At 40.7% G+C, this 57,671-nt stretch carries 59 protein-coding genes (1 of these 59 running past the window's edge); 30 read left to right on the top strand and 29 right to left on the bottom strand.

The window, feature by feature from the left end; genetic code table 11:
* Both cysI and JFU56_RS16695 read left to right on the top strand, forming a co-directional pair.
* On the top strand, positions 1–1,090 hold the 3' portion of the coding sequence (gene cysI, locus JFU56_RS16700) for an assimilatory sulfite reductase (NADPH) hemoprotein subunit (RefSeq protein WP_198438405.1). The gene continues 599 nt to the left of window position 1, outside the view; the window shows 1,090 of its 1,689 coding nt (coding positions 600–1,689); its start codon lies off the left edge, out of view; it ends in the stop codon at positions 1,088–1,090.
* Positions 1,083–1,844, top strand: coding sequence for a phosphoadenylyl-sulfate reductase (locus JFU56_RS16695; protein ID WP_198438404.1), 762 nt, complete (start codon positions 1,083–1,085; stop codon positions 1,842–1,844). Before cysI ends, JFU56_RS16695 begins: the two co-directional genes overlap by 8 nt.
* 102 nt (positions 1,845–1,946) lie before the next feature.
* Here the strand turns inward: JFU56_RS16695 and JFU56_RS16690 are convergent, their stop codons facing one another.
* From JFU56_RS16690 to JFU56_RS16680, 3 genes are all read right to left on the bottom strand, one after another.
* A complete protein-coding gene (locus tag JFU56_RS16690; RefSeq protein ID WP_242065993.1) occupies positions 1,947–2,348 on the bottom strand; it encodes a hypothetical protein in 402 nt (133 codons plus the stop codon).
* 139 nt (positions 2,349–2,487) lie between these two features.
* Positions 2,488–2,928 carry a phosphoadenosine phosphosulfate reductase gene (locus tag JFU56_RS16685; protein ID WP_198438403.1) on the bottom strand — a complete coding sequence of 147 codons (441 nt, stop codon included), beginning with the start codon at positions 2,926–2,928 and terminating at the stop codon, positions 2,488–2,490.
* Positions 2,929–3,100: 172 nt separating this feature from the next.
* Positions 3,101–4,558, bottom strand: coding sequence for an aminoacyl-histidine dipeptidase (locus JFU56_RS16680; RefSeq protein ID WP_198438402.1), 1,458 nt, complete (start codon positions 4,556–4,558; stop codon positions 3,101–3,103).
* A gap of 325 nt (positions 4,559–4,883) precedes the next feature.
* On the opposite strand from JFU56_RS16680, the gene gpt reads away from it, so the two are divergent.
* The 5 genes from gpt to JFU56_RS16655 all read left to right on the top strand — a co-directional run bounded on the left by gpt (position 4,884) and on the right by JFU56_RS16655 (position 9,454).
* Entirely contained in the window at positions 4,884–5,345 is a 462-nt protein-coding gene (gene gpt, locus JFU56_RS16675; RefSeq protein WP_198438401.1) for a xanthine phosphoribosyltransferase, read from the top strand.
* A gap of 241 nt (positions 5,346–5,586) precedes the next feature.
* Complete coding sequence (crl, locus tag JFU56_RS16670; RefSeq protein ID WP_198438400.1) at positions 5,587–5,997, top strand: sigma factor-binding protein Crl; 411 nt, start codon at positions 5,587–5,589, stop codon at positions 5,995–5,997.
* A 187-nt stretch (positions 5,998–6,184) separates the two neighbouring features.
* Positions 6,185–7,288 (top strand): glutamate 5-kinase, encoded by a 1,104-nt coding sequence (gene proB, locus JFU56_RS16665; RefSeq protein WP_198438399.1) that lies wholly within the window; start codon positions 6,185–6,187, stop codon positions 7,286–7,288.
* A 10-nt stretch (positions 7,289–7,298) separates the two neighbouring features.
* On the top strand, positions 7,299–8,555 hold the full coding sequence (locus JFU56_RS16660; RefSeq protein ID WP_198438398.1) for a glutamate-5-semialdehyde dehydrogenase: 1,257 nt from the start codon (positions 7,299–7,301) through the stop codon (positions 8,553–8,555).
* Positions 8,556–8,707: 152 nt separating this feature from the next.
* Entirely contained in the window at positions 8,708–9,454 is a 747-nt protein-coding gene (locus JFU56_RS16655) for a hypothetical protein (protein ID WP_198438397.1), read from the top strand.
* Between the two features lie 84 nt (positions 9,455–9,538).
* On the opposite strand, the gene lipA is transcribed toward JFU56_RS16655, so the two are convergent.
* The 14 genes from lipA to leuS form a co-directional block, all read right to left on the bottom strand.
* Positions 9,539–10,504, bottom strand: a complete 966-nt coding sequence (gene lipA, locus JFU56_RS16650) for a lipoyl synthase (RefSeq protein ID WP_198438396.1) — start codon at positions 10,502–10,504, stop codon at positions 9,539–9,541.
* On the bottom strand, positions 10,497–11,153 hold the full coding sequence (lipB, locus tag JFU56_RS16645) for a lipoyl(octanoyl) transferase LipB (RefSeq protein WP_198438395.1): 657 nt from the start codon (positions 11,151–11,153) through the stop codon (positions 10,497–10,499). The genes lipA and lipB overlap by 8 nt, the downstream gene beginning before the upstream one ends.
* An 84-nt stretch (positions 11,154–11,237) precedes the next feature.
* The gene (gene ybeD / locus JFU56_RS16640; RefSeq protein ID WP_198438394.1) at positions 11,238–11,507 is read right to left on the bottom strand and encodes a DUF493 family protein YbeD; all 270 of its coding nucleotides are present in this window, start codon (positions 11,505–11,507) and stop codon (positions 11,238–11,240) included.
* Between the two features lie 92 nt (positions 11,508–11,599).
* Positions 11,600–12,766: a D-alanyl-D-alanine carboxypeptidase family protein gene (locus JFU56_RS16635; RefSeq protein ID WP_198438393.1), complete on the bottom strand. Its 1,167-nt coding sequence runs from the start codon at positions 12,764–12,766 to the stop codon at positions 11,600–11,602.
* A 144-nt stretch (positions 12,767–12,910) separates the two neighbouring features.
* Positions 12,911–13,702 carry a septal ring lytic transglycosylase RlpA family protein gene (locus JFU56_RS16630; protein WP_198438392.1) on the bottom strand — a complete coding sequence of 264 codons (792 nt, stop codon included), beginning with the start codon at positions 13,700–13,702 and terminating at the stop codon, positions 12,911–12,913.
* Entirely contained in the window at positions 13,692–14,687 is a 996-nt protein-coding gene (gene mltB / locus JFU56_RS16625) for a lytic murein transglycosylase B (RefSeq protein WP_198438391.1), read from the bottom strand. Before mltB ends, JFU56_RS16630 begins: the two co-directional genes overlap by 11 nt.
* 9 nt (positions 14,688–14,696) lie before the next feature.
* Positions 14,697–15,797 (bottom strand): rod shape-determining protein RodA, encoded by a 1,101-nt coding sequence (gene rodA, locus JFU56_RS16620; protein ID WP_198438390.1) that lies wholly within the window; start codon positions 15,795–15,797, stop codon positions 14,697–14,699.
* The gene (gene mrdA / locus JFU56_RS16615; RefSeq protein ID WP_198438389.1) at positions 15,797–17,656 is read right to left on the bottom strand and encodes a penicillin-binding protein 2; all 1,860 of its coding nucleotides are present in this window, start codon (positions 17,654–17,656) and stop codon (positions 15,797–15,799) included. The genes rodA and mrdA overlap by 1 nt, the downstream gene beginning before the upstream one ends.
* Positions 17,657–17,661: 5 nt before the next feature.
* A complete protein-coding gene (gene rlmH / locus JFU56_RS16610; protein WP_198438388.1) occupies positions 17,662–18,132 on the bottom strand; it encodes a 23S rRNA (pseudouridine(1915)-N(3))-methyltransferase RlmH in 471 nt (156 codons plus the stop codon).
* Positions 18,133–18,136: 4 nt separating this feature from the next.
* Positions 18,137–18,466, bottom strand: a complete 330-nt coding sequence (rsfS, locus tag JFU56_RS16605) for a ribosome silencing factor (protein ID WP_198438387.1) — start codon at positions 18,464–18,466, stop codon at positions 18,137–18,139.
* A gap of 101 nt (positions 18,467–18,567) precedes the next feature.
* The gene (nadD, locus tag JFU56_RS16600) at positions 18,568–19,218 is read right to left on the bottom strand and encodes a nicotinate-nucleotide adenylyltransferase (protein WP_198438386.1); all 651 of its coding nucleotides are present in this window, start codon (positions 19,216–19,218) and stop codon (positions 18,568–18,570) included.
* A gap of 57 nt (positions 19,219–19,275) precedes the next feature.
* Positions 19,276–20,313, bottom strand: a complete 1,038-nt coding sequence (gene holA / locus JFU56_RS16595; RefSeq protein ID WP_198438385.1) for a DNA polymerase III subunit delta — start codon at positions 20,311–20,313, stop codon at positions 19,276–19,278.
* Complete coding sequence (lptE, locus tag JFU56_RS16590) at positions 20,313–20,981, bottom strand: LPS assembly lipoprotein LptE (RefSeq protein ID WP_198438384.1); 669 nt, start codon at positions 20,979–20,981, stop codon at positions 20,313–20,315. The genes holA and lptE overlap by 1 nt, the downstream gene beginning before the upstream one ends.
* A gap of 187 nt (positions 20,982–21,168) precedes the next feature.
* A complete protein-coding gene (leuS, locus tag JFU56_RS16585; protein ID WP_198438383.1) occupies positions 21,169–23,760 on the bottom strand; it encodes a leucine--tRNA ligase in 2,592 nt (863 codons plus the stop codon).
* Between the two features lie 330 nt (positions 23,761–24,090).
* Between leuS and JFU56_RS16580 the strand changes: the two genes are divergently transcribed.
* Positions 24,091–24,597 carry a hypothetical protein gene (locus tag JFU56_RS16580; protein ID WP_242065992.1) on the top strand — a complete coding sequence of 169 codons (507 nt, stop codon included), beginning with the start codon at positions 24,091–24,093 and terminating at the stop codon, positions 24,595–24,597.
* A 149-nt stretch (positions 24,598–24,746) separates the two neighbouring features.
* Here the strand turns inward: JFU56_RS16580 and JFU56_RS16575 are convergent, their stop codons facing one another.
* Positions 24,747–24,956, bottom strand: a complete 210-nt coding sequence (locus tag JFU56_RS16575) for a thymidylate kinase (protein ID WP_242065991.1) — start codon at positions 24,954–24,956, stop codon at positions 24,747–24,749.
* A 326-nt stretch (positions 24,957–25,282) separates the two neighbouring features.
* Between JFU56_RS16575 and JFU56_RS16570 the strand changes: the two genes are divergently transcribed.
* Positions 25,283–26,518, top strand: a complete 1,236-nt coding sequence (locus JFU56_RS16570; protein WP_198438381.1) for a DNA ligase — start codon at positions 25,283–25,285, stop codon at positions 26,516–26,518.
* Between the two features lie 176 nt (positions 26,519–26,694).
* A complete protein-coding gene (gene thiI / locus JFU56_RS16565; RefSeq protein ID WP_198438380.1) occupies positions 26,695–28,149 on the top strand; it encodes a tRNA uracil 4-sulfurtransferase ThiI in 1,455 nt (484 codons plus the stop codon).
* Positions 28,150–28,253: 104 nt separating this feature from the next.
* Here thiI and JFU56_RS16560 read toward each other — a convergent pair whose 3' ends face one another.
* Both JFU56_RS16560 and JFU56_RS16555 read right to left on the bottom strand, forming a co-directional pair.
* Entirely contained in the window at positions 28,254–29,156 is a 903-nt protein-coding gene (locus JFU56_RS16560) for a ketopantoate reductase family protein (RefSeq protein WP_198438379.1), read from the bottom strand.
* Complete coding sequence (locus JFU56_RS16555) at positions 29,149–29,496, bottom strand: VanZ family protein (RefSeq protein ID WP_198438378.1); 348 nt, start codon at positions 29,494–29,496, stop codon at positions 29,149–29,151. Before JFU56_RS16555 ends, JFU56_RS16560 begins: the two co-directional genes overlap by 8 nt.
* Positions 29,497–29,744: 248 nt before the next feature.
* Here JFU56_RS16555 and JFU56_RS16550 point away from each other — a divergent pair, with 248 nt between their 5' ends.
* Positions 29,745–30,227 carry a YajQ family cyclic di-GMP-binding protein gene (locus tag JFU56_RS16550; RefSeq protein ID WP_198438473.1) on the top strand — a complete coding sequence of 161 codons (483 nt, stop codon included), beginning with the start codon at positions 29,745–29,747 and terminating at the stop codon, positions 30,225–30,227.
* 117 nt (positions 30,228–30,344) lie between these two features.
* Here the strand turns inward: JFU56_RS16550 and JFU56_RS16545 are convergent, their stop codons facing one another.
* Both JFU56_RS16545 and JFU56_RS16540 read right to left on the bottom strand, forming a co-directional pair.
* Positions 30,345–31,724, bottom strand: coding sequence for an MFS transporter (locus JFU56_RS16545; protein WP_242065990.1), 1,380 nt, complete (start codon positions 31,722–31,724; stop codon positions 30,345–30,347).
* Between the two features lie 123 nt (positions 31,725–31,847).
* Positions 31,848–32,189: a hypothetical protein gene (locus JFU56_RS16540; protein WP_198438377.1), complete on the bottom strand. Its 342-nt coding sequence runs from the start codon at positions 32,187–32,189 to the stop codon at positions 31,848–31,850.
* A 341-nt stretch (positions 32,190–32,530) separates the two neighbouring features.
* Here JFU56_RS16540 and JFU56_RS16535 point away from each other — a divergent pair, with 341 nt between their 5' ends.
* Positions 32,531–33,055 (top strand): peptidylprolyl isomerase, encoded by a 525-nt coding sequence (locus JFU56_RS16535; protein ID WP_198438376.1) that lies wholly within the window; start codon positions 32,531–32,533, stop codon positions 33,053–33,055.
* 134 nt (positions 33,056–33,189) lie between these two features.
* On the opposite strand, the gene JFU56_RS16530 is transcribed toward JFU56_RS16535, so the two are convergent.
* A complete protein-coding gene (locus JFU56_RS16530) occupies positions 33,190–33,750 on the bottom strand; it encodes a YajG family lipoprotein (protein ID WP_198438375.1) in 561 nt (186 codons plus the stop codon).
* 1 nt (position 33,751) lies between these two features.
* Positions 33,752–34,879 (bottom strand): methyltransferase, encoded by a 1,128-nt coding sequence (locus tag JFU56_RS16525; protein WP_198438374.1) that lies wholly within the window; start codon positions 34,877–34,879, stop codon positions 33,752–33,754.
* A gap of 74 nt (positions 34,880–34,953) precedes the next feature.
* On the opposite strand from JFU56_RS16525, the gene JFU56_RS16520 reads away from it, so the two are divergent.
* The 17 genes from JFU56_RS16520 to cysQ all read left to right on the top strand — a co-directional run bounded on the left by JFU56_RS16520 (position 34,954) and on the right by cysQ (position 52,033).
* Positions 34,954–35,265 (top strand): BolA family transcriptional regulator, encoded by a 312-nt coding sequence (locus JFU56_RS16520; RefSeq protein WP_198438373.1) that lies wholly within the window; start codon positions 34,954–34,956, stop codon positions 35,263–35,265.
* A 423-nt stretch (positions 35,266–35,688) separates the two neighbouring features.
* The gene (locus JFU56_RS16515; RefSeq protein ID WP_198438372.1) at positions 35,689–37,029 is read left to right on the top strand and encodes a Na(+)-translocating NADH-quinone reductase subunit A; all 1,341 of its coding nucleotides are present in this window, start codon (positions 35,689–35,691) and stop codon (positions 37,027–37,029) included.
* A 2-nt stretch (positions 37,030–37,031) separates the two neighbouring features.
* Positions 37,032–38,240 (top strand): NADH:ubiquinone reductase (Na(+)-transporting) subunit B, encoded by a 1,209-nt coding sequence (locus JFU56_RS16510; RefSeq protein ID WP_198438371.1) that lies wholly within the window; start codon positions 37,032–37,034, stop codon positions 38,238–38,240.
* A complete protein-coding gene (locus JFU56_RS16505; RefSeq protein ID WP_198438370.1) occupies positions 38,233–39,006 on the top strand; it encodes a Na(+)-translocating NADH-quinone reductase subunit C in 774 nt (257 codons plus the stop codon). The genes JFU56_RS16510 and JFU56_RS16505 overlap by 8 nt, the downstream gene beginning before the upstream one ends.
* Positions 38,999–39,628, top strand: a complete 630-nt coding sequence (locus JFU56_RS16500) for an NADH:ubiquinone reductase (Na(+)-transporting) subunit D (RefSeq protein WP_198438369.1) — start codon at positions 38,999–39,001, stop codon at positions 39,626–39,628. The genes JFU56_RS16505 and JFU56_RS16500 overlap by 8 nt, the downstream gene beginning before the upstream one ends.
* A gap of 3 nt (positions 39,629–39,631) precedes the next feature.
* On the top strand, positions 39,632–40,240 hold the full coding sequence (gene nqrE, locus JFU56_RS16495) for an NADH:ubiquinone reductase (Na(+)-transporting) subunit E (protein ID WP_019441632.1): 609 nt from the start codon (positions 39,632–39,634) through the stop codon (positions 40,238–40,240).
* A 48-nt stretch (positions 40,241–40,288) separates the two neighbouring features.
* Complete coding sequence (gene nqrF, locus JFU56_RS16490) at positions 40,289–41,509, top strand: NADH:ubiquinone reductase (Na(+)-transporting) subunit F (protein ID WP_198438368.1); 1,221 nt, start codon at positions 40,289–40,291, stop codon at positions 41,507–41,509.
* Positions 41,510–41,554: 45 nt separating this feature from the next.
* A complete protein-coding gene (locus JFU56_RS16485) occupies positions 41,555–42,544 on the top strand; it encodes an FAD:protein FMN transferase (RefSeq protein ID WP_242065989.1) in 990 nt (329 codons plus the stop codon).
* A gap of 8 nt (positions 42,545–42,552) precedes the next feature.
* A complete protein-coding gene (gene nqrM, locus JFU56_RS16480; protein WP_198438367.1) occupies positions 42,553–42,777 on the top strand; it encodes a (Na+)-NQR maturation NqrM in 225 nt (74 codons plus the stop codon).
* Between the two features lie 277 nt (positions 42,778–43,054).
* Positions 43,055–44,185, top strand: coding sequence for a TDT family transporter (locus tag JFU56_RS16475; RefSeq protein WP_198438366.1), 1,131 nt, complete (start codon positions 43,055–43,057; stop codon positions 44,183–44,185).
* A gap of 211 nt (positions 44,186–44,396) precedes the next feature.
* On the top strand, positions 44,397–45,050 hold the full coding sequence (gene ompW, locus JFU56_RS16470; RefSeq protein WP_198438365.1) for an outer membrane protein OmpW: 654 nt from the start codon (positions 44,397–44,399) through the stop codon (positions 45,048–45,050).
* Between the two features lie 217 nt (positions 45,051–45,267).
* Positions 45,268–46,320 carry a DNA polymerase IV gene (dinB, locus tag JFU56_RS16465; RefSeq protein WP_198438364.1) on the top strand — a complete coding sequence of 351 codons (1,053 nt, stop codon included), beginning with the start codon at positions 45,268–45,270 and terminating at the stop codon, positions 46,318–46,320.
* Between the two features lie 175 nt (positions 46,321–46,495).
* Positions 46,496–47,404, top strand: coding sequence for a sulfate adenylyltransferase subunit CysD (gene cysD / locus JFU56_RS16460; RefSeq protein ID WP_198438363.1), 909 nt, complete (start codon positions 46,496–46,498; stop codon positions 47,402–47,404).
* Between the two features lie 15 nt (positions 47,405–47,419).
* Complete coding sequence (gene cysN, locus JFU56_RS16455) at positions 47,420–48,841, top strand: sulfate adenylyltransferase subunit CysN (RefSeq protein WP_198438362.1); 1,422 nt, start codon at positions 47,420–47,422, stop codon at positions 48,839–48,841.
* Between the two features lie 9 nt (positions 48,842–48,850).
* Positions 48,851–50,581, top strand: coding sequence for an SLC13 family permease (locus JFU56_RS16450; protein ID WP_198438361.1), 1,731 nt, complete (start codon positions 48,851–48,853; stop codon positions 50,579–50,581).
* A 7-nt stretch (positions 50,582–50,588) separates the two neighbouring features.
* The gene (cysC, locus tag JFU56_RS16445) at positions 50,589–51,236 is read left to right on the top strand and encodes an adenylyl-sulfate kinase (protein ID WP_198438360.1); all 648 of its coding nucleotides are present in this window, start codon (positions 50,589–50,591) and stop codon (positions 51,234–51,236) included.
* A gap of 17 nt (positions 51,237–51,253) precedes the next feature.
* Positions 51,254–52,033: a 3'(2'),5'-bisphosphate nucleotidase CysQ gene (gene cysQ, locus JFU56_RS16440; protein WP_198438359.1), complete on the top strand. Its 780-nt coding sequence runs from the start codon at positions 51,254–51,256 to the stop codon at positions 52,031–52,033.
* 4 nt (positions 52,034–52,037) lie between these two features.
* On the opposite strand, the gene JFU56_RS16435 is transcribed toward cysQ, so the two are convergent.
* From JFU56_RS16435 to metN, 5 genes are all read right to left on the bottom strand, one after another.
* Positions 52,038–52,859, bottom strand: a complete 822-nt coding sequence (locus JFU56_RS16435; RefSeq protein ID WP_198438358.1) for a TIGR03899 family protein — start codon at positions 52,857–52,859, stop codon at positions 52,038–52,040.
* 142 nt (positions 52,860–53,001) lie between these two features.
* The gene (locus JFU56_RS16430; protein WP_198438357.1) at positions 53,002–53,988 is read right to left on the bottom strand and encodes a hypothetical protein; all 987 of its coding nucleotides are present in this window, start codon (positions 53,986–53,988) and stop codon (positions 53,002–53,004) included.
* A 151-nt stretch (positions 53,989–54,139) separates the two neighbouring features.
* A complete protein-coding gene (metQ, locus tag JFU56_RS16425) occupies positions 54,140–54,946 on the bottom strand; it encodes a methionine ABC transporter substrate-binding lipoprotein MetQ (RefSeq protein WP_198438356.1) in 807 nt (268 codons plus the stop codon).
* A 31-nt stretch (positions 54,947–54,977) separates the two neighbouring features.
* Positions 54,978–55,634, bottom strand: coding sequence for a methionine ABC transporter permease (locus JFU56_RS16420; RefSeq protein ID WP_198438355.1), 657 nt, complete (start codon positions 55,632–55,634; stop codon positions 54,978–54,980).
* Positions 55,624–56,658 (bottom strand): methionine ABC transporter ATP-binding protein MetN, encoded by a 1,035-nt coding sequence (gene metN, locus JFU56_RS16415; protein WP_198438354.1) that lies wholly within the window; start codon positions 56,656–56,658, stop codon positions 55,624–55,626. Before metN ends, JFU56_RS16420 begins: the two co-directional genes overlap by 11 nt.
* 269 nt (positions 56,659–56,927) lie before the next feature.
* On the opposite strand from metN, the gene gmhB reads away from it, so the two are divergent.
* Complete coding sequence (gmhB, locus tag JFU56_RS16410) at positions 56,928–57,482, top strand: D-glycero-beta-D-manno-heptose 1,7-bisphosphate 7-phosphatase (protein ID WP_198438353.1); 555 nt, start codon at positions 56,928–56,930, stop codon at positions 57,480–57,482.
* Positions 57,483–57,671: the final 189 nt, after the last annotated feature.

Genomic DNA, 57,671 nt, shown 5'->3' with positions numbered 1-57,671 from the left:
GACTTACTTACCGCGTAAATTTAAGATCGCCGTGGCTATCCCACCGCATAACGACGTTGATATTCATGCTAATGATTTAAATTTTGTTGCTGTGGGTGATAACGGTAAATTAGCTGGTTTTAATGTGTTAGTTGGCGGCGGTATGGGGACGACTCATGGTGATGTGAATACTTTCCCACGTTTAGCGGATGATTTAGGTTTTGTTAAACCTGAAGATGCAGTTGAAGTCGCGAAGGCGGTGTTAACTGTACAACGTGACTGGGGTTGCCGAACAGATCGTAAACGTGCACGTTTGAAATATACGCTAGAAGATAACGGCGTTGATAAATTCCGTGCAGAAGTCGAACTACGTTCAGGTATTAAATTTGAAGTTCCAAAAGCCATAGTGTTCACTACACGTGGTGATCGTTTTGGTTGGATAAAAGGTGTAGATAATAAATGGCATTTAACGCTGTTTATTGAGAATGGCCGTATTGTTGATACCGAGACCCATCCGATTAAAACAGGGTTAGTTGAAATAGCTAAGATCCACCAAGGTGATTTTAGAATGACAGCGAACCAAAACTTAATTATTGCTGGTGTCGCAGAGCAAGATAAAGAACAAATAGAGCGTCTTGCACGTTTATATGGTTTGTACTCTGATGAGTTAAGCCAGCAACGTCTAAACTCGATGGCGTGTGTTGCCTTACCGACATGTGCGTTAGCAATGGCTGAAGCCGAGCGTTATTTGCCATCATTAGTGACTAAAGTTGAAGGCCTGTTAGCAAAACACGGTATTCCAGATGAACACTTTGTTATGCGTATGACGGGGTGTCCAAACGGTTGCGGTCGTCCATTCCTAGCGGAAGTTGGCTTTGTTGGTAAAGGTCCTGGTAAATACAATATGTATTTGGGCGCGAAGAATAACGGCATGCGTTTAAACAAGATGTACCGTGAGAATATTGGTGAAGCTGAAATTTTATCAATACTTGATACTCTGATTGCTGAATGGGCAAGCAATGGCTTAGCAGATGAGCGCTTTGGTGATTTTGTGGTGCGTAGTGAAGTGATTCAACCTGTAATTATTGCGTCGAGAGATTTCCATGGCTAAATTGAACCTAGATGAATTATTAACGTTAGATAAGGCTAGTCAGAGAGCGGCTTTAACAGTGGTTAATGCTCAGCTAGAGGAAATGACAGCGCAGCAGCGTGTCGATTGGGCAGTGACAGAATTAGGTGACAAATTAGTATTATCATCGAGTTTTGGCATCCAAGCGGCAGTTTGCTTGCATTTATTAACACAGTTTAAAGCTGATATTCCGGTTATTTTAACCGATACCGGGCACTTGTTTCCCGAGACATATCAGTTTATTGATGAATTAACAGAGCAGCTAAACCTTAATTTACAGATATATACTGCGCCACAGTCTGCAGCTTGGCAGGAGTCGCGCTATGGTAAATTATGGGAACAGGGTGTCGAGGGAATTACTCAATACAATGTGCTTAATAAAGTTGAACCAATGAAACGTGCGCTAAAAGAATTAGGTGCGCAAGTGTGGTTCTCTGGTTTACGTCGCAGTCAGTCATCAAGTCGCGGAGCATTACCGGTATTGTCTATTCAAAATGGCTGTTTTAAATTTTTGCCTATTATTGATTGGACCAACAAAGAAATTCATTATTATTTGCAAGACAACGGTTTAAATTATCATCCGTTGTGGGAGCAAAATTATGTATCTGTTGGTGATGTACATACATCACGACCACTGCAAGCAGGCATGACGGAAGAAGAAACACGCTTCTTTGGTCTAAAGCGTGAATGTGGTTTACATGAAGAAAGTGATGAAGTGGGTGGCAGCGGTATTTAACCGTTAAGCTGTTATTCACTTATTTTGCAGGTTGATGTCTTGAAGGCTCTTGTCTTGAAACTAATGTCTTGCTGAATAAAGCTTAGTGCTAACTCGTTGGTGCTAAGCTTTTTGCCATTCAGGAATAGCGTTATCAATCGGCGCTGCTTCTGGTGTAGTTGGTTTTTGCTCTTTTTCATCTTCCGACGTTGATTTATTGGCTTCATCTAATTCTTTTTGCAACTCTTTTACTTTTTGTTTGGTTGTATCCCAGCCAGATTCAGCCCCTTGCTTTATGGACTCGAACCATTCATCGCTGTTATCCGCACTATTTTCTAATAGCTCGTCGGTTTTACCTCTCGCGGCTTCCATGGCTTTATTCGTTGCTTCTTTGGTTTTATCCCATGCTTCTCCCATCGCGTCTTTAGAGGCGACCCATGCGTCATCTGCGCTATTGGCTTGAACAGCAAATGTCGACAAGCAGCTGACTAGGCTGATTATTAAAATGGGTATTTTTTTCATCATCACTCGCTTATTCTTTCAATAGGGTCGTTTATATTGTTAAATTGTAGCAAATATAACAGCCTAGCGTCATCCCTCAATGGACATACATGGAGGACTAAGCGAACAAACCATCACGGCGTAAATCTAGTTAAATGTCTGATTAGGGATGTAATAAAAGTGCTATGGCATCAATTTTATATTTGGCGATGATAACTAACAACAACGCGATAAAGGCGAGTAGTGTACCGCATATACCAGCCATTTTACCTTGTAACCAAGTCAGCATGCCAATAGCGATAATGAACAAAAATAAGGCTGCACTCGCTGATGCTGTGCCAATCGCACGTATTTGACTTATCTTTTCTAATACTGGTATGGAGAAGGTTGTTATAGACGCTACTTCAATGCTTAAACGCACGTCGATATACAGTGCGACAACAAAGAGTAAAGATGTCAGGGTAAACATCAATAGGGTGATGGTACTATAAATACTTTTACGGTGATTACGCAAAATTTGCGCGGCGATCGATAAAGAAAAACCAGCCATTAAGCCACTGATAAAAGACACTTGATTGGTTTGCAGTTCGAGAATTTCATTCATAGGCGATCACCATTAACGGATGTTGTAGCATTATGCTGTTGTTACTTTAGTATCATTATGCTGCTGTTATATTAGTATTTTAGCCACAAAAAAGCCAAGTGCGAGACTTGGCTTTATGATCATTGACCGCGCGCTCATTGTGACAGAATTGAGCACTATAAGGCGATGTTACTTATTTAGCTGGGATTGCTTTTAGGATCGCCAGTAAGTATTTCCAGAACATACCTACTGTTTCAATGTTCACTTTCTCGTCTGGAGAATGTGGGAAACAGATCGTTGGGCCAAATGACGCCATGTCCATTGTCGGGTATGAAGTCTTGAATAAACCACACTCTAGGCCTGCATGGATAACCATGATTTTTGGAATTGAGCCAAATTCTTTTTCATATACATCACGCATGATTTGCATCACTGGTGAACTCGTATCTGGTTTCCAGCCTGGGTAAGCTCCACTAAATGTGACGTCGGCACCCGCAAGTTCAAATACAGATGCGATCATTTCTTGTGCATCAAGACGGCAAGAGTCTGCTAAAGAACGGATCAAACATTGAATATGGACGGCTTTACCGCGTGATTGAATAACACCAAGATTAGATGATGTTTCAACGACACCTTCAATCTCGTCACTCATGCGCATTACACCATTGAATACACCGTTCAATGCAGCAATAAGGCGAGTCTGACAATCTTGAGTCATCACTGTTGGTTCATTTGGAACCGGAATCAATGAGATTGAAAAATCAGGTTCTGTCGCTATAAGCTCTTTTTTAACTGCTTGGGCGAAGAATTCTAAACATGCTTTAAATTCTTCACGCTTCGTCGGCGCAACAGTAATAACTGCAAAAGCTTCACGTGGAATGGCGTTACGTAGTGAACCACCGTTAATCTCAACCAAGCGAACGCCCATATCACGGCCTGCTTCTTTTAAGAAACGAGCCAGTAATTTGTTGGCATTACCGCGACCAAGGTGAATATCAACACCTGAGTGACCGCCTCTTAGACCAGAAAGAGATATTTCAAATGTCTGGTGATCTGTCGGTGTATCTTCACGTTCAATTGGGAAAGATACGGTGGTATCGATACCGCCAGCACAACCCATGTATACTTCGCCTTCATCTTCTGAATCAGTGTTTAGTAGGATATCACCTTCTAACCAACCTGCTTCAAGACCAAATGCGCCTGTCATGCCTGCTTCTTCATCGATAGTGACAAGTACTTCAAGCGGACCATGTTCGATGTTGTCTGAAAAAATAACAGCAAGACTTGCCGCTAGACCAATACCATTATCAGCGCCTAATGTTGTACCACGGGCTGTAACCCATTCGCCGTCAACATAAGCATCGATAGGGTCGGTAATAAAGTTGTGCTCGGTGTCAGAATTTTTTTGTGGAACCATGTCCATGTGTGCTTGCAGTACGACACCTTTACGGTCTTCCATACCTGCAGTTGCAGCTTTACGTAGGAACAGGTTGCCGACTTTATCTTCTTTGCATTCGATATTATGATCTTTGGCTAATTGCTGGATCCACGCAGAGACTTTCTCTTCATGCTTTGAAGGGCGTGGGTTAGCACACATTTGTTCAAAAATATTCCAGACAACTTGCGGTTCTAAATTACTTAAATTTGCCACTTGGGTAGCTCCTTAATTGGAATTAATCATTATATTTAGCATGATACAAAGGATGTTCCAGTTTATTGCGATAGTAAAGAGGAATATGCCAAATGGACTATGTTAATCTATAGTTCTGCGATACCGTAAACAAGTTGCTGTTTTATCCTGCTCCTTAAGAGGTAATCTCCAGCTAATAACTTGTCCTCGGGGTCAAGTACTGGTATCTTTACGGGTTACAAATTGAGTGTACAAAGGGCTGTTTTTTTGTGCATAAACCCGTCGTTGATGATTTTATATTGCTACACATTAGTGTATTCGCTAAGTGTATATAGAGGTTGGTTAAATGAGTGATAAATTTATAGTATCTTGGGATGATTTACAGCGCGACACGCGTAAACTTGCTCGTAAGCTGCTTCCTGCATCACAGTGGAAAGGAATTATTGCGGTTAGCCGCGGTGGTTTAGTACCTTCTGCTATTCTGGCGCGTGAATTAGAATTACGTCATGTTGATACTGTATGTATCTCAAGCTACGACCACGATCATCAGCGTGATATGACGGTATTAAAATCAGCACCGGGCGACGGCGAAGGTTTTATTATTATTGATGATTTAGTTGATAGCGGTGAAACGGCGAAGAAAATTCGCAGCATGTACCCTAAAGGTAAATTTGTAACCGTTTATGCTAAGCCACTTGGTGAGCACTTAGTTGACGATTTTGTTACTCGCATCAGCCAAGATACTTGGATTGAACTACCTTGGGATATGGCTATTGAGTTCGTAGAACCAATCTGTAAACAAGGTTAATTAAATTAACGAGAATATACGTCAGTCTGTATTCTCGTTATTAAACAGTGTTGTAAATCGCAACACTGTTATTTGTTAGTTTTTTATTCTGATTAAAGGTCATTATTTGGTCTTATAGTTTGCCTCTGCCTTGTTGTTCACTATACTTACTAGTTACCCTCCCACATTTATAGTTAATTATTTATAACGCTTAGCTCATCACGTCTCGCTTATCACGAACAACTAATGAGAGATAATCATTATGGTAATACCGACTGATCCAAACTTGATTTATTTTCGTAAACGAATTCGTATTTTAAATGCGCTTGGTCCTTATTTAAGAGAGAATAATTGCCAACCGACAGCATTTTTCTTTGATTGTTTTAGTATCTGTATTGATGCCACAGCAGAGCCTGACGAACGCCAATTTTATGGTTGGTGGTTAGAGATGGAATTAGTGGATAATACCTTTGAATATCACTATCAATTTGGTACTTACAATAAAGCTGGTGAGTGGATCGTAACGTCAATCCCTAAAGCGTGTCAGAAAGACGTGACACAATCGCTTAACGCTTTTTATGAAAAATTATCAGTGTGTTTGACTGAGCAATTACACTTCAACCTCAAACCGTCCTCTATCTTAGCTAAGACGCTAATCTTGTCTGCAGCATAGCATCCTCATTATGTTGTTATTTTCATCAATTCTATCCGATCCTGTGGTTTGCGAATAAATGCCACGCGTGATCTGATAAAAGTGCAGTGTTTCACTGTACTTTCCCCGTCTATCAAGCTTTCCGCTATTGTATAAAAGTGTTTCTCAGGTCAAAATACTGGTTAAGTTAGTAACGAGAATGAGTTAAATGGCTAAGAAAACCATCGTGGTGAAGTTAGGGACCAGTGTATTGACCAGTGGCACGTCTAAAATAGACCGTGCGCATATGGTTGAACTAGTTCGTCAGTGTGCAGAATTGTACAAACAAGGGCATGACATTATTGTTGTCACATCAGGCGCGATTGCAGCTGGCCGTGAGCATTTAGGCGCCCCTGAATTAGCCCCTACCATGGCGAATAAGCAGATGTTGGCCGCTGTTGGTCAGAGTCAGCTTATTTTTATTTGGCAAAGCTTGTTTAATATCTATGGCTTGAATGTAGGTCAGATGTTGTTAACACGTGCAGATCTCGATGATCGTGAGCGATTTTTAAATGCCCGCGATACAATGCGCGCATTATTAGATAACCGTATTGTGCCGATTATTAATGAAAATGATGCAGTGGCGACAGCTGAAATTAAAGTCGGTGATAATGACAATTTATCCGCACTGGCCGCTATTTTAGCGAATGCCGACACGCTCATGTTGCTTACCGATCAAGAGGGTCTGTTTACTGCAGATCCACGCAGTAATCCAGACGCGAAGTTAATTGAAGTTGTTGATGTTATTGATGATGAATTACGTCAATTAGCAGGTGGTACGGTTGGTGGTTTAGGCACTGGCGGTATGGCAACTAAATTACAAGCGGCTGAAATTGCCTGCCGCTCTGGTATTGATGTTGTTATTGCAGCGGGTGTTGCTGAAGATGTGGTATTGCGGGTTGCCGAAGGCAAGCGTGTCGGTACCTTATTTCCTTCAAATATAACGCCGCTAGAAAGCCGTAAACAGTGGATCCTTGCTGGACCACCACCATCAGGTGTGATTGTGATTGATGACGGCGCTGTGAATGCTGTACGTCAGAAAGGCAGCAGCTTATTACCGAAAGGTATTACTAAGGTCGTCGCGACTTTCAAGCGTGGCGATATCGTGCAATTACAAACATTACAAGGCAAGTTCCTGGGGCGTGGTATTTGTCGCTATACCAGTGATGAGCTTACAACCATTGCAGGTTGCCATTCGTGTGATATCGAGAGTAAATTAGGTTATGGCTACGGTGCAGTAGCTATTCATCGCGATGATTTAGTTTTATTTTAAGGAAGATACCGTGTTACAAGAATTAGGAAAAAAAGCGAAAGCTGCGAGTTATGAATTAGCAACGCTAACAACGGCAGCAAAGAATAATGCATTAGAATGTATTGCTTGTGAACTTGAGCATCGCCAAGCCGATATTTTAGTCGCCAATGCGAAAGATATTGATGCGGGTAAGCAAAACGGTTTAACGGATGCATTACTTGATCGTCTATTATTAACTGATGCAAGACTTGCAGCCATTATTGCCGATGTACGTAGCGTTATCGCGTTACCTGATCCGGTTGGCGCAGAGTCAGAAGGCAAGGTATTAGAAAATGGTTTACGTTTATCAAAGCGTCGTATTCCGTTAGGCGTAATGGGCGTGATTTATGAAGCGCGTCCAAATGTAACGATTGATATTGCTGCATTAAGTTTAAAAACAGGTAACGCCGCTATTTTACGTGGTGGTAAAGAAACGGTTCATTCAAATGTTGTGTTAGTCGATGTCATTCAAGCAGCATTAGAAAAGGCACAATTACCAAAAGATGCAATTCAGGTCATAGCAGATCCAAATCGTGAATTGGTGACGGCATTATTGAAAATGGATAAGTATGTCGACATGATCATTCCACGTGGTGGTCCTGGTTTACATCGCCTGTGCCAAGAGCAAAGCACTATTCCAGTAATCACTGGTGGTATGGGTATTTGCCATGCATTTGTTGATGCATCTGCTAATGTTGAAGATGCATTAGCGATCATTGAAAATGCCAAGGTACAGCGCCCTTCAGCTTGTAATGCATTGGATACAGTATTAGTACATAAAGATATAGCTGCTAATTTCTTGCCGTTATTAGCTGAACGTTTAGAAAAAAGTGCTGTTGAATTGCGCGCAGAGCCAAAAGCACATATCGCATTATCAAACGTCAATGCGAAAAACGTACACGTTGCAACTGCTGATTGTTTTGATCAGGAATGGCTGGCGTTAGTATTAGGCGTTAAAGTCGTTGATGACGTTGAAGAAGCGATTGTACATATCCGTGAGCATTCCACAGAGCATTCTGATGCGATCTTGACGGATAATCTAACCAATGCAACACGTTTCTTGAATGCGGTTAACTCAGCGGCTGTTTACGTGAATGCAAGTACACGCTTCACCGATGGCAGCCAGTTCGGTTTAGGTGCTGAAGTAGCGGTTTCCACGCAAAAATTACATGCGCGTGGCCCGATGGGATTAGAAGAGCTAACCACTTATAAATGGATTGCAATTGGTGATGGTTTAATTCGTCCATAAGCTTCTCGAGCTCATTTAATTAGTCGTGTTAACTGGTCTTATTAATTTGACTAAATGCCAAGGCAGTCCTGTTATATGTGACTGCCTTTTTTATATTCGCTATATTTAACTCAACTGAGCTTGCTTAGCTTAGCTAAAGTGTAGGAAAACCGATGACTCAACAAGATAAAAATAAGGTGACGACACGATTTAATGTATCGACGGTATGTGCTGCAGCCTTGATTGCTGCTAGTTTAAGTTACTTTTCCTATGCGGTGCTTAATTTAACCAAAGAAGTAAGCGAAGTGCGCAAAGCGCTTCCTGATATATTAAAGCAGGTTGATGATATCTCTGTGCAAATACCAGCTATCGTTGCACAAATTGAGATGATAAATACACAAAATATCCCCAATATACTCACTGAAGTGGCAGCTGTTCGTGATAGCGTTAGGGTGAGTGTGCCTGCCATTTTGGCTGAAACAGAGGCTATCCGTGTGGCGATTCCAGCTATTTTGCAAGAAGTTGAAGCTGTTCGTCTTGCCGTTCCGCCTATTTTGTCTGAGGTCGCCGCTGTACGGGCTAAACTTCCAGCCGTATTAAAGCAAGTTGATGCGGTGAATAAACAGATCCCTCGCATTTTAACGCGTGTCGATGAGGTCAATAAACGTGTTGATGATATTAACCTATTGATCCCACCTATTTTGACTCAGGTAGAGAAGATACGAGTCGATATACCGCCGACATTAACCCGCGTTGAAGCCTTGGTAGATGCCAGTGATCAGATTGGTGAAAATGCGTCGAAGGGCGCAACAAAAGGGGCTATTAGAGGTGTTTTAGAGTTACCGGTAGATGCGACGAAACGTTTATTTACGGCCCCCGGTTCTTACTTTGAAAAAGAAGCGACTAAGTCATCTGAATAGCTATCTGAATAGCTATCTGAATAAATTAAAGCTAACAACGGATTTAATTTATCGTGTTAGCTTTAATTTAGTAGAGGTTAAGAATTAAGAAACTTCTTTACCTTGTGCTTGCAAGTCTGCATGGTAAGACGAACGCACGAATGGGCCACAAGCAGCATGCTCAAAGCCGACTTCTTTTGCTAATACGCCTAGTGCATCAAAGTCATCTGGGTGAACGTAGCGTTTCACTGGTAAGTGATGACGGCTAGGCTGTAAATATTGGCCTAGTGTCAGCATCGTTACACCGTTCTCGGCAAGATCGCGAATTACTTCAGCAATCTCTTCATTCGTTTCACCTAAGCCCATCATCAGACCAGACTTAGTTGGTACTGTTGGGTGCATTTCTTTAAAGCGTTTTAATAAACGTAAAGACCACTGATAATCAGAACCAGGACGCGCCATTTTGTAATGCTGTGGTGCAGTTTCTAAGTTGTGATTAAATACATCAGGTGGTGTGTCTTTAAAGATTTCTAATGCTTTATCCATACGACCTTTGAAATCGGGAACCAAAATTTCGATTTTGATTTCAGGGTTCAATAAGCGAATTTCACGGATACAATCGGCAAAATGCTGAGCACCACCATCACGTAAATCATCACGATCTACAGAGGTAATAACCACATATTTAAGCTTCATTTTAGCAATTGTTTGCGCCAGTTTAAGCGGTTCTTCTTGCACTAGTGGTAATGGCTTACCATGAGCAACATCGCAGAACGGGCAACGACGTGTACAAATTGCACCCATGATCATAAAGGTTGCTGTACCGTGGTTAAAGCACTCGGAAAGATTTGGACATGATGCTTCTTCACAAACTGAATGCAGGTTGTTTTCACGCATCACATTCTTAATTTCTTGGATGCGAGCAGAGCTTTTCGGTAGACGGATTTTCATCCACGATGGCTTACGCAGAATTTCATCATTATCAGAAGCAATGATTTTTACTGGAATTTTAGCCATCTTATCTGCGTCGCGAAGTTTAACGCCAGGCTCTAATCGAACGGTTTTACTCATGCTCTGTTAATCCATCTTTGAAAGTTAATTGGGTGTATTCTAGCAGGGAACATAGGTGTTCGACTAGCTTAGGCTGAACTTCTTCTAAGCTGGTAGCACCACCAAGATCACTTGTTTGGGTCATTTCCATACCCGCATAACCACAAGGGTTAATACGTAGAAAAGGGGATAAGTCCATGTTTACATTCAATGCTAAGCCATGAAATGAACGACCTTTTCTGATCCTTAAACCGAGAGATGCAACTTTTTTGTCAGCAACATAAACACCTGGTGCATCTGCACGCGGGTAAGCTTCAACCCCAGATTCTGCCAATGTGGCAACAATACCGTTCTCAATATGCGTCACAAGTGCACGAACACCCAGTTTACGACGCTTAATATCGAGTAAGAAATAAACCACTTGTTGACCTGGGCCGTGGTAGGTCACTTGACCACCGCGATCGGCTTGTACAACTGGAATATCACCTGTGGCAAGCATATGTTCAGCTTTACCAGCTTGACCTTGGGTAAACACTGGATCATGCTCAACGAACCAAAGTTCATCTTCAGTGTTTTCGTCTCTGTTTTCAGTAAACGCTTTCATCGCGTCAAATACAGTGCTGTAAGGTTGGCGATTAAGCTGACGAATTATAATGCTATGTTCTGACAAAATATGTTCCTCGATCTGATTAACAGCAACGCAAAAAATCTAATTAGAAATACTAATTAGATTTTTTTATATTGATATTATTTATTATAAAACGCGGACCACACCAGGGATCGCACCGAAAGCGATATATAAGCTTTCTACTTGTTTGTTATCTTGTACTTTAACTTTGATCGTAACAGAGTTGTAAGTACCTTTGCTGCTCACTTTCGAGCTAGGGGCATAGTTACCAGTGACGTGCTGTTGAGCAACTGCAACAATGTTATCTTCAAGTTTTGGATCGTTATTACCGATAACTTTAAAGTTAAATAGACAAGGAAAATCAAGTAGTTCGTCGAATTTTGTATTTAAAGACATTAGTTTTCTCGTACCTTAAAAATAATGGCAAAGGAGGCAATTGCCTCCTTTGTATTGGTCATTATAATCGGGTAACGGTGTCAGGGAAAGGATTAACCAAACCAACCGGTAAATAATAATTTGAAATAATCAATTAATCGGCTAAACCAGCTACCCAATTCAACGTCTTCTAGGGCGATTAAATCAGCCTGAGCAATCTCTTCATCGTTTAATACGTAGAACACTTTACCCACAACTTGACCTTGTGTAATCGGTGCACTTAGCTCTTGTTGAATTTCAAATGTAGCGGTAAGATTTTTTGCTTGGCCGCGTGGTACGGTTAGGGTTAATTTGTTTGCTAGACCAAGTTCAACTTGCTCTTGCTCACCCATCCAAACACGTTCAGCAACAATACTTGAATTTGCTTCATGTAGCGTTACCGTTTCAAAGAAACGGAAACCGAAGTTAAGTAGCTTCTTGCTTTCAGCTTTACGTGCGTCGCCACTTTTGGTTCCGAGTACAACAGCAACTAGACGCATATTGTCTTTGGTTGCAGAAGAGACTAAGTTAAAACCTGCGCCTGAAGTATGGCCGGTTTTAATACCGTCTACGTTCATGCTTTTATCCCATAACAAGCCATTACGGTTGTATTGGGTGATGCCGTTGTAGGTAAATTTCTTTTGTGAATAAATGCGGTATTCTTCAGGTACATCACGAATTAGTGCGGCCCCGAGTGTCGCCATATCACGCGCAGTGGTGTATTGCTCTTTGCTATCTAAACCGTGGCTATTAGCAAAATGCGTTGCATCCATACCTAGCTGCTTGCTCCATGAGTTCATTAACTGAGCAAAGGCGCTTTCTGTACCTGCAATGTGTTCAGCCATTGCTACGCAAGCATCATTGCCTGATTGAACAATAATGCCTTGGTTCAATTTTTCGACTGTGATCGTTTTACCAACTTCGATGAACATTTTTGATGAGTCAGGGAAGTTTTTAGCCCAGGCATTTTTACTGATAGTTACTTGATCTTCTAGGTTTATATTCCCGGCCTTAATTTCTTGACCAATAACATAACTTGTCATCATTTTTGTTAGGCTAGCTGGCTTTAATGAATCATCAGCATTTTTCTCTGCGATAACTTTGCCTGAATCAAAATCAACTAATATGAATGCTTTCGCTGCAACGACAGGGGTATCTGGGATCACGCTCGGTGCTGCACTTAATGAGAAACTCGCCATTACTAGGCTCGTTAGGATAAGTTTTTTAAATTGATTGGCCACGTTTCACTTCGCTATAATTAAAGTTGTGATTGAGTTATTAATAACTTAGATAAATAAACTTGATTAAATGGTTTTTAATCAAGTTTATTCGATAATAGCAGCTAGTCTATCAACTAGCTGAATGGTTGTCTTACTATTTAAAGTTTATTTATTAGATACAGTTTTGCTGGAAAGTTCCTTTAAAATATAAGCATTTGTATATTTTTGTTTTACTTTCGCAAGTAAGCCCTGTGCTTGCTCTGACTCTGCGAACGGTCCAAGTTGTACACGGTGGAACTTTCCGCTGACAATTAAACGATTTTCGGTACTGTATTTCGCCCCTAAACTGTCGGCAATTTCTTGAGCTTTAGCTTCATTACTGGATGCTAAAACCTGAATGAACCACTGCGGTGTGGGGGTAAATAAACTGCTATTATCAGCAGTTGGAATGATTAATTCAACACGTACATTCGCGGTACCTGATTGTAACATATCGAGTTTATAAGCCGCCGCATAAGAGAGATCGATAATACGATCAGGGTGGAACGGTCCCCGATCATTTACGCGTACAACCACTGTTTTATCATTACCAAGGTTAGTGACTTTAACAAAGCTCGGTAAGGGTAAATTCTTGTGTGCTGCTGACATCGAAAACATATCATAGACTTCACCGTTAGAGGTGTCATGACCATGAAACTTATTACCGTACCAAGAGGCTTTACCTTCTTGGGTGAGTGTTTTGATGTCTCGCCATACTTCATAGTCGATACCGCGTACCTGATAGTCGCGATTAGCATAGCGGCTGTAGGTTTGTGGTGTCGGTACTGCATCAGCAATATCATCAAGCTGAGGAATGTTCTCTGGCGCGTGATCGTCACTATATTGATAACGCGAAGAAGAACAGGCGGCCAATAGGCCGCAGATACAAAGTAAGGTTAATCGTTGTTTATTGCGCATGTTTAGCTTGTTTAATTCGTTCGCTTAATTGGAATACAGCCATCGCGTACAATGGGCTATGGTTATAGCGGGTGATCGTGTAGAAGTTATCGAGATAAACCCAATATTCATCACTATCAGCTTGCTCTAGCTTAAGTAGTTTTACTGGGCTCGAGTCTTCGATGCTAATGGCTGGTACACGATCATCTGATTCTTTCAATGTGACACCGGCAGCTGTTAGGTCTGACCATGTGTTTTTGATTCTCAATGATGAACTAAGCAGGCTTTTGACTTTTTCACTGTCTGCTGTCACAGGATAAGCAACTGAGCCACCGGTTTGCCATTTATGCTCGCTAAAGTAGTTAGCAATACTACCAATTGCATCGACAGGATCGTTGATCATATCCACTTTGCCGTCACCAGAGAAATCAACGCCGTAATGACTGTAGCTTGATGAGATAAATTGACCTAAGCCCATCGCACCCGCATACGAACCTTTTGTTTCCGTTAGTTCCCAGCCTTGTTGTTCACTTAATTTAATATACTCTGCGAACTCTTGGCGGAAAAACTTACCACGAGACGGGTAATTAAATCCGAGTGTATACAAGGAATCTAATACTGAAAGATTACCTTTGTATTTACCGTAATAAGTTTCAACACCCATGATCGCAACGATCATTTGTGCTGGTACACCGTATTCTTTTTCGGCCTTCGCGAAAGTCTCTTCGTGTTCTTGCCAATATTTGACGCCTTGGTTAATGCGGCTGTCGGTAATAAAGATTGGCGCGTATTTATACCAAGGCTTCTTTTCCCATGGGGTTTGGATCTTAGTTAATACATTTTCATCAAATTTTGCTTGGCCGATAGCATCGGTAAGTACTTGTTCTGATATATCATATTTAGTACTTAACTCTTCAACCCAAGTCTTGTGTTCAGTGCTCAACTCAGCACTATTAGCTTGAAACGCTGCTAAACCTAGCAGAAATAATACTTTTTTACTTAGCATCTGGATTCCTCAACTTAAGCGACGATGTGTTCTTACAGACATTAGAATGCCAAATCCTGCCATCAATGTCACCATCGAAGTGCCACCATAGCTAATTAAAGGTAGTGGGACGCCCACTACAGGCAATAATCCACTGACCATACCAATATTTACGAACAAATAAATGAAGAATGTCAGGGTAATACTGCCGGCAATCAGACGTTCAAAGACGCGTTGTCCTTGTAGTGCGATAAACAAACCGCGGCAGATGACAAATAGATATAATGACAGTAATAAAATGACACCAAATAAACCAAATTCTTCACTGAATACGGCAAAAATAAAATCGGTATGACGTTCGGGTAAAAAATCGAGTTGTGACTGGGTACCGGATAACCAACCTTTGCCCCAGAAACCACCAGAACCGATGGCAATTTTAGATTGAATAATATGATAACCAGAGCCAAGCGGGTCTGTTTCTGGGTTGAGGAAGGTTAATACCCGTTGTTTTTGGTAGGGGCGCATTAAAAAGAACCATAATATAGGTGCAAACCCAGATACTAATCCAAAAGCAATCATCACTAGGCGCCATGACATACCGGCCAAGAAGATCACAAATAGACCTGATGTTGCCACTAATAGTGAGGTACCAAGATCGGGTTGCTTAGCAATTAACAAGGTTGGAATAAGCACCATTATTAACGCAGTAATGATGGTTCTAAAACTCGGCGGTATAGCTTGGTTACTCATGTAGCGCGCGACGGCCAATGGCATGACCACTTTCATTACTTCGGAAGGTTGGAATTTAGTAAACCCAAGATCAATCCAGCGCTGTGCCCCTTTTCCCACATGGCCAAATAGTAATACCGCGATTAATAGCAGGGTACCAAGGATAAATATCGGGAATGCCCAGCGCCGATAGGTGGACGGCGATATTTGTGCCAATGCGAACATGACTGCAAGTGCTAGTAACATCCTTACAACTTGTCTTTCCATTAATGCAATATCGGCGCCGCCAGCGCTGTAAAGCACGACGAGGCTCACGCCCATGAGGCTGAGTAAACCAAATAATAAGGGGAAATCGATATGTAATTTATACCAAATACTTTGATTATGACGACGATCTGGCATTAATTTTCCTTTTTATTGTCAAAGTAGACATCAAATAAACGGCGTGCTGATGGGGCGGCTTGTGAGCTACCACCACCGGCATTTTCAAGAATGATTGTCGCTGAAATTTCAGGTTCTTCAAACGGCGCATATGCCACAAACATGGCATTATCACGTAAGCGTTCACGGATCTTACTTGCGTCGTACTTCTCTTCGCCAAGCTGGTATAACTGTGCTGTACCTGACTTACCTGCGGCGCTATAAGATGCGTTAGCAAAGGCGCGACGTGCAGTCCCGTTATTTTTGGTTACTACGCCGTGCATGCCATCTTTAGCTACTTGCCAATTGGCTGGATCTTTTAATTTTAGTGGCGGTAATTCAACCACAGGCTTAAACACATCCCCATTGGTGTATTTTATATCTCTGATTAATTGAGGCACGGGACGTAACCCGCGACTGGCGACAATCGCGGTAGCTTTAGCTAGTTGAATTGGGGTCGAAGACCAATAACCTTGACCAATACCAACCGAAATAGTATCACCTTGATACCAAGGTTCGTTGTAACGTGCGCGTTTCCAATCCCGTGATGGCATGATGGCATTGGTTTCTTCTTTGACATCAATGCCGGTATAATCACCAAAACCAAATTCAGTCATGAAGCTATTCATTTTATCTATACCAACGTTATAAGCCAGGTTATAGAAAAAGGTATCCGAGGATTGCTCGATAGCAGTATAGACATTAATTTTACCGTGACCCCAGCGTTTCCAATCACGAAAACGACGTTTAGTATTGGGGATTTGGAACCAACCACGATCGTTAATAATAGTACTTGGGGTGATGGCACCATCTTCTAGCCCTAAAATGGCTAACTGTGGTTTTACTGTAGAGGCGGGTGGATAGCGGCCTTGTGTTGCACGGTTAATTAAAGGGCGGTCTTTTGATTGTAAAAGACGGTTGTAATCTTTACTGCTGATACCGTGCACAAATAAGTTTGGATCATAGCTCGGGCTGGACATCATCGCTAATATTTCACCCGTTTTAGGTGCAAGTAGGATGATCGCGCCACGACGGCCAGCCAATTCTTTTTGTGCTTTTAGCTGTAAACGAATATCGATATTCAAATACAGATCATTACCAGGTACGGGTGGTGTTATTTTTAGTGTGCGTACGATCTTGCCGCGATTGTTGACTTCGACTTCTTTAAAGCCGGGTTTGCCATGGAGTGCTTTTTCGTAATAACGCTCGATGCCTTGCTTGCCAATATCATGAGTGGCGGCATAGGTTGCTCGAGAGCCTTCAATCTCTAGACGTTTAAGATCGTTACTATTAATTCTTGCTACATAACCAAGTGCATGAGTAAGCGCATCACCAAACGGGTAATAACGTTTTAGTCGCGCGTTAACTGAAATGCCTGGGTATTTATGCTGCTGAACTGAAAATAGGGCAACTTCTGATTCAGATAAGTTTGTTAATATTGACACTAATTTAAAGCGGCGCTGGCGTTTTAAGCGCGTCCGGAAGTCTTCAATATTATCTTCAGTTAAATTTAATAATGTGGTTAATTCGACAATCGTTGCATCGATATCGGTGATTTTATCAGGCACCATATCTAAACTGTAGACAGGTTTATTTTCAGCTAAGAGTATGCCGTTACGATCATAAATGAGTCCACGGTTAGGTGGTAGTGGTACTAACTTGACGCGATTTTCGTTAGAGCGGGTTTTGTAAGCTTGATATGAATCGACTTGTAAGTAATAAAGATTACTTAACAATAAGCCAAGTACACAGAGGACAAAAATAAATGAGACCACGATACGGCTGCTAAATAATGCTGTTTCCGCAGAATGGTCTCGTAAGGCTATACGCTTCCTTGCCACCAATATTACTCTCTATGATAAGGATGGTTTGTTGTTACGCTCCAAGCGCGATACAACGCCTCGGCCACAACTACTCGTACCATCGGATGTGGTAAGGTTAGCGGTGACAATGACCAGCGTTGTTCTGATGCCGCGATGCATTCTGGTGCAAGTCCTTCTGGGCCGCCAATTAACAGGCTAACGTCACGACCATCATGCTTCCACTTATCTAGTTCAACGGCTAGTTGTTCAGTCGTCCAAGGTTTACCGGTAACCTCCAGAGTCACGATACGATTTCCTTTCGGGATCGCTTGCATCGTTTTTACACCTTCCAACTCTAAGATCCGCTTGATATCAGCGTTTTTACCACGCTTACCAGCATTGATCTCAAGTAATTCGAAAGGCATATCTTTAGGGAATCGACGTGTATATTCCTTATACCCTGTTTCTACCCATGCAGGCATTTTGGTGCCAACAGCAACTAGCTGAATCTTCATTTGACTATGCCCCTACAGACTGCCAAAGTTGTTCTAATTGGTAAAGATCACGTGTTTGTTGTTGCATGATGTGTACAACTACATCACCCATATCAACTAAAACCCATTCACTATCTTCCGTACCTTCAATGCCCATCACGTATACTTCGTGACTTTTAGCTTCAAGGTAAAGGTGGTTAGAAATTGATTTAACGTGAGTTTTAGATGTGCCAGTACATACGATCATTAGATCTGTTACTGGTGATTTACCCTTAACATCAATAACTTGGATGTCACGGGCTTTCATGTCTTCAATTTTGTCTAGTACAAATGCTTGCAGTTCAGAAGTTTGCAAGGGTCCTCCAGAGGAACTTTATCGAGTTAACCGCGAATTATAACAGTGTATAATGGCTAAATATATACCTAGCTTGTTTCTGAGCTATTATCTCTTGTAGTTTACTTATACAAGTTATGTTTATGTATATATGACAACACATTATCAGGTAGCAGATATTGTGGATTTTGCTGCTGCGCAATCAACTGTCTGATCCGAGTTGCCGATATTTCTAACTGCGTACTTGGCCAGAGCAATATACGCCCCTGTTTTTGCTGTTGTAAGTCTTCGACATTAGTTGTTTGTACTTGTTCAAATATTCTTTGCACTTCAGGCGCCAATGTTAATTTATAGTTTGGGCGATAGCTCACGACGAGGTGACAATAGCTGAGCAGCTCTTGCCAGCGGTGCCAAGTATGTAAACTATTGAGTGAATCAAGACCGATTAAAAAGCACACGGGAGTACGCGGATTCTCTGCGGCGAGCTCAATCAAGGTGTCGATAGTATAAGACGGTGTTGTACGATTTAACTCTCGGGTATCGACACTTAATTCATCGCACTGCGCAACAGCTAGCTGTGCCATTGCTAAGCGGTGTGCAGAGCTAGAGCCCGGCGCCTCGCGGTGTGGTGGAATATGATTCGGCATCAACCTCACTTCTGCTAAATTAAGTTGCTGCAATAAATCTAAACAAGGGCGCAGATGACCATTATGAATAGGATCAAATGTACCGCCTAAAATACCAATGGCACGTGAGGGGATGAAATCAGTCATAGCTAACCGTCGTTAAGAATAAAGTTAAAAAATCATTTAGTGTCTATATCTCGGCAACTATTTGATTTCGGAATGGTGAAAATTTGGAAGCAAGGTCGAGTCAGCGAAACTGATACTTAACATTTGTAATGACAACCAAGGATCAATACTGGTACTGGTTTTGATCGCGCTATCAACACTAGAACAAAGTACTAACATTTGTTCAATTTTACTTAGTGATAACCGGCTCAAGCAGGCGTTAATAATCTGCTGGCGGCCAGTCCATAAGCGCTGCTTTTTCATTTCGTCGATAACAGATAGGCCTTGCTGTTGCATCAAGCTGTAATGATAAAGCTGATTAATTTCTTTGTTTAGTCCCCAGTTGATGATAATCGGATCAACACCTTCAGCCTGTAATTGCTGCAGGATCCGTTGACCTCGATTTACTTTACCGGCAAGTAGCGCATCAACCAGCTGAAAGCTACTAAAGTGTGAGTGCTGGGTAATCGATGCTTGTAGCTGCGCTAAGGTAAGCGTTTGACCTGGATGGAGCAGGGATAATTTATCAATCTCTTGCTTAGCGGCTAATAAATTACCTTCAAAACTACGACAAAGTAGGGTGATCACATCTGCTTGTGCTTCAAGGTTGGCGCGTTTTAGACGATGGCGCATCCAGTTAGCAAAAAAACGTCCTTCAGGATGGCCGACAGGGATGAACAGCGCATTTTTGAAATACTGCGTAAACCACTTGGCATTCTGTTGTGCTTTGGTTAAGTAAGGGCCGCTGATGATGATAATCAGATCAGGGTTAAGCAGCTTAAATAAATCATTAAGTTGGCTTATGTCTTCTTTTGTCGGTCGTTTGTCAAAAATGAGTTCAACTGTCTGACGGCTAGAAAACAGCGACATGGATTGGCATGCATTAAACACACTAGGCCAATCCATGGTTGGTTCGGCGTGAAATTTATGGTGTTCATCAAAGCCGACTTTTTTAGCGGCTATTTTAATCTGCTCAATGGCTTCCATTTTTAACAATGGTTCTTCGCCAAAGATTAAATAGCAGGGTTTGATTTCAGTTTTTAAGTACTGATCGAGCTGTTCTGGATAAACGCGCATTAGTTAGCTTCAAATATGATAGCTGGTTCTTCATCGCGATCGCCAGTTGTTTGTGGGTTAATAACAACTTGGCTTAGTGTACGAACAACCTGTTGTGCCGCTGCTTCACGTAGTTCTCGAGTTAATAATTCAGCTTCACGTGAACGGGCAAGTGCTTCTTGCGAGTTATTTAACTGGTCACGCTGCAGTGCAACAGTAAAATACTGAGGGTCTTGATTTGGCAAGCGCACTTCCATTTTGAGGACGTAGCTGAGTTCATATTCCGCAGCCGTGGCGTCAGAGTAGAGTGATACAGTACGTGAGCCGGTGCTTTCGGACATGATTCGGAGTATCGGTGTTTGCGAGTTTAATAATGCTGGATCCATCGCAGTAATTTTAGTTTGGGTTGAATCTTCACTCATATCATCTGAGGTGTTATCACTTTCTGTGGTTAGCGATTCCGTGCTCGTGACTGTCGGTACAACGAGATTAATTTGGTTGTAGCGTAATTCTTTTTTGATTAGGCGAGTGAGATCGGAATACTTACTCGATACTAAGGTTAGATTTCGTAATTCAGGGGGAATTCCGCTGCCATTTTTTAAATGGAAGCCGCAGCCGCCAAGCACTGCAGTTACTAAGAAGATGCAAATTAGTCGAATAAAACGTGGAGTCAGTGCCGATGCGCTCATTTTTGCCTACAAAATAGATAAGTTAATTGTGGTTAATTTTACACGTAATCGAAAAACAAAAAAGCCCTATACACTACTATAAGAATAAAAGCAGAATATAGGGCTTACAATTAGTCAGTTAACACTGTTAATTAAACATCGTTCCTTAACAGTGTTCGTTACTGAAGTTTGTTGTTAAGTTTCTAACTTAGTTGGCTACAATGTTCAGTAGTTTACCTGGTACGAAAATTACCTTACGTACTGTTTTGCCGTCAGTGAACTTAGTTACGTTCTCATCTGCATTTGCTAATGCTTCAACAGATTCACGTGTTGCGTCGGCTGGTACTGTTAATTTAGCACGCAGTTTACCGTTCACTTGTACAATGATTAGTTTTTCAGATTCAACCATTGCTGCTTGATCTGCTACTGGCCAAAGTGCTTCATCGATGTTGCCTTCTTGACCTAACTTGTTCCACAGTTCAAAACAGATATGCGGAGTAATTGGTGCAAGTAAACGAACAACAGCAACTAATGCTTCTTGAAGTAGAGCGCGATCTTGCTCTGCTTCTTGAGGTGCTTTAGTTAGCTTGTTCATTAGTTCCATAACTGATGCGATTGCAGTGTTGAACGTTTGACGACGTTCGATATCATCAGATACTTTAGCAATTGTTTTATGGATCTCGCGACGTAGCTCTTTTTGTTTACCGTTAAGCGCTGCAACATCTAACGCTACAACGTCACTTTTACTGATGTGGTTGTAAGCTAGCGTCCAAATACGACGTAGGAAACGGTGCGCGCCTTCTACTGCCGAGTCTTGCCATTCTAGGGTTTGGTCAGCTGGTGCTGCAAACATCATGAATAGACGTACTGTATCAGCACCAAAACGTTCGATCATTGTTTGTGGGTCAATACCGTTGTTTTTAGACTTAGACATTTTAGTCATGCCAGTATAAACAAGTTCATTGCCTTCATTGTCGATGTATTTAGTTGGTTGACCTTTTTCGTCACGCTCAACAGTTACATCTAATGGAGAAACCCAAACACGGCCGCCGTTTTCGTTAGTGTAGTAGTATGCATCAGCAAGTACCATACCTTGACAAAGTAGACGTTTGAACGGTTCGTTGCTATCAACCATTTGCTCATCGCGTAGCAATTTATGGAAGAAACGTGCATATAATAAATGCATACATGCGTGTTCAATACCACCAACATACTGATCTACTGGTAACCAATGATTTGCATCTTCGCGGTTAAGCATTTCAGTTTCTGATGTTGCGCTACAGTAACGTGCATAATACCAAGACGATTCCATGAAGGTATCGAAAGTATCTGTTTCACGTAGTGCAGGTTGACCGTTGTATGTTGTTTTAGCCCACTCTAAATCCGCTTTAATAGGACTTTGAATGCCGTCCATTTTCACGTCTTCAGGTAAGATCACTGGAAGTTGGTCTGCAGGTGTTGGTACAACTGAACCGTCTTCAAGTGTCAACATCGGGATTGGAGCACCCCAATAGCGTTGGCGAGAAACACCCCAGTCACGTAGACGGAAGTTAACTTTCTTGGTGCCTTGACCATTTGCTTCTAATTTAGCTGCGATTGCATCTACTGCTGCGCCAAATTCTAAACCGTCGAATTCACCTGAGTTAAACAATACACCTTTTTCAGTGAATGCTACTTCAGATACGTCTAGCTCGCTACCATCGCTAGGTTTGATTACAGGTACGATATCGATGCCGTATTTTGTTGCGAATTCATAGTCACGTTGGTCATGAGCAGGAACCGCCATAACAGCGCCAGTGCCGTAACCCATTAATACGAAGTTTGCTACGTATACAGGTACTTTACGACCATTTAATGGATGAATAGCGTATAGGCCAGTAGCCATGCCTTTCTTTTCCATTTTTTCTAGATCAGCTTCAGCCACTTTCATGTTTTTACATTCAAGGTTGAATTCTGCTAGTGCTGGGTTTGTTAATGCTGCTTGCTCTGCAAGTGGGTGACCTGCTGCGATACCTACATACGTAACACCCATTACTGTGTCTGGACGTGTTGTGTATACAGATAATTTGCTTAGCTCGTCACTTTGACCTTCAACGGCGAAGTCTAGTTCGATGCCTTCGCTGCGACCGATCCAGTTACGTTGCATCGTTTTAACTTGCTCAGGCCAGCCGTCAAGATCATCAATAGATGATAGTAGCTCGTCTGCATATTCAGTGATCTTAATGAACCACTGTGGAATTTCTTTTTGTTCTACCGGGGTATCACAACGCCAGCAGCAACCGTCATTTACTTGTTCGTTAGCAAGTACAGTTTCATCGTTTGGACACCAGTTAACTGATGAAGTCTTCTTGTAAACCAAGCCTTTGCTGTAAAGTTTAGTGAAGAACTCTTGTTCCCAACGGTAGTATTCTGGAGTACATGTTGCGATTTCACGGTTCCAGTCATAACCAAAGCCTAAAGACGTTAGCTGACCTTTCATGTAGTCGATGTTTTCATATGTCCAAGGCGCAGGTGCAGTGTTGTTCTTGATTGCTGCATTTTCAGCTGGTAGACCAAATGCATCCCAACCGATAGGTTGTAATACGTTTTTGCCTTGCATACGTTGGAAACGTGCAATCACATCACCAATTGTATAGTTACGTACATGGCCCATGTGCAGGCGACCACTTGGGTATGGGAACATAGACAAGCAGTAGAATTTTTCTTTCGTTTCGTCGTTATGTACTTCGAATGTCTTATTTTCGTGCCAGTGTTGTTGAACCTGAGGTTCGATACTGCTTGGAGTATATTGTTCTTGCATGGGTAATATCCAGTCTGTTCTTGGTAGGATTTAGAAACAAAATTTTGCCATAGAATACCTTAGCACAGAGAGGGCAACAAGTTTCATTTGCAGATAGCGATAAGATTTCCTGACTGATAATGCAGAACCGCCGCTTTTACAAGGAAACTATGTGATGCAGACCGCTTGTTGGCTGGGCATTTTGGCATATACTTAAGCTATAGCAATAGCTGTTTTATGTTTACAAAGTGTAAGTTATTGCTGGATGTGGATCGTGTTTACAGATCAATATAGATGACGTTTTATTAATAAATACCAGTTAACGGTTATTACATTAATTCGGAGGTTTATATGGCTAAGCTCAATACTCAATATCAAAACACCGTTCGTTACTTATCTGTACACCCTCTGAGCTATAAGGGGAGGAAACAATTTATGGGTAATGATTTTACACAACGATTTGTACTTAAAGCTGAAGCTTACTTAGGTGCTGCTGGGGATTTAACTAAAAAAGAATTAACGGAAGCATCCGCCTATATCCGCCATGATATGGGTGAGCTGAATAAAGATTATCAGACGAGTGTCAGTAGCTTCAAGTTGTCGGCCTGGTATCAAGCCTGGGACAAAATAACTTGGAGTGCTTTGGCATCTATTACCGACAAAACTCAAGTAGAATGGACTGAGGTTGGTGATGATTTAGTACATCAAGGCCGCTATACTACCGGTGACGAAGTTGGTTTTGGTTTACTGACGTGTGTACGTTGTGGTTATCAAAAAGAGCTATTCCATCCAGCCACAGTCCTTTCTTGTGCAAGTTGCGACGGCGACGAGTTTATGCGTGAAGGTTTTGCACCTTAATTGCTTATCTTAATTTTTACCCTTAACTTTTTCAGCTTAATATAGAAGGTGAAGGCGTGAATACATAAATGGTCAGTTTAGCTTAAAGCTGACCATCGTCGGTGATGTTAGTACTGTAGGCTTGGCAAGTGATTATAGTGATATAACTGTTAGAACATCTCACCTATTCTGACGTTTGGAAATCCGACCTGCTGTGCCGTTGCTGTCGCAATATCCAAATTTCGGTAACACTTCTCGTGACCACTAAAGTCGGTGAGTGGAATGATATCGCCATTATCGGACTTAAATTCCACTATCCAGCCATTAGCAACCAATGATGGCTCCACAATTGCTTCGACTAACTCATGTCTGTGATACATGCTTTTGATATCGGAAAGTTGCATGGTAATACCTCTCAAACCAGAACTTGGGGAATTATAACCTTAGTGTAGTTGATGGTTAAGCAAGTTCAATAATACATGGTATAAATATTGTAAAAAGCATTGTAAAAAATCCTGTAAATGAACCTTATAAATAAGCCTCGTCAATATGTATTAATTGAGTCTTTAATCTGTGATGTAGCCCCATAAACAGTACTTGAAACTTACTCTCCTCGACGTTTCATTGCCCCGCTATCAAATTAATCAGAGCACTTCCATTATCTTTATCATACTGAGTAGTATGACCATATTTGATTGGAACTCGGATGTTTATACGCCTTTCTTCATTATTCGCATCATTATTGGTGTCAAGTACACAGCAATTGTTGGCCGCGGAAGCGGCATTATCAATTGAATCATCATCAGATAAGGTATCGACTGCCGGTGTCGATGTTCATTCTCGTTGTCCAAGTGTCCTAAATCAGCACCGTATTAATTATCTAGAAGCCCAAATTATTAAACACCGACAAATTTATTATGCCGGAAAGGCGCCATTGCTACATGATGGGGAGTTTGACTTATTAGTCGATGAACTGGCGGTGCTATCAGATTGTTTATCGCCAGTATTAACCCAGCTGGGTAGTGAGGGCGTTCGATATAATGAACGGCAACGGCATCGAGAACAGATGCTCAGTTTAAACTCGGTACGAGAAAGAAATCTCGTTGATAAATTCTACCAACGCCATCAAGATCAGCAATTACTTATCCAGCCTAAGATTGATGGCATGGCGGTTGAACTGGTTTATGAAAAAGGCATGCTAGTGAGTGCATCCAGTCGCGGTAATGGTAAACAAGGGCGTGATTTATTAGCCTTGATGCTCCGCAGTAATGCTGTCGACAGTATTATCGCTTATCCACATACGTTAGTTATTCATGGTGAGTTGTATGTTGAACAACATGATTGGCAGCACCGCGGAAAATATGTGTCTTCTCGTCATATGACTGCAGGCATCGCTAGTCAGTCATCGCCCAAGCAAGCAGATATCATGAGCTTGCGCTTTATGCCTTGGCGTTGGGTTGATAGCCCATATAAAAATGAGGTGATGAGTTTAGCCCAGTTGGCTATGTTGGGTTTTTCGGATATGTCGAAGATGAGTCATACCATTGATAGAGCCCAAGATATCGATGATTGGTTAGCATATTATCAACGCACAAAGACGCTATTACTTGATGGCATAGTGATCAAATTGGCCAGTAGGGCGCAGCAGTACGAATATGGTCAAACTCAGCATGCTCCTCGGTGGGCGCTGGCGCTAAAGTTCACCGGGCCCAAAGGTTTAAGTAACGTTGTTGATATTACTTACCAAGTGGGGAAAAGCGGGCGAGTCACCCCCGTCGTGCATGTACAACCATTAGCGCTGTCGGGACATCAGGTCACTCGTGTATCGGGGCGCTCGCAACCTTGGTTAATACAATCTAAGATTGAAGTGGGCAGTCAAGTCGAAATTGAACTGGTAGGGAATGCAATTCCGCAATTAACTCGGTTAGTCAGCCAGCGTTAGCATCTTGCATATTTAGGCATTTTGAGTATACTGCTGACCAGCAACAGGAACGGGCTCATCTAAAAGATGCGCCCGTTTTTTATTTTGATTTAAGTTAATCGAATATATCAGCTAAACACCCAGCGCGATGAAATGCTGGGCCAACTGTTTGTTTGAACTATGATGTAGGCAAAACCATGAAATTTATTGTAAAAATATTCCCAGAAGTAATGATGAAAAGTAAATCCGTACGTCAGCGTTTTAGTAAAATGCTGCAGTCGAGTTTACGTAATATTTTACGTCGTGAAGACGAACATGCGCGCGTGATCCTAGAATGGGATAAAATTGTTGTTCGTACTACCGACGACAGTGATAAAAACCGCGAATTTTATCGTGAAGTATTAAAAAATACTCCGGGTATTGCCCATTCATTAGAAGTACACGAATCTACTTTTACCGATCTTGATGATATTTTCCAACAAGCATTGCCTGTTTATAAAGACTTGCTTGCGGGTAAAACATTCTGTGTACGTGCAAAACGTAATGGTAAACATGACTTTACTTCGATTGACTTAGAACGCTATGTTGGCGGTGGCTTAAATCAGCATACTGATGCCGCTGGCGTTAAACTAAGAAAACCACAAGAAACAATTAAAATTGAAGTTGAACACGAAAAGCTTTATTTAGTGACTGAACGCCACGAAGGTCTGGGTGGTTTCCCAATGGCTGGACAAGAAGATGTTCTATCATTAATGTCAGGCGGCTTTGATTCGGCGGTATCAAGCTACTTAACGATTAAACGTGGTAGTCGTACGCATTTCTGTTTCTTCAATCTTGGTGGCGATGCGCATGAGATTGGTGTGAAGCAAATTTCATACTTCTTGTGGAACAAATATAGCTCATCACACAAAGTTAAATTTGTTAGCGTACCGTTCGATCCTATTGTTGCAGAGATCTTAGAAAAAGTAGATAACTCGCAAATGGGTGTGGTACTAAAACGTATGATGATGCGTGCTGCATCTAAAGTTGCTGAGCGTTTAGGTATTGAAGCGTTAGTGACTGGTGAAGCAGTAGGCCAAGTATCAAGCCAAACTATCCGTAACTTATCATTAATCGATTCAGTAACCGATACTTTGATCTTACGTCCATTGATTGTTGCTGATAAGCAAGACATCATTGATACGGCACGTAAAATTGGTACAGCTGAATTCTCTGAAACAATTCCTGAATACTGTGGTGTTATCTCAAACAAGCCAACAGTTAAAGCAGTGAAAGAGAAGATCGAAGCGGAAGAAGCTAAATTTGACATGAGCTTGATTGATCAAGTGGTGATGGCTGCAAATGTGATGGATATCCGTCAAATTGCAGAAGAAACACAAGAGCAAGTAAGCGATGTTGAAGCAGTAACTGAAATTGCAGCAAACGAAGTGATCTTAGATATTCGTAGTATCGATGAAGTTGAAGATTCACCGCTTGAAGTGAATGGACTTGAAGTTAAGCACATGCCTTTCTTCAAACTTGGCAACCAGTTTGGCGAGTTAGATCAAGACAAAACTTACTTATTATACTGTGATCGCGGTGTGATGAGTAAGCTGCAAGCGCTATACCTGATCGAAAAAGGCTACGGTAACGTAAAAGTATATCGTCCTTAATAATAACTTAGGCAGGGTTAAGATCTAACTTTGCCTATAGTGATTGATGAAAGCCAGCAAGAGATTGCTGGCTTTTTTGATCGTGATATACGCTAGATTCTACTTTAACGAGAGTTACCAGTTTCTTGCTGTTTTATTTGTTCATACAAGGCTTGGTTCGAAGGCACTGGAATACTATAAGCATTTGCTACTTTCAACACATAGCCAGTAATGTAGTCAATTTCGGTCTGGCGATTAAAGTGACAATCTTGATGCATTGAAGAATAGTTTTCAGCAGTACGTGCTATCACATTATCCACTTGTGCTTGTAGTTCGGTATAAGACCAAGGTAAGCGGGCTTTTTCACACACAAGCGCTAACTCTTGCACAATATTAATTACCTGTGGGTGTAAGGCTGCACTCGCCAACTCACCGTTCTTGCACTGATGAATCGCGGTTAATGGATTTATTGCGCAGTTAATCACGAGTTTAAGCCAGAGTTTCTCGCGAATATCATCACACCAACTTAACTCTTCCAATGCAGATACCTGTGTCGCAATGTCTTTATAGCGTTTAGCTTGATTATTAAATGGCCCTAACCAAGTAACACCAGCGCCAGTATGGCGAATATGATCAGCCGATAATTTCAAGACCCCATTGGATGTCGTACCGACCATGATCGCGTTACGTGGGAACAATTTTTCTGTTTGTTCTGCTGTCCCCATCCCATTATGTAATAACACGAGACAGCAATGCTTATCAATTTGTGACTGCAGCAAGGTCAGTGCAGGCAATACATCTTGAGCTTTTAGCGTGACCAGTAAAAAGTCACATTTAGGTGTGAGTTGGCCTTGAGCCATCACTGTATTACTGGTGTTTTCGCCGCTTAAGTTTTCAAAACTAAAACTACGAATATGAGATTCACTCTCGGGGCGTAAAACAAATGCGGCATGTTGACCTGACTTTAATAATTTTTCTGCAAAGAAGTGCCCGATAGCACCTGCGCCAAGAATGTTCCAATTAGCCATGTATTTTTGCTCGTAATGGTTGAAGAATTAAGTAACTGGTTATACCGACTAAGTCGGCGATAATATCCCAATGACTGGTTGTGCGACCGGGTATCATACCTTGAATGAACTCAATGAAAATACCAAATCCCAGTAATGTAATAAACAGCGTGATAGTCCTGTGTGGGAAGCTGTAATCAAACAGCAAAGCTAGTGTCACAAAGGCGATGAAGTGATTTAGCTTGTCGTAGCTTAATTGGGGGATATCAGTCGCAGGTTTACCAAAAGCAAGAATACAGATCGCGAATAGGACGATGACTAATAGTAGCCGAAACCAAAATGTATGTTTGCTTAATGCCATGCCAATCTCAACAAAAATGGAGCCTAATATCATTATAGTCGTTTATTTATTGTATTTAGTTCCCCGGTGCTTAGCGACTGTTTTTATTTATTCACGTGAATATACCTGCTGGTGGCAGCGATGCTATACGTATAACGTCTAATAATCGTTACTTAATGCAAAGGAGTGGCTTACTTGCGTAGTTAAGGGTTGAATTACAGCTATCATCTATTAGATAATCAGACCATTATAAATGATAGGATATGATGATGCCGCAATTTGATATTGTTTCTGAAGTTGACATGGTTGAAGTGAAAAACGCAACTGATAACGCAAACCGTGAATTAAGCACTCGCTTTGATTTCCGTGGTGTTGATGCAAGCTTTGAATTAATTAAAGAAAAAGTAAAAATGCGTACAGATGAAGATATGCAACTTCGCCAAATGGCTGATATTTTACGTGGCGCTTTAGTTAAGCGTAATATTGACTCATCTTCAATGAGTGTAGGTAAAACTGAGTTTTCAGGTAAAACTTGCAGCGCAGACATTGAATTTTTACAAGGTATCGAAGGCGCAATTGCTAAAAAAGTTGTTAAATCAATTAAAGATAGCAAGCTGAAAGTACAAGTATCAATTCAAGGCGACAAAGTGCGTGTTGTTGGTAAAAAGCGTGATGATTTACAAGCTGTGATGCAACATATTAAAACTGCTGAACTAGGTCAACCGTTCCAGTTTGATAACTTTCGTGACTAATATACAGTGACTTATATAGAGGCTTATTTGTTCTAAGTCGTGTCATATAAGTACATTAAGCCCAGTCTGTTTATACACACTGGGCTTTTTTTTATCTTTTCCTGCCTTATGCCCAGTCTAAGATTCAACCCATTTAAAGCGATTATTCATTTGCATGTAAATCAGCACTACAATAAATATGATAGGGATGATACCGATTGCGGCCGTACCAATAAAGAAGGTTGAGTAATCCCATGCATCAACTGCAACCCCTGAGAACCCGGCTATAAATTTAGGCAACAATACCATAATCGATGAAAATAGTGCATATTGTGTTGCGGTAAATTGGGTGTTGGTTAGTCGCGATAAAAAGACCACAAATGCACAGGTCGCTATCCCTGCACTGAGGTTGTCAGCACTGATTACGAGGGTTAATAATAGCTGAGCTGGATCTTGTGTTTGTAACCATGTATCTGGCGCGATGAAAGCAAGTACCGTCATTACCTGTGTAGTTGCTGCACTACCTGCCATCCAATGAAACAGGACGTTGGTTAAGGCTGAAAGTACCCCGCCAAGTAATAATGTTGAGAGTAGACCTAAGCTACTGACGAGCAGTCCACCTAATCCAGCCCCTACGAGTGTCATTATCACGCCAAATATCTTTGAAATCGCAGCCACTTCAGCTTTTGAATAACCCATGTCGACATAAAAAGGATTTGCCATGATCCCCATGACAATATCACTGATACGATACGTGATAACAATAGCTAATAATATCAGGCAGGTTTTGCCATAACGTTGAAATAGATCGGTAAGGGGTTTGACGATACCGGTAATAAGAAACTCACGTATATTATGTACGGCTTGTACTTTATGTTTAGCGACGGGTTCTTTAGAGAGTAGGGTCGCAAAGACACCAAATAGCATAAACAGAGCCATAGATGCATAAGCAAACTGCCACGCAGATGCGTTATAAATTGCGCTGTTATCATAGAATGCTGCAATAGCGAGTGAACCAGCACCAGCAACAATCATCGCGAGGCGATAACCTGTCATATAGGTTGCCGCCATGGCACCTTGCAAGCGTGTATCTGCACTCTCAATACGAAAGGCATCGACAACGACATCTTGGGTCGCTGACGCAATCGCTAAACCAAGCGATGCGATGATAAATAACGTGACGCTGTGCTGAGGATCTTGAGTCGCCATAATCAGCAGCATGCTAATGATCACGACTTGTGTAAATAAGAGCCAACTTCTACGTCGTCCTAATTTATTGTGCAGCCAAGGTAATCGGAATTGATCGATTAAAGGTGACCAGGCCCATTTAAAGCTATAGGTAAGTGCTATCCAGCTAAAGAAACCTATGCTGGCACGGTCGACACCTGCTTCACGTAACCAAAATGACAGTGTCGAAAACACGAGTAGGAGTGGTAATCCTGAGGAAAACCCAAATAATCCCATAAACAGTACACGGGGATTAAGGTAAATAGATAAGGTTTGAAGAAAAGTAGGCAATGTCAGCAATCCATCTAACGTAAGTGTTTGCTGATACTACCGTATTTTTATGAATTAAATAAGCCCGACTGCATACTGGGCTTGGCTTAATCGATTTATTTATTTTAAATCGCGCTAGCGAAATTAGTCCAAGTATTCCGTTATAGGTCTAATACCAATACAGTTGTATGGTTTAACTCCTTGACCTTGTAAGAATAAGGCACCAGTGTGTAATTTTTGGCGCAATATACGGTTGGCAAAAATCTGTTGGCTTGACCAACTTTTTAGCTCAAATAGCAAGAACCAAAACACTTGCTCTTTACAACTATCTGTCGACTCATCAAAAATAGCTAAGTCATCCCATTCTCTTAATGTTTCCCAAAGAAAATGGTTTAACTGGCTATAACTGAGTTGTCTCATTAGAAAAAAGTCGAGATATTTAGCTAAAACATCAGATTTCTCGTCAATGAACTTTTTCGCTTCCATGCAAATCTCCTCATTTGTTAGTCCTATTTTCAATCCTAGACTAAAATATTCAACTGTCATTAATAAGCGTATTGTTAATGCAGATTAATGAGAAAACTGTGAATCGTCTCAAAAATTAAATATGTCTAAATTTCACATTAAATATGAATAGCATTTTAGCTGTTAAGTATAAAGAATGTAGTTGAATTTTTGCCGACTATACTTTGAAGTGGTTTGAGTATCTGCAGCAAACATCTGATATAGTAACTAAAATACGCTTATGTTTATAACTGAATGGAACTTATACTATGCGACTTAATCATTTTTTTACTAAATCACTCTTAATTCTAAGCTCAATATTCATGCTTAATACAGCCTTTGCCGCAGAGACTAAAGCCTTAATTAAAACCAACTTAGGCGATATTACTGTTGAGTTATATGCAGAAAAAGCTCCAGTGTCTGTTGCCAACTTTATCAACTATGTTGAAAGCGATTTTTATAGCGGTATTATTTTTCACCGTGTAATTCCTGGTTTTATGGCGCAAACAGGTGGCTTTAAAACGAATATGGACAAGCAGACTTCAGGCAAGCCAGTTATCAATGAAGCGAGCAATGGATTAAGTAATGAACGTGGTACATTAGCGTTAGCACGTACGAATAATCCCAATTCAGCCACGTCACAATTTTTCATTAACTTGAAAGACAATAACTTTTTAAATCGTTCTGGTTCACAGCCTTCACAAGCTGGTTATGCAGTATTCGGTCGCGTAATACAAGGTATGGATGTGGTTGATAAAATGGCAAAGCAGCCAACAGGTAAGAAGCAGTATTACAGTGATGTACCACTGACTGATATAGTCATTGAAAGTGTGACGATCTTGAAATAAAGGTCCTGTTAGATAGTAGTGAGTCTACTGTATTGGTATTGCACAAATAAAAAAGCCTCGCTGGTGATCTTATATTAAATCACCAGCGAGGCTTTTTATGTTATCTATTACTTTTCGTTATATTGAATGGCTAACTAGCGTGCTAAATAGTCACGGATCTGTTGATCATTAAATACATCGTTTAGTAATGATGATAATTGTTGAGAAAATTTAGCTTCTAAATCACTCATTGATGGACCAAACGCACCAGTTAACGTTGACGCACTGCGAAATTGTTTCGTCAGGGTTTGATCTTTATTTTTAATTGATACGATCAGCATTAACGTTGATTCCGCTTGATGCTCAAAGCTATCTTGCTGCACATTTATTCTTGCTGTTTGCAGTTCAAGATTAATCGCGATGTCAGCTTGTGGCGAAAATACTAAGCCTTGCTGTTCCCAACCTTGTTGCAGTTTCGCAGTCGTTAGGTTTATTAGTGAGCCTTTGTTATTCAGTAACTGCGCAGGTTCACCGACTTTATGCACGGCAATTAAGTAGTTCGCATCACGTATATCTTTGCTTGATAGCGTTACCTGAGTGTCGCTATATTGCGTTGTTAACTGTGCTGGCTCGGCTGTAATATTTACTTGCTGAGGCGCACTAGCGCAAGCTGTTAATAATACTAAGCTTGTACTTAATAGTAGTTTTTTAAGCATATTATTTTTGTGCCTTAATAATGACGAATTTAGCATTTGATGCAATAACTTCATGATTATCAAATAAACGTTCAAGTTTAATATGGTAATCAAGATGGCGGTTACCGACAATGTAAAGTGCGCCGCCCCATGCTAATGCACGATGCGCATCTTTAAACATTTGCCATGCGATATGGTCGGTAATTGCTTTTTCTTGGTGGAACGGAGGGTTACACAATACTAAATCAACACTGTGTGGTTCATAATCGTATAAGCAGTTGTTAACCAAGAAATCAATTTCAGGTTCATGACCTTTAACGTTTGCTGCTACGTTTTCTTTTGCTGATGCAATGGCCATAAATGACTCATCAACAAACGTGATCTTAGCTTGTGGGTTTAAGCGTGCTGCCGTGATACCGATAATACCGTTACCACAACCTAGATCGATAATATGCTGGTATTCACCTTTTGGTAAATGCTGCATAAAGAAGTTACCACCGATATCTAAGTTGTTACGTGAGAATACGTTCGCGTGGTTAGACAGAGTGATATTTGTTTTTGCTACATCCCAGCTTGCAGGTGCTGGTACTTCTAACGCTTTTGCTTCTGCGATAGTGGCAAAGATAAGACGTGATTTTTTCTTAGCTAACGATGTCTTCGTTTCACCAAGATATTTTTCAAACAAGGCTAACGTTGAATTATGGATATCTTTCGCTTTTGCACCTGCGATAATTTTAGTATCTGCAGTCACTACGTGGCTAAGCATTGCTAATTGATGTTCTAATAAAGATAAAGTACGTGGGATCTTAATTAGCACCAAATCAACTTTAGTCGGTAATGAAGCAAGGCAGTCTTGAACCGTTAGTTGTTCAGTGTTTAGTTCGTTTTCATCCATGTTTTGTGCAATAGCGGCATGGCTGATCCATGAATCACTCACGGCTGTTACTTGGTGCTGATTGTAAGCACAAGTTAATGCACCAAAACTATCATTAAAGATAAGTACTGAAGATTGTTCAGCAAGTGTTAAGTCAGCAACAGTATTAATTATATACTCATCCGCTGAGTCCCAAGCTTGCAGTTGTTCAACACTACGTTTAGGGTAGCGGTACAAAGATAATTCGGTACTTTCAAGAGATAGTTCAGTGTTCATAGTGTGTTCCATTTAAGGTTGATCGTGTATTTTACACTGTTATTTTACTAAATATATAAAGAAGAGGTTTTTAAATGTCATTAGGTAACGATATTCAACAGCAATTATTGGCGAGTTTTGATATTCAACATTTAGAGGTGGTTTGTGATAGCCATAAGCATAATGTGCCACCAGGTAGTGAAATTCATTTTTCAGTGGTGATAGTAACAAGCGAATTTGACGGTAAAATGTTGATCGCACGTCATCGTATGGTGAACGCTGCATTAGTTGCCCAATTTGAAGCGGGTATTCATGCATTATCAATTCATGCCTATACACCCGCACAATGGGCTAAAAAACATGATCAAGATCAAAGCGTACCCGAGTCGCCAGATTGCCTTGGTTAGCTTTTAATTGATTAATCATGAATGCCAAAAATGATCTGTATAATGTTACTGGTTGTAAGTGCATGTTAATTTTTAAAGATTTTGTTTTAATTAGTAAAGATATCGTTATATCTGACTAAAATCAGCGTAACAAAACCGCTTATTTTGTTTAAATGTTTAACATTATTTCAGTTTTAAATTTTTAAGTTACTGTTTTAATTTGATTATATTTATATCTTTAGACCTGTTTAAAACTTTGCCTTATTCGAGGCAGTTACTCGATGAAGTGCGAGCAATCATCTTAAATAAGTGCTAGAATAACCCCAAATTTTTTGTTAACGAAACCACACCACTTTGTGAATACTCATTAATTGGTATTCGCGTGTGTGATTTTTACTGGCAAAAGTGTTCTTTATCTTCCTAAAAAAAGTAGTGCATGTGAGTATGATTACGATAAAAAAAGGACTGGATCTACCTATCGCAGGTAAACCTGAGCAAGTAATTCATGATGGCCCTGCTATCAAACGAGTTGCTGTTCTAGGTGAAGAGTATATTGGAATGCGCCCAACAATGAGTGTTAAAGTTGGTGATCGTGTTAAGAAAGGTCAGGTTCTTTTTGAAGACAAAAAGACCCCAGGCGTTAAATATACTGCCTTCGCTGCAGGAACAATTGCTGAAGTTAACCGTGGTGCTAAGCGGATCTTACAATCGGTAGTGATTGACGTAGATGGTAACGAGAGTGAGAAATTTGCTCAAGTTGCATCAGCTGAAATTGCTAATCTTGACCGCGACACCGTGGTTACCAATCTTGTAGACTCAGGTTTATGGACTGCATTACGCACTCGTCCATTTAGCCGTGTTCCTGCAATTGATAGTAATGCATCAGCAATCTTTATTACAGCGATGGACACAAATCCACTTGCTGCAGATGCTGCATTAATTATTAATCAAAACAGCGATGCATTTGTTGATGGTTTAAATGTTATCTCTCACTTAACAAGCGGTAAAGTTTACGTTTGTAAAGCAGAAGGTACATTACCTAAATCAGCAGCATCAAATGTTGAAGAGCAAGCTTTTGCTGGTCCTCATCCTGCTGGTCTTGCTGGTACACATATTCATTTATTAGAATCAGCTGGTACTAAACGTACTGTTTGGTCTATTGGCTACCAAGACGTTATTGCTTTCGGTAAGTTGTTCACTACAGGTGAATTACATACTGACCGTGTTATTTCATTAGCAGGCCCTGCTGTGAAAAAACCTCGTTTGATTAGCACTCGTCTAGGCGCATCAATTACAGAATTAACTGCAAGTGAACTTAACGCTGGTGAAAACCGTGTTATTTCAGGTTCTGTATTATCTGGTGTTCAAGCTTACACAGTAAATGCTTATCTTGGTCGTTATCACAACCAAATCAGTGCTTTAGCTGAAGGTCGTGAGAAGGAATTCCTAGGTTACATGAAACCTGGTAGTGACAAATTCTCAGTTGCTAACGTATTTACCTCTGCATTCAATCGTGCACGTCAATTCAACTTTACTACAACCACTGGTGGTAGTGATCGTGCAATGATGCCTATGGGTAACTACGAGCGCGTTATGCCATTAGATATCTTACCTACTATGTTACTACGCTCGTTAGTAACTGGTGACACAGATGAAGCGATTACGTTAGGTTGTCTTGAATTAGACGAAGAAGATTTAGCGTTATGTACTTTCTCTTGCCCAGGTAAGTACGACTTTGGTCCAATTCTACGTGATTGTCTAACGACAATTGAGAAGGAAGGTTAAGCATGGGTCTTAAGAATTATATCGAAGGGATGGAACATCACTTCGAACCAGGTGGTAAACACGAAAAATGGTTTGCCTTGTATGAAGCGGTGGCAACCGGTTTATTTACACCAGGTTTTGTTACAAAAGGTAAAACACACGTACGTGATAATATCGATTTAAAACGTATTATGATTTTAGTGTGGATGTGTGCATTGCCGATGGTTTTCTGGGGCATGTACAACATTGGTGCTCAAGCAAACTCGGCTATTGCATCAGGTGCTGGTCTTGCATTTGACGATTGGCATGTTGCACTACTAAACATGTTTGGCGTTACAATTGGTGAGGGCGCAGGTGTTATAGCAAGTATGCTATATGGTGCGGTTTACTTCCTCCCTATTTACGCGACAGTGTTTGTGGTTGGTGGTTTCTGGGAAGTGTTATTTGCTGCCGTGCGTAAGCATGAAGTAAATGAAGGTTTCTTCGTAACATCAATCTTATTTGCACTTATTCTGCCTGCTAACATTCCATTATGGCAAGCGGCTATCGGTATTACTTTTGGTGTTGTAATCGCTAAAGAAGTATTCGGTGGTACAGGTAAGAACTTCTTAAATCCAGCACTTGCTGGTCGTGCGTTCTTATTCTTCGCATACCCATCTGACATCTCAGGTGATGCTGTTTGGACAGCTGTTGACGGTTTCTCTGGTGCTACAGCACTGAGTTCTGCTGCTGCAGGTGGTCTTGAAGGACTGACAAGTTCGCTAACGTGGGCTGATGCCTTCATTGGTAACATGCAAGGTTCTACTGGTGAAGTATCTGCGTTAATTATCCTATTATCGGGTAGCGTATTACTTATCGCTGGTGTTGCATCTTGGAGAATCGTTGCTGGTGTTATGATTGGTATGGTAGCGACAAGCTTACTATTCAACATGATCGGTTCAGACACTAACCCAATGTTCGAAGTACCATTCTACTGGCATTTAGTTATCGGTGGTTTCGCGTTTGGTATGATGTTCATGGCGACGGATCCTGTATCGGCTTCATTTACTGATAACGGTAAATGGGCATACGGTATTCTTATCGGCCTAATGGTTGTATTAATTCGTGTAGTTAACCCTGCATTCCCAGAAGGTATGATGCTAGCAATCTTGTTTGCTAACTTATTCGCACCTCTATTTGATCACTTTGTTGTTCAAGCTAACATTAAACGGAGACTTGCACGCAATGGCTAGTAAAGAAACTCCACTGAAAACTATCACAATCGTTGCGGCGTTGTGTTTAGTATGTTCAATCGTCGTATCTGGCGCGGCTGTAGGTCTACGTGATGCTCAAAATGCTAACAAAGCATTGGATAAGCAAACTAACCTACTTTCTGTTGCAGGCAAGTTAGAAGAAAATGCTAACGTTGGCGAAATCTACGCGAAGTTTGTTGATGCAAAATTTGTTGATTTAACTACGGGCGAATATGTTGAAGAGAATGCAGCGACATTTGATCAACTTCAAAACGTAAAAGATCTAACGAAAAGTACTGACTTAACGGGTAAGGACGTTGCAGGTATCAAGCGTCGTTCAAATGTTGCTGATGTTTATCTTGTAAAAGATGCGCAAGGTAATGTTGAGTCTTACGTACTACCTGTATACGGCCGTGGCCTATGGTCAACGATGTATGCATTCGTTGCAATCGACAAAGATGGCAAAACAGTGAAACGCATTCAGTACTATGAGCAAGGTGAAACTCCGGGTCTAGGTGGTGAAGTGTTAAACCCACTGTGGACAGCTAAATGGGAAGGCAAGCAACTGTTCGATGCGAATGGTGATGTTGCAATCCGTGTCGTGAAAGGCGGTGGTCAAGATAATACGCCTTCAGGTATTGATGGTTTATCTGGTGCTACGCTAACAGGTCAAGGTGTTGAAAATACATTCCAGTTCTGGATTGGTGAAAACGGTTTTGGTCCTTTCCTGAAGAAATTGCAAAACGGAGGCTCAAACAATGGCTAAGTCTGACTTAAGAGAAATTGTTACCGCACCCATTGCCACTAACAACCCGATTGCATTACAAATCTTAGGTGTTTGTTCTGCATTGGCTGTAACAACGAAGATGGAAACTGCGTTTGTAATGACTATCGCTGTAATGGTAGTTACTGCTTTCTCAAGCTTCTTCATCTCGTTAGTGCGTAACATGATCCCTAACAGTGTGCGTATTATTGTGCAAATGGCAATTATCGCATCCCTTGTAATTGTTGTTGACCAAGTACTTAAAGCGGTAGCGTTCCAGTTATCAAAAGAGCTTTCGGTATTCGTTGGTCTGATCATTACAAACTGTATCGTAATGGGTCGTGCTGAAGCTTACGCAATGAAGAACAAGCCTCTACCAAGTTTCTTAGACGGTATCGGTAACGGTTTAGGTTACGGTGCTATCTTACTTGCTGTTGCGACAGTTCGTGAAATCTTTGGTTCAGGTACTTGGTTTGGTATTGAAATCTTACCACTTATCCAAAACGGTGGTTGGTACCAGTCAAACGGTCTATTACTACTACCGCCAAGTGCATTCTTCATCATTGGTTTATTGATTTGGGCTCTACGTACGTGGAAACCAGAGCAAGTTGAGCCAAAGGGGTAAACGATGGAACATTATATTAGTTTGTTCGTACGTGCTATTTTCATTGAAAACTTAGCATTATCATTCTTCTTAGGTATGTGTACATTCCTTGCTGTATCTAAGAAAGTGACAACAGCGATCGGTCTTGGTGTTGCAGTAACAGCTGTACTTACTATTTCTATTCCTGTTAACCAAGTGATCTATGGCAGCGTACTTGCTCCTGGTGCACTTGCATGGGCTGGTTTCCCGGAAGCTGATTTAAGCTTTCTAGGTTTCATCACGTTCATTGGTGTAATTGCCGCGTTAGTACAAATCTTAGAGATGGTGTTAGACAAGTTCTTACCGGCTCTATATAACGCACTGGGTATTTTCCTGCCGTTGATCACAGTTAACTGTGCAATCTTCGGTGGTGTATCTTTCATGGTACAACGTGACTATAACTTCACAGAATCAGTAGTATATGGTTTTGGTAGTGGTCTAGGTTGGATGTTAGCTATCGTTGCGATGGCTGGTCTTCGTGAGAAAATGAAATATTCAGATGTGCCAGATGGTCTACGTGGTTTAGGTATTACCTTTATTACAGCAGGTCTTATGGCGCTAGGTTTCATGTCATTTTCTGGTATTCAGTTATAATAAACGGCTGGCTTCGGTCAGCACGTTTCAAGAGCAAAGGATAAGTCGATGGAAATCATTCTCGGCGTAGTCATGTTCACAATTATCGTTTTAGCCTTGGTAACAGTCATTCTGTTTGCTAAGTCTAAACTGGTAAGTGAAGGTGATATTACAATTAGTATTAACGGTGACCCTGAGAAATCAGTGGTGACTGGTGCAGGTGGTAAACTTCTAGGTTCACTAGCTGCAAGCGGTATTTTCGTTTCTTCAGCTTGTGGTGGCGGTGGTACTTGTGGCCAGTGTCGTGTGAAAGTTAAATCAGGCGGTGGCGATATTCTACCAACTGAACTTGACCACATCTCTAAAGGTGAAGCTCGTGATGGCGAACGTCTATCATGCCAAGTTAGTGTAAAAGTTGACATGGATATTGAGCTACCAGAAGAAATCTTTGGTGTTAAAAAATGGGAATGTGAAGTTATCTCTAACGATAACAAAGCAACGTTCATTAAAGAACTTAAAATGGCTATTCCAAACGGTGAAGTGGTTCCTTTCCGCGCCGGTGGTTATATCCAAATTGAAGCGCCTGCTCACCACGTTAAATATTCAGACTATGATATTCCTGAAGAATACCGTGGCGATTGGCAACACTTTGGCTTCTTTGATGTTGAATCTAAAGTTGATGAAGATACTATCCGTGCTTACTCTATGGCTAACTGCCCAGAAGAAGCGGGTATCATCATGCTTAACGTGCGTATTGCTACGCCACCGCCGCGTGATCTATCTTTACCTGCAGGTAAGATGTCTTCGTATATCTTTAGCCTAAAAGCTGGCGATAAAGTAACTATCTCAGGTCCATTTGGTGAGTTCTTTGCAAAAGAAACTGACAATGAAATGGTATTTGTTGGTGGTGGTGCTGGTATGGCGCCAATGCGTTCACACATCTTCGATCAGTTGAACCGTTTAGATACAAAACGTAAGGTTTCATTCTGGTACGGTGCTCGTTCTAAGCGTGAAATGTTCTATGTTGAAGATTTCGATATGCTTGCAAAAGAGAACGAAAACTTTGAATGGCATGTTGCACTAAGTGATCCACAACCAGAAGATAACTGGGAAGGTTACACAGGCTTCATCCATAACGTGATCCTTGAAAACTACTTAGGTAATCACGAAGCACCAGAAGATTGTGAGTACTACATGTGTGGTCCACCAATGATGAATGCTGCTGTTATCGGTATGCTGAAAGACCTTGGTGTTGAAGATGAAAATATCATGCTAGATGACTTTGGCTAATATTTTTTGATTCAATTCAAATCGATGTATCGATGGCTAGCTCTGATGGGGCTAGCCATTTTCATTCTTGGTTGTAGTGAACAAAAAAGTACTGAAGAAGTACTGTTTTCTGGTCCTACTATGGGTACTACTTATCACATGAAAGTCGTGGGTTTCCCACTGTCTGAACAAGATAAGCAAGATATCCAAATTGAGATTGATAGACGTTTAGAATTAGTGAACGACCAGATGTCGACTTATCGTCCTAATTCAGAGTTATCACGCTTTAATCAAAGCGTTGCTGTTACTGGTTTTGAAGTATCTCGTGATACAGCAAAAGTAGTGTTAGAAGCTCTTCGTTTGAATAAATTGACGAATGGTGCATTAGATGTAACCGTTGGTCCTTTGGTTAATCTGTGGGGATTTGGCCCAGATAATAAACCAGAAAAAATACCATCACAGCAACAGTTAGATACTGTTAAGCAACGTATTGGTATTCAGCATTTAGCGGCTACAGAAACAACGTTAAGCAAAGACATTGATGGTTTGTATGTTGATTTGTCTTCGATTGCGAAAGGTTATGGCGTTGATGTTATCGCTGACTACTTTGCTTCATTAGGTGTTGAAAATTACCTGGTCGAAGTGGGCGGTGAACTGCGTATAAATGGTGTTAATGCGCGCGGTATTGATTGGCAGGTTGCGGTTGAGAAACCGACTAGTGACAATCAAAGTGTGCAAGAAGTGATTGCGGTTGGTAACAATGCAATTGCGACATCAGGTGATTACCGTAATTATTACGAGCTTAATGGTGAGCGTTTTGCGCATACTATTGACCCTGTAAGCGGTAAACCAATTAAACACAAACTGGTTTCTGTGACAGTCATTCACACTTCGTCAATGACGGCAGATGCACTTGCGACAGCGTTAATGGTCATGGGTGAAAAAGACGGTCTTGAGTTTGCCAAGCAGCAAGGTTTAGCTGTATTGATGATCTCGAAGTCAGATTCAGGTTATAATGAAGTGTATACCAAACAGTTCGAACCTTATTTAAAATAGAGGCTAATATGGCTTATTTTGCTGCAACATTTGTTATTTTTGCGTTAGTTATTGCTGGTATGTCTATCGGCTATATTGTGCAAAAAAAATCTATCACAGGCAGCTGTGGTGGTATTAGTGGTTTAGGTATGGAAAAGGCGTGTGATTGCCCCGATCCATGCGATAAACGCAAAGCTAAAATGGCAAAAGAAGAAGCTAAACAGAAGATGTTAAACGAAAATCGTATCATCTAGTTTACGCCAAGCATCTAGCTATAAAGTGCAGGACGTGCTTTATAGCTTTTTTAAACCCGACCTTATTGCTCCCTCCTTCTATACTACTTTTTACACGTTCAACACTCGTTTTTACAATGGTAAACCCTCCTCGATATTCTACTCTTTATTTTATTTACTATGATTTATGTTATCGATTCGCTAAAGTTTGCGCTCTCACTATCTGCTATCTTATCGCGATATAATCCTTGAATTCGTTTAATCAATAGCAATAATAATATGAAGCTTGGAGGCGTTAATGAACGTTATAACTGAACCTAAATTTAGCAAAGAGATTGGCCCTAATTGGTTTGCTTCAGTCATGGGGACTGGGATTATCGCTAATGCTGCGGTGAGCTTACCTTTGATTGGTATTTATCTTACAGACTTTGCTTTAGTTGTCTGGTTATTAGCGGCAACGCTATTAATCATTATGCTCGCGATTAAGATCATGCAGACGATCATGCGTCCCGAGGTTATTAAGCGACAATTTAACGATCCTGTTATGGCTCAATTCTTTGGCGCGCCGCCAATGGCGTTACTGACAATCGCAGGTGGCACTATATTGATGGGTAACCATATCTTTGCCACTGAAACGGCACTAACAATTGCTTGGACTCTGTGGTTGCTCGGTACTTTCGGTGGTTTACTCAGTGCTGTTATCATTCCTTTTCGTTTGTTTACTCATTATGAAGTTAACCGTCACGCTGCTTTTGGTGGATGGTTAATGCCGGTTGTGCCGCCGATGGTATCTGCCACTATCGGCGCTATGCTTATTCCGCATGCCGAAGGTATCGTATTACAGCAAACAATGCTGTATGCCTGCTATGCCATGTTTGGCGTTAGCTTGATCGCCGCAATGATCATTATTACCCTTATCTGGAATCGCCTAACTCACTCTGGAAGCTCTGGTGGTGCGAGGGTACCAACATTGTGGATTGTGTTAGGACCGCTGGGTCAATCGATCACTGCTATTGGCGCCTTAGGGACTGTTGCGTTGACTGTCGTTGACTCCGCGATAGGGAATAGTTTAAATACCATGGCGATACTTTATGGTGTACCTGTTTGGGGTTTTGCACTATTTTGGTCATGCCTTGCGGGCTTACTGACGCTCCGTGCAATGCGTCGAAAAATGCCTTTTGCATTGACGTGGTGGGCTTTCACATTCCCCGTAGGTACTTGTGTTACTGGCACAACTCAACTCGCATTACACACAGGTCTACCGGTGTTTCAATGGGCTGCGATTATACTGTTTTCTGCGCTGATTTGTGCCTGGATTATTGCTGCAATAGGGACAGTAAAAGGCTTAAAAGGTGGACACATTCTGAAACCTATAACGAATGCTCCTGCAGTACAGGCCGTTAAAGGTCATGATAAAGGTAAAAATTAATCCTTATATTTCAATGTTAAAATAATAGTTCCATTTATTTGTACTCAATAGTGAGTACTTGTGGTGTGGTTGATCTATATCAATATGGTGTTTCGTGTATATGGCAAAGTACACCTAAGTTAATTGTTTGTTACCAAATGGTGTCCAAGAACATCAAGTGTAATCAAACTGTATTTGAAATGATAAACATACCCTATTGCTGGAGCTCTACATGAACAAGAAAATATTATCTGGATTAATCACTGCCTCTTTATTATCAGCAACGCTTGCAGCCCCTGCTTTTGCTCATCAACAAGGTGATATTATTGTTCGTGCGGGTGCGTTGATGGTTGCGCCGAATGAATCAAGTGGTGATGTATTAGGTGCTGGCGAGTTCCAAGTAGATGATAATGTACAGCTAGGTCTTAATTTTACTTATATGGCGACGGATAATATCGGTATTGAGTTAGTTGCGGCGAGCCCATTTACCCATGAAATATCTTTAGAAGGTATTGGTGTTATTGCTGAAGCAAGCCAATTACCTCCGACATTATTAGCGCAGTATTACTTTGGTGATTCAGGCTCTAAATTCCGTCCTTATGTAGGCGCAGGTGTTAACTTTACTGTATTCTTTGATACTGAATTTAATGATACAGGTACGGGTATAGGGAACGGCCTTAGCGACTTAGATATGAGTAACTCTATTGGTCTAGCTGCACAAGTTGGCGTGGACTATAAAATTAATGATAAGTGGTTAGTGAATGCATCCGTGATGTATGCGGATATTAGTACTGATGTGACATTTAAGCACGGTGCTGATGATGTTAAAATTAAAACTGACATCGATCCATTGGTATACATGGTTAGTATCGGTTATGTATTTTAATTAGCCCTATCGGCATTATTGATTAAAATTAAACAAGGTGCATCTGCACCTTGTTTACTATTATTTTCTGTTCTTTTACCTCCATTCCCCAATTACTGAATCTTCTTATTTCCTACTCTTTTCTTATTTAATTATTTGTCCTCTGGCCTAAATGTATTTATAATTGACTGGTATTTTATACAGTGCTACTTATGTTGATTAACGCTTAGTGAAGGTCATGAAAAAAATAATTCATATCGATATGGACGCCTACTTTGCCAATGTCGAAGTGCGTGACAATCCTGCATATAAAGATATCCCTATCGCGATTGGTGGCATGAGTGACCGCCGTGGGGTCATTGCAACGTGTAATTATATTGCCCGTCAGTATGGCGTGCGTTCTGCGATGTCTTCGTATAAAGCCATGCAGCTCTGCCCTGACTTAACGCTAGTGCCTTCACGTATGCAGGTATATCGAGAAGTCTCAGCTCAGATCCATGAAATATTTTCTCGTTATACAGATTTGATTGAACCACTATCATTAGATGAAGCCTTTTTAGATGTGACGGACTGTGAATTATTCTCTGGCAGTGCGACGTTGATAGCGGAAGATATTCGTAAAAGTATTGAATCTGAGTTAGCGCTTACTGCGTCTGCGGGTGTGGCACCGGTTAAATTTTTGGCTAAAGTGGCATCCGATATCAATAAGCCAAATGGGTTATTTGTTATTACGCCTTCGCAAGTTAAATCTTTTGTTGCCGACCTACCATTAAATAAAATTCCTGGCGTGGGTAAGGTGACTTGGCAAAAATTAAATCGCGTTGGTTTGTATACTTGTGCGGATGTACTTAAATTTCCTGCTGAAGATATTATTGAGAGCTTTGGGAAATTAGGTCATAGCTTATTAGAGCGCTGTCAGGGCATTGATAACCGCCCTGTTTGTAATGAGCAACATCGCAAATCCGTGGGCGTTGAAATTACATTACCCGAAGATATCCTCACATTAGAACAGTGTATGGCATTGTTTCCCCAGCTATATCAAACCTTATTACAACGCTTACAAAAAGCGGATCCTGATATGCGAATTACCAAGCAGGGCGTTAAACTTAAATTTAATGATTTTGTTTCTACAACGACTGAACAAAGTATTACAACATTAGATGACCACCTATTTGCAGACCTATTCACGCAGGCAATGACAAAACAAGATCAGCGTGGTATTCGCTTAATTGGTTTATACGTTGGTCTGGCTGGCGATAAGGATAGTGAGCAATATAACCTGCTGTTTTAGTATTTAATTTATACCAATCAATAATATTGTTTATCTTTCTATAATCCTCCTCAATACCGCCTATATTCCTAAAAGTTATAAAAAATCAGCTTATGTTCTTTGTCGGTTATAAGTAAAGGGGCTATATTGATCCAAACGATATGAAATTATCCAATTTGGTCTGATGGAGTAGAAGATGAATCAACAGAGGTTGACCCACCTTAAACAGCTGGAAGCTGAAAGTATCCACATAATCAGGGAAGTAGCTGCAGAGTTTGATAATCCGGTAATGATGTATTCAATCGGTAAAGACTCATCAGTGATGCTACACCTTGCTCGTAAGGCTTTTTACCCTGGTAAGATCCCGTTTCCATTATTGCATGTTGATACTAACTGGAAGTTTCGCGAAATGATTGAATTTCGTGACAAGACTGTAAAAAAATACGGTTTTGATCTGTTAGTACACCAAAACCCTGAAGGGATCGCGATGGGTTGTAGCCCATTTGATCACGGCAGTTCAAAGCATACCGATATCATGAAAACCCAAGGTCTGAAGCAGGCCTTAGATAAATATGGTTTTGATGCTGCATTTGGTGGTGCACGACGTGATGAAGAAAAATCACGTGCGAAAGAGCGTGTATATTCATTCCGTGATAAGAATCATCGCTGGGATCCGAAAAACCAACGTCCTGAGTTATGGCGTACTTATAACGGCCAAGTAAATAAAGGTGAAAGCATTCGTGTCTTCCCATTATCAAACTGGACAGAATTGGATATTTGGCAATATATCTACCAAGAACAAATTGAAATCGTGCCGCTTTATCTTGCTGCCAAACGTCCTGTGGTTGAACGCGATGGTGCGTTGATCATGGTTGATGACGATCGCATGAAGTTACAAGCAGGCGAGAAGATCGAAGAGAAAATGGTGCGGTTTAGAACCCTCGGTTGTTATCCATTAACAGGCGCTGTGGAATCGGAAGCATTAACATTACCTGAGATTATTGAAGAGATGTTGCTGGCGACAAGCAGTGAACGACAAGGACGTATGATTGACCATGATTCTTCAGCTTCAATGGAGCAGAAGAAACGTCAAGGTTATTTCTAGGTAGGAGCAGGGTAGATGAACAATCAAATAGCAAATGAATTAGCACAAACAGATATTGAAACCTACTTACACCAACAGCAGCACAAAAGCTTATTACGTTTTTTAACGTGTGGCAGTGTTGATGATGGTAAGAGTAGCCTTATTGGCCGTTTATTACATGACTCGCATCAGATCTATGAAGATCAATTAGCAGCGTTACATGTTGATAGCCAAAAATCAGGTACCACAGGTGAAGCAATTGATTTAGCGTTATTAGTTGATGGCCTTGCGGCTGAACGTGAACAAGGTATTACCATTGATGTGGCTTACCGTTATTTCTCGACAGCAACACGTAAATTTATTATTGCTGATACACCGGGACATGAAGAATATACCCGCAACATGGCGACGGGAGCTTCTACTTGTGACCTAGCTGTGATCTTGATTGATGCGCGTAAAGGCGTATTAACGCAAACTAAACGTCACTCTTATATTGCTTCGCTATTGGGTATTAAACATTTTGTTGTCGCGATTAATAAAATGGATTTGGTTGATTTCTCTGAGCAACGTTTTGAAGAGATCAAAGAAGAGTACTTAGGTTTCACTGAAAAGTTAAACGATATTACCATCGAATTTACCCCGTTATCGGCGTTAGAGGGTGATAACGTTGTTGACCGTTCTACACGTACACCTTGGTTCAATGGTCGTACATTATTAGAATGTTTAGAAGCGGTTGATACTTCTGATGGCTCGCTTGATAAACCGTTCCGATTACCGGTGCAGTATGTTAATCGCCCTAATCTCGATTTTCGTGGTTTTGCCGGCACGATCGCTGCGGGCCAAATCAATGTCGGTGATGAAGTTGTAGCATTGCCATCAGGTAAGTCAAGTACGGTTAAATCGATTGTTACTTTTGATGGTGAACTTACCTCTGCACATCAAGACCAAGCTATCACGTTAACACTGACTGACGAAATTGATGTGAGTCGTGGTGATATCTTAGTATCAACGAAAAACCAGCCAATACTGTCTGATTCGCTACTGGCAAATATCGTGTGGATGTCAGATCAAGCCCTTGAAATTGGCCGTCAATACGATATCAAATTAGCCAGTAAAAAGACTACCGGTCAATTTACTGTGCTCCGTAATAAGGTTGATGTGAATACGCTGGAAGAATCAGTGGCATCAGAACTGGCATTGAATGAAATAGGTTTATGTGAGTTAACACTTACCGAAGCCGTGCCAGCTGATAATTATCAAGCTGTTGCTGATACGGGGAGCTTTATTGTTATCGACCGTTTAACCAATGTTACCGTTGGTGCAGGTATGATTGAGCAAGTGCTCGATGCAAAGGGAAGTACTCACTTACATGAATTTAGTGAGTTTGAAGTAGAGCTGAATGCGTTAGTTCGCAAGCATTTCCCGAAATGGCAAGCTATCGATATTAGCAAGCTGTAGGACGTTGTTATGAATGTGATACAGGGAAGCATTTTAGTCGCACTGGTGATCTTTATTGGTTTACTTATTTCAGGTAAGTTTCGACCTTCGAGCTTATTTGGTGCGATGGTCATTTTAGCTTACTTGTCTGGCTCGATTGAGATGCCACAAGTCATGGCTGGATTTACCAATCCTTCTCTTATCACATTAATTCTATTATTATTAATTTCGATTACTATCGAAAAAACACGGTTAATCAGTTGGATTGGACGGCAGTTATCTACAGGCCGTTTTACTGTTGTGGTGGCTAAGCTAGGCTTTTCTACGGCACTATTATCATCTTTCACTAATAATACCGCTGTTGTTGCATCACTGATTGGTGCGGTGAAGCGTAATAACACCCACGCTCCCACTAAACTACTTATTCCCCTTTCTTATGCGGCCATTTTTGGTGGTACGTTGACCTTGATCGGTACTTCAACCAATCTTATTGTGAATAGTTTTGTGGTTGATGCAGGGCTTCCCTCGTTAGGATTTTTTGAATTTTCTATTGTTGGTTTAGCTGGTTTTCTCGCGGGTATGTTTGTGCTTATCACCATGAGCCACCGATTACCCGACCATAGCCAAGATGAGACGGAAGAATTAGTTTATTTTTTAGAAGCACATGTAAAACCACATTCAGAACTGGTTGGAAAAACCATTGCAAAAAACAATTTACGTGCACTAAAACAGTTATATCTTGCGGAAATATTACGGGATGGCGAGGTTATTTGCCCCGTTTGTCCAGAAGAAGTATTACAAGCGAACGATCAGTTGTTGTTCTGTGGCGATGTTGACTCTGTCGGTGTCTTGCAAGATATTAAAGGCTTGAAATTGTTCGGCCAAGGCGAATTAAATGGCCAGCATCTTGTTGAAGTGATTGTCAGTCATTCCTCAAAATTAAATGGTTTGACCCTTAAAGAAAGTAAGTTCAGAGCACACTTTGATTCAGTGGTTGTGGCTATTCGCCGTGGTCATAGTCCATTACGTGGCGGATTAGGTAATGTACGTTTACGTGCAGGTGATACCTTATTATTAGCGCCTGGAGCTGAATTTAAAAATAGTAAAGATCTGAATCGTGATTTTGTGGTTGTCAGTGGACTCGATACTGCGACACGCTTAAGTGATCATCGAAGTATTGGTGTTTTAGCTGGATTTGTAACGACGATTGCGTTAGCGCTTACTGGCACCTTACCATTATTGAAAGGGTTGGTTATATTCGTGTTGCTCTTATGCATGAGTGGCACATTATCTTTGCAAGAGATCCGCAAACGTTTACCGCTCGAGCTTTGGATTGTGGTGGGTAGTGCTTTAGCATTATCTAATATGCTGCAAACGACGGGCGTGTCTGATTTATTAGCGAATAGTTTATTAGAGGCTTTTAATGGTTGGGGTGTACTCGCCGCTTTTATCGCCACTTACCTTGCAACATTGTTACTCAGTGAGTTAATCACTAATAATGCGGCTGCAGCGCTCGCATTCCCTATCGCGTTTAGCTTAGCGCAAAGTTATGGCGTCAGTGAATTACCTTTTATTATGGCGGTTATTTTTGGTGCCAGTGCGAGCTTTATTTCACCTTATGGCTACCAAACAAATCTAATGGTCTATAGTGCCGGAAATTATGCGCTAACAGACTACCTTAAGCTTGGTGTTCCGACATCGATCGCCTATTCCACTGTGGTATTAGTAATGATCCCATATGTATTCCCATTTTATCTGTGAGTGTGTAATGACAACAATTATCAAGGAAAGTAATGCTGACACAACAGTGCCAGTAACGGCAACAGACAATATCGTATGGCATCAACATGCGGTTGATAAAGCAGCAAGAGCAGCTAACAAACAGCAGCAACCTTGCGTGCTCTGGTTTACTGGTTTAAGCGGTTCGGGTAAATCGACGGTCGCTGGTGCGCTTGAGAATGAGCTGCATAAAGCGGGTTATCACACGTATCTATTAGACGGCGATAATGTACGTTTTGGTTTATGTGGAGATTTGGGCTTTAGCGATGATGATCGTAAAGAGAATATTCGCAGAGTGGGAGAAGTGGCAAAGTTAATGGTTGATGCAGGTGTTATTGTATTAACTGCGTTTATTTCTCCACATCGCCAGGAGCGTGAATTAGTTCGCTCTTTACTCGGTGATAGTGAGTTTATTGAAATACATGTGGATGCTGATCTTGCTACTTGTGAGCAGCGTGATCCAAAAGGGCTTTATAAAAAAGCACGCGCAGGTGAAATCAAAAACTTTACCGGTATTGATTCTGTCTATGAAGCGCCAATTGAACCAGAGTTGTATTTAGATAATGGTAATAACCCAGTATCGATGTCGGTTCAACAAATAATGAGCTATCTTGCCCAGCAAGGTCATATTAAGTAGGGAGTAGTCGTAAATAAATGGATAATTCAAAGGATAGCTCAATCGATCATTTAGTCAGCCGGATTAATGATATTGCAGTGGCTGCGGGACAAGAGATTTTAGAGATTTATCAACGTGATTTTCATGTTGATATGAAAGATGATAATTCACCAGTAACAGAAGCTGATATTGCCGCTAATGATATTATCGTCGCAAGTTTACGTACTATCACTCCTGACATCCCTATCTTATCGGAAGAAGGTGCTAATATTCCTTGGGATGAGCGTAAGCAATGGCAAACCTTCTGGTTAGTTGACCCGCTTGATGGCACTAAGGAGTTCATTAAGCGTAATGGGGAATTCACCGTTAATATCGCCTTGGTTCATAATCAGCAGCCAATACTTGGCGTTGTGTATGCGCCAGTTTTAGATAAACTTTACTATACAACGAGTGAAGGTGCGTTTTTATTACATGATGGTAATACAACGCAATTAAGCGCGTTACCGATACCTGATAATGGCACGGTTAAAGTGGTTGGTTCACGTTCTCATGCAAGTCCTGAAATGGCATTGTATTTAACGCGCTATAAAGATACTGATATTATTCCGGTTGGCAGTTCGCTGAAGTTTTGTTTAATTGCCGAAGGCAGTGCACATTGCTATCCACGTTTAGGTCCAACATGTTGGTGGGATACAGGCGCCGGACATGCGGTTGCTTGCGCTGCTGGCGCTAACGTTGTGCAACTTGATGGTTCCCCGTTATTGTATAACCATCAAGAATCCGTACTGAATCCGTTTTTTGTTGTTGCTAAGGCATAGTGGTCTAAAAATGAAAGGCGTTATGTAAATGGCTGGTTAGTTCAACGAAATACTCGCCCTTACTTTCGTGAGGGATGAGTTTAGCCAGTTCGTCCCCGATATTCGTAAAACGATAATATTTCATCCGTGATGAACGATTTTTTACTTTCATTGTTAATTTCTCTTCCCCATAGATTATCGGTAGATCTTTATCTAAAGGTAAGTTAACCATTTCTAATTCATTATGATGGATTAGTCCCAGATCCGATAATGTGAGTAAACTACTATAAGGCAGTTTGTGTCGGCCTAAGTTAATAGATTTGAATTGTGGTTTGTTGAATAATAAGAAACTTTTGCTGTTGTCTTGGCAGTTTAATACAATCTTACGATTCGAGTCATTACCAACTTGCGAACTTAAATTGCAAGCCACCTGAAACATTTGCGCTTCACGTTGCGTCATTTGATTTAGCGTTCGTAATGATTTTACCGAGAAACTCCCTGAGTGACCTAACTCTAATGCAAATATCTGTCCCCATAGGGTTTGCATATGTAGGCCTGAAATATCTTTTGCCATCGACATAAATGCGCTAAGCCAGTCAGGATCGATATTTTCACAGGTCACGTCATCACAGAAGTTATTCGCCCGCATGACAATACTTTCTAGGTTCTGTTGCTGCTTTATTTTTTCTTGGTTAATACGCTGAATAGCTCTGTGTTCAAATGTAGTATGTTTATTTACCGTTAACATACCGTCGATGCCTCGCTCTTTGGCAACTTTACGTAATTGTTGAATACTGTTTAAAATATTCGATTCAACTTTATTTATAGGGGTATCATTTACGGACATATCAAAACCTAACAGCGTATTCAGATGGGTGACAATGAACTTTATTTATACCTGATTTTACGCTGAAAGTATTGTGTTGATAAATAGAATGTAGGTCACAACGATTATTTTGAAGTCATTGTCTGTGCGTGGTAAGAGATCGTTAATATAATGATTCACTAATCAGTTCTGTATTTGAAGACAATACTTTATCAAGTTTGACTTTTGATCCTGATATCACCGTGTATTGATTGTCGTTGATCATTATTTGTTGACCTTCAACGCCACTTTTACTATCAATTGTTAACCAGACGGGAGATACACTACCAATACTGCTTGATGGGTAAAGCATGAAAAGCTCATATTCAGGTGCAAGCTGGCTTATCAATGACGCCAATAGTAGTGCTTTTTCATCACTATCTGCTTCGTTGGTTTTTAACACGCTAATCGGCGAGAAAAAGCTATCATCATGTTCTTCTCTATCTGGTATCTCGTAGACCCAATGACGTGCATTTTTTACTGCAGTGACAAATGATTGCTGCTCAGCTAACTGTGTCGCGATATCTTTTAGGTAGGCTCTATACTCATAAAATAATTGCGAATAATTAGGTCTAACACAAGGTAGCTCTTTGTTTTCAGGATGTACGCATGGCGTTATTTTAAGGTGGTAAAAGGCGTCATTTTGGTATTGGTTATACGCTTGCCAGAATAACTGTGATGCGTTGCTCTCGTTTTTATTGGTAAAAGCGTATCTGATGTCTGTTATTTTATGCTGATCATCTGGAGTATAAAAATTAATACGTTCAATCGCGAACTCTAGTCTAGGTGTTAAATAGGTGTGGATTGCTTTGATTGGATTGCTTAATGAAAATGAAAGTTTATAACTGTCTAGCAATGAGGTTTCGACGATATCGGTATCGAAGAATGATTTTATTTTGAAGTTATTACCTTCTTTGTCTACCCATTGCCAATTGATTGAAAATGAATTGGTTTCACTATCCGGTAAGCTTATTTGTTTCGAGTAGGAAAGGTTTTCTCGCTGATTGCTATCACCAGGTGTAGAGGCGATTACAGGTACTAACAGGAGCGTGATGAGGTATGTAGATAAGATTGAGCACAACGTCGCTTTGTGTGGTGAAGAGAGAGGCATCTAATGAATCTCATGATGATAACGATTCACTAAGCTTGGTAGAAAATGTGATTGATATCAAAAAAACACAGAGTATTTTTCAGTATCAACCACATATTATATCTACTATTTCAATTATTCCGCGGGGTTAGCGTGCGAAATTAATTGCAGACTACCAACCTTTTACGATGGCATTATTGAATAGTTTTTTCGCTTCGTCATACACTTCTTGTGTTTGGAAAGCCGCGATAAACTGTTTCACTTTTTCAGAATCTTTGTTGTCATTACGTGCAACAATTAAGTTTACGTATGGTGATTCTTTATTTTCAACGAAGATGCCATCTTTTGTTGGTGATAAACCAATTTTTGTTGCAAACGTAGTGTTGATCACTGCAATCGTCACATCTTGTAAGTTACGTGCTAATAAAGCAGCTTCTAATTTTACGATCTCAACACCAAATGGATTTGCTGTGATATCTAACTCAGTCGCTTTAATGCCGATACCAGGTTTAAGTGCAATGATACCTTGTTGTTCAAGTAATAGTAATGAACGACCTAGGTTAGTAGGGTCATTTGGCACTGCAACTTTATCACCTTCTTTTAATTCATCAACAGTTTTGATCGATGTTGAGTAAGCGGCAATTGGATAAACAAATGTGTTCGCTACAGCTGTAATATCGTAACCACGTTGCTCAATTTGTGCATCTAAGTAAGGCTTATGTTGGAAAGCATTTACATCAATGCTGCCTTCTTCTAGTGCACGGTTTGGTGTTACGTAATCAGTGAACGTTACAATCTCGATATCAAGGTTGTATTTCTCTTTCGCGATATTTTTTGCAATTTCTACAACTTCAGCTTCAGGGCCAGCCATTGCACCCACTTTTAATACTGTAGACTCTTTATCACCACTACACGCACTCAATAATACACTTGATGCGATTGCTGTTACTGATACTAATTTCTTTAGTGAAAATTCCATGATTATTACTTCCTTTAGTTTTTAAGATTTATTATCTGTGGTCGACTTTACTGACTAAACGTTCACCGATTGATTGAATAATCTGTACGATGATCACCAGTAAGATAACGGTAATTAAAATAATAGTAGGGTTAAAGCCAATATAACCATGCTGAATACCAACATCGCCTAGGCCACCGCCACCGACGGTACCTGCCATTGCAGAGTAGTTAACAAGTGTTACCAATGTGATCGTGATGCTATTGATAATGCCTGGCATAGCTTCAGGAATTAACACTTTCATTATAATTTGTAATGGCGTTGCTCCCATTGTTTGCGCTGCTTCGACCAAACCAGCTGGTACATCTAATAATGCACCTTCAATTAAGCGCGCAATAAAAGGGATTGAAGCAACGGTTAATGGCACAATCATCGCGCCTGTGCCGATAGATGAACCAACAACGAAGCGTGTAAAAGGGATAATCGCAACAAGTAAAATAATAAAAGGAACTGAACGGCCTATGTTCACGATAATACTTAATGCTGTATTTAATTTTTTATTTTCTAAAATACCGTGAGTTTTTGTTACATGTAACAAGATGCCCGTTGGCATGCCAAGTAAACATGCAATTGCTGCAGCGATACCAACCATAACCAAAGTTTCAATGGTTGCAGTGAAAAGTAAATTAATCATTTGCTCAGTCGACATAACCGATAACCTCTACGTTAACTGCGTGTTGTTGGAAAAATGCTTTAGCTGCAATTGTATTTTCTTTAGTACCGATAAGCTCGGCAAGCATGTAGCCAAACTTGATCCCGCCAGCAAACTCAATATCGGCACTTAAAATGTTTACATCAACGTTTAATGTGCGGCTTACTTCTGAAATAACCGCTGAGTCGACACTGTTGCCAGTGAAGCCAAGGCGTACTAATGGCATTGAATTATCTTTTCTGTTTAAAGACAGACGCTGCTTATATTCTTCAGGGATCTCAAGATTAATTGTTGCTTCAATGAATATTCGTGCTAATTCTGTTTCTGGATTAGCAAAAAATTTCGCAACTGTATTTTGTTCAATCAGTTCGCCTTTATCGATAATCGCTACTTTATGGCAAATGTTTTTCACCACTTCCATTTCGTGGGTAATAAGTAGGATCGTGAGTCCAAGACGCTCATTAATATCTTTTAATAACGTTAAGATAGATTTTGTTGTGCTTGGATCAAGTGCTGATGTTGCTTCATCGCACAATAAAACCTTAGGCTCAGATGCTAACGCTCGCGCAATTGCAACACGTTGTTTTTGACCACCACTTAATTCTGCAGGGTAAGCATTATGTTTTGATTCTAAGCCTACCAAATCAAGTAGTGGCGTGATTTTTTTACTTATTTCAGCTTTATCAATGCCAGCTAATTCTAGCGGTAGTGCAACGTTATCAAAAACAGTGCGAGATGATAATAAATTGAAATGTTGAAATATCATGCCTATTTGGCGTCTTGCAGCGCATAACTCTGCTTTGTTTAGTGCTGTTAATTCAACACCATCAAGTTTAATTGAACCTGATGTTGGTGTTTCAAGTAAATTAACACAGCGTATTAATGTACTTTTACCTGCACCTGATGAACCAATAACACCGAATATTTCACCTTTATTAACGTTTAAATTAATATCTTTCAAGGCATAAACAGGCTTGTCTGTAGTTTCAAATATTTTATTTATATTTGTTAGTTTGATCATTTCAACGCCTAAAATGAAAGTAAGAATTAATATATAAGACTAGATAATAATTCTTTATATATAAGTAACAACTGGATGCTTATGCTAATTAGTTAGTTGATTAAAGTCAATGGACTTTTTTACTTCTAGACGTCTAAACGGTCTTTTATATAATTTTAGGTAGTAATAGACTTAACTGGTAGTAGATAGTAGAAGGTATCGATTGCGAAATTGTGATGACGTGAAATAATACTGTGATTGTAATTAATAGATAATTTGAGGTGAGTAAAGTGGCAACTCCAGCTATATTTTTAGATCGTGATGGTGTGATTAATAAAGATAAAGGTTATGTCTCTCAAATTGACGACTTTGAATTCATTGATGGCAGCATTGAGGCCATGCAGTTATTAAAGCAACATGGTTACTTGCTTATCGTCATTACTAATCAATCGGGCATCGCACGTGGTTATTATAGTGAAGAGGAGTTCATGACACTAACGGAATGGATGGATTGGTCGTTAGCAGATCGTGGTGTTGATCTTGATGGCATCTATTTTTGTCCTCATCATCCAGAAAAAGGCATTGGTGAATATAAGCAGAATTGTACATGCCGCAAACCTAATACTGGTATGTTAGATAGCGCGGCTGAAGAATTGGAAATTGATTTTGCTAATTCATATCTGGTTGGTGATAAGTTGTCAGACATTCAAGCTGGTCAAAAAGCGCAGCTCAAAGCCAATTATTTGGTATCAACAGGTAAGGTTGTATGTGAAAAAGGGGCATTACAAGCTGATGCTGTGTTTAAAGACTTACTTTCAGCGGCTAAATCTATAGTTAATGGCTAAATTGACTCGTTTTGATTACTAATTGAGCTGTTGTGTTTTATTTATTAAAAGAACTTGCCAATGAAACCAGTTTCTCTATAATCGCTCCCACTGACACGGCAACAGTCGTTCGGTATGCTCTTTAACAATTTATTCAAGCAATCTGTGTGAGCACTTGCAGAGATATAATGACCAAATATTATATCAATG

This window comes from Moritella sp. F3 (genome assembly GCF_015082335.1).
Taxonomy (GTDB): Bacteria; Pseudomonadota; Gammaproteobacteria; order Enterobacterales; family Moritellaceae; genus Moritella.
This window is presented reverse-complemented; position numbering and strand designations above follow the sequence as displayed.

Excerpts from the sequence above, each read along its gene's own strand:
- JFU56_RS16695 (WP_198438404.1), top strand. The coding sequence starts at position 1,083 with ATGGCTAAATTGAACCTAGATGAATTATTAACGTTAGATAAGGCTAGT.
- JFU56_RS16690 (WP_242065993.1), bottom strand. The coding sequence starts at position 2,348 with ATGATGAAAAAAATACCCATTTTAATAATCAGCCTAGTCAGCTGCTTG.
- JFU56_RS16685 (WP_198438403.1), bottom strand. The coding sequence starts at position 2,928 with ATGAATGAAATTCTCGAACTGCAAACCAATCAAGTGTCTTTTATCAGT.
- gpt (WP_198438401.1), top strand. The coding sequence starts at position 4,884 with ATGAGTGATAAATTTATAGTATCTTGGGATGATTTACAGCGCGACACG.
- crl (WP_198438400.1), top strand. The coding sequence starts at position 5,587 with ATGGTAATACCGACTGATCCAAACTTGATTTATTTTCGTAAACGAATT.
- proB (WP_198438399.1), top strand. The coding sequence starts at position 6,185 with ATGGCTAAGAAAACCATCGTGGTGAAGTTAGGGACCAGTGTATTGACC.
- JFU56_RS16655 (WP_198438397.1), top strand. The coding sequence starts at position 8,708 with ATGACTCAACAAGATAAAAATAAGGTGACGACACGATTTAATGTATCG.
- lipA (WP_198438396.1), bottom strand. The coding sequence starts at position 10,504 with ATGAGTAAAACCGTTCGATTAGAGCCTGGCGTTAAACTTCGCGACGCA.
- ybeD (WP_198438394.1), bottom strand. The coding sequence starts at position 11,507 with ATGTCTTTAAATACAAAATTCGACGAACTACTTGATTTTCCTTGTCTA.
- JFU56_RS16630 (WP_198438392.1), bottom strand. The coding sequence starts at position 13,702 with ATGCGCAATAAACAACGATTAACCTTACTTTGTATCTGCGGCCTATTG.
- mltB (WP_198438391.1), bottom strand. The coding sequence starts at position 14,687 with ATGCTAAGTAAAAAAGTATTATTTCTGCTAGGTTTAGCAGCGTTTCAA.
- rodA (WP_198438390.1), bottom strand. The coding sequence starts at position 15,797 with ATGCCAGATCGTCGTCATAATCAAAGTATTTGGTATAAATTACATATC.
- rlmH (WP_198438388.1), bottom strand. The coding sequence starts at position 18,132 with ATGAAGATTCAGCTAGTTGCTGTTGGCACCAAAATGCCTGCATGGGTA.
- nadD (WP_198438386.1), bottom strand. The coding sequence starts at position 19,218 with ATGACTGATTTCATCCCCTCACGTGCCATTGGTATTTTAGGCGGTACA.
- holA (WP_198438385.1), bottom strand. The coding sequence starts at position 20,313 with ATGCGCGTTTATCCAGAACAGCTCGATCAGTACTTAAAAACTGAAATC.
- lptE (WP_198438384.1), bottom strand. The coding sequence starts at position 20,981 with ATGAGCGCATCGGCACTGACTCCACGTTTTATTCGACTAATTTGCATC.
- leuS (WP_198438383.1), bottom strand. The coding sequence starts at position 23,760 with ATGCAAGAACAATATACTCCAAGCAGTATCGAACCTCAGGTTCAACAA.
- JFU56_RS16580 (WP_242065992.1), top strand. The coding sequence starts at position 24,091 with ATGGCTAAGCTCAATACTCAATATCAAAACACCGTTCGTTACTTATCT.
- JFU56_RS16575 (WP_242065991.1), bottom strand. The coding sequence starts at position 24,956 with ATGTATCACAGACATGAGTTAGTCGAAGCAATTGTGGAGCCATCATTG.
- JFU56_RS16570 (WP_198438381.1), top strand. The coding sequence starts at position 25,283 with ATGTTTATACGCCTTTCTTCATTATTCGCATCATTATTGGTGTCAAGT.
- thiI (WP_198438380.1), top strand. The coding sequence starts at position 26,695 with ATGAAATTTATTGTAAAAATATTCCCAGAAGTAATGATGAAAAGTAAA.
- JFU56_RS16560 (WP_198438379.1), bottom strand. The coding sequence starts at position 29,156 with ATGGCTAATTGGAACATTCTTGGCGCAGGTGCTATCGGGCACTTCTTT.
- JFU56_RS16555 (WP_198438378.1), bottom strand. The coding sequence starts at position 29,496 with ATGGCATTAAGCAAACATACATTTTGGTTTCGGCTACTATTAGTCATC.
- JFU56_RS16550 (WP_198438473.1), top strand. The coding sequence starts at position 29,745 with ATGCCGCAATTTGATATTGTTTCTGAAGTTGACATGGTTGAAGTGAAA.
- JFU56_RS16540 (WP_198438377.1), bottom strand. The coding sequence starts at position 32,189 with ATGGAAGCGAAAAAGTTCATTGACGAGAAATCTGATGTTTTAGCTAAA.
- JFU56_RS16535 (WP_198438376.1), top strand. The coding sequence starts at position 32,531 with ATGCTTAATACAGCCTTTGCCGCAGAGACTAAAGCCTTAATTAAAACC.
- JFU56_RS16530 (WP_198438375.1), bottom strand. The coding sequence starts at position 33,750 with ATGCTTAAAAAACTACTATTAAGTACAAGCTTAGTATTATTAACAGCT.
- JFU56_RS16525 (WP_198438374.1), bottom strand. The coding sequence starts at position 34,879 with ATGAACACTGAACTATCTCTTGAAAGTACCGAATTATCTTTGTACCGC.
- JFU56_RS16520 (WP_198438373.1), top strand. The coding sequence starts at position 34,954 with ATGTCATTAGGTAACGATATTCAACAGCAATTATTGGCGAGTTTTGAT.
- JFU56_RS16515 (WP_198438372.1), top strand. The coding sequence starts at position 35,689 with ATGATTACGATAAAAAAAGGACTGGATCTACCTATCGCAGGTAAACCT.
- JFU56_RS16510 (WP_198438371.1), top strand. The coding sequence starts at position 37,032 with ATGGGTCTTAAGAATTATATCGAAGGGATGGAACATCACTTCGAACCA.
- JFU56_RS16505 (WP_198438370.1), top strand. The coding sequence starts at position 38,233 with ATGGCTAGTAAAGAAACTCCACTGAAAACTATCACAATCGTTGCGGCG.
- JFU56_RS16500 (WP_198438369.1), top strand. The coding sequence starts at position 38,999 with ATGGCTAAGTCTGACTTAAGAGAAATTGTTACCGCACCCATTGCCACT.
- nqrE (WP_019441632.1), top strand. The coding sequence starts at position 39,632 with ATGGAACATTATATTAGTTTGTTCGTACGTGCTATTTTCATTGAAAAC.
- nqrF (WP_198438368.1), top strand. The coding sequence starts at position 40,289 with ATGGAAATCATTCTCGGCGTAGTCATGTTCACAATTATCGTTTTAGCC.
- JFU56_RS16485 (WP_242065989.1), top strand. The coding sequence starts at position 41,555 with ATGGGGCTAGCCATTTTCATTCTTGGTTGTAGTGAACAAAAAAGTACT.
- nqrM (WP_198438367.1), top strand. The coding sequence starts at position 42,553 with ATGGCTTATTTTGCTGCAACATTTGTTATTTTTGCGTTAGTTATTGCT.
- JFU56_RS16475 (WP_198438366.1), top strand. The coding sequence starts at position 43,055 with ATGAACGTTATAACTGAACCTAAATTTAGCAAAGAGATTGGCCCTAAT.
- ompW (WP_198438365.1), top strand. The coding sequence starts at position 44,397 with ATGAACAAGAAAATATTATCTGGATTAATCACTGCCTCTTTATTATCA.
- dinB (WP_198438364.1), top strand. The coding sequence starts at position 45,268 with ATGAAAAAAATAATTCATATCGATATGGACGCCTACTTTGCCAATGTC.
- cysD (WP_198438363.1), top strand. The coding sequence starts at position 46,496 with ATGAATCAACAGAGGTTGACCCACCTTAAACAGCTGGAAGCTGAAAGT.
- cysN (WP_198438362.1), top strand. The coding sequence starts at position 47,420 with ATGAACAATCAAATAGCAAATGAATTAGCACAAACAGATATTGAAACC.
- JFU56_RS16450 (WP_198438361.1), top strand. The coding sequence starts at position 48,851 with ATGAATGTGATACAGGGAAGCATTTTAGTCGCACTGGTGATCTTTATT.
- cysC (WP_198438360.1), top strand. The coding sequence starts at position 50,589 with ATGACAACAATTATCAAGGAAAGTAATGCTGACACAACAGTGCCAGTA.
- cysQ (WP_198438359.1), top strand. The coding sequence starts at position 51,254 with ATGGATAATTCAAAGGATAGCTCAATCGATCATTTAGTCAGCCGGATT.
- JFU56_RS16435 (WP_198438358.1), bottom strand. The coding sequence starts at position 52,859 with ATGTCCGTAAATGATACCCCTATAAATAAAGTTGAATCGAATATTTTA.
- JFU56_RS16430 (WP_198438357.1), bottom strand. The coding sequence starts at position 53,988 with ATGCCTCTCTCTTCACCACACAAAGCGACGTTGTGCTCAATCTTATCT.
- metQ (WP_198438356.1), bottom strand. The coding sequence starts at position 54,946 with ATGGAATTTTCACTAAAGAAATTAGTATCAGTAACAGCAATCGCATCA.
- JFU56_RS16420 (WP_198438355.1), bottom strand. The coding sequence starts at position 55,634 with ATGTCGACTGAGCAAATGATTAATTTACTTTTCACTGCAACCATTGAA.
- metN (WP_198438354.1), bottom strand. The coding sequence starts at position 56,658 with ATGATCAAACTAACAAATATAAATAAAATATTTGAAACTACAGACAAG.